This window comes from Bartonella sp. AA18HLJMS (genome assembly GCF_042197245.1).
Lineage (GTDB): Bacteria > Pseudomonadota > Alphaproteobacteria > Rhizobiales > Rhizobiaceae > Bartonella.
In genome coordinates, this window is record NZ_JBHIRP010000014.1 from 1 (window position 1) to 45,184 (window position 45,184).

General features: G+C 38.7%; 48 protein-coding genes, 1 tRNA gene and 2 pseudogenes. 23 read left to right on the plus strand and 28 right to left on the minus strand.

Annotated features, from left to right (window positions below; all coding sequences use genetic code 11):
- Positions 1 to 76: 76 nt before the first annotated feature.
- The 5 genes from ACFINW_RS07600 to ACFINW_RS07620 are packed head-to-tail and all read right to left on the minus strand — an operon-like array spanning position 77 to position 4,190.
- Positions 77 to 343, minus strand: a complete 267-nt coding sequence (locus ACFINW_RS07600) for an EexN family lipoprotein (protein ID WP_375621772.1) — start codon at positions 341 to 343, stop codon at positions 77 to 79.
- Between the two features lie 24 nt (positions 344 to 367).
- Positions 368 to 1,141, minus strand: a complete 774-nt coding sequence (locus tag ACFINW_RS07605; RefSeq protein WP_375674039.1) for a type IV secretion system protein — start codon at positions 1,139 to 1,141, stop codon at positions 368 to 370.
- On the minus strand, positions 1,138 to 3,498 hold the full coding sequence (locus ACFINW_RS07610) for a VirB4 family type IV secretion/conjugal transfer ATPase (RefSeq protein WP_375674041.1): 2,361 nt from the start codon (positions 3,496 to 3,498) through the stop codon (positions 1,138 to 1,140). Before ACFINW_RS07610 ends, ACFINW_RS07605 begins: the two co-directional genes overlap by 4 nt.
- Entirely contained in the window at positions 3,498 to 3,821 is a 324-nt protein-coding gene (locus tag ACFINW_RS07615; RefSeq protein ID WP_375617900.1) for a type IV secretion system protein VirB3, read from the minus strand. The genes ACFINW_RS07610 and ACFINW_RS07615 overlap by 1 nt, the downstream gene beginning before the upstream one ends.
- Positions 3,822 to 3,839: 18 nt before the next feature.
- Positions 3,840 to 4,190, minus strand: a complete 351-nt coding sequence (locus ACFINW_RS07620; RefSeq protein WP_375613238.1) for a TrbC/VirB2 family protein — start codon at positions 4,188 to 4,190, stop codon at positions 3,840 to 3,842.
- 158 nt (positions 4,191 to 4,348) lie between these two features.
- Between ACFINW_RS07620 and ACFINW_RS07625 the strand changes: the two genes are divergently transcribed.
- Positions 4,349 to 5,092, plus strand: a complete 744-nt coding sequence (locus ACFINW_RS07625; RefSeq protein ID WP_375674043.1) for a nuclease — start codon at positions 4,349 to 4,351, stop codon at positions 5,090 to 5,092.
- Between the two features lie 732 nt (positions 5,093 to 5,824).
- Here ACFINW_RS07625 and ACFINW_RS07630 read toward each other — a convergent pair.
- The 4 genes from ACFINW_RS07630 to ACFINW_RS07645 form a co-directional block, all read right to left on the minus strand.
- Positions 5,825 to 5,989, minus strand: coding sequence for a hypothetical protein (locus tag ACFINW_RS07630; protein ID WP_375610246.1), 165 nt, complete (start codon positions 5,987 to 5,989; stop codon positions 5,825 to 5,827).
- A gap of 433 nt (positions 5,990 to 6,422) precedes the next feature.
- The gene (locus ACFINW_RS07635; protein WP_375630505.1) at positions 6,423 to 6,749 is read right to left on the minus strand and encodes a hypothetical protein; all 327 of its coding nucleotides are present in this window, start codon (positions 6,747 to 6,749) and stop codon (positions 6,423 to 6,425) included.
- Positions 6,750 to 7,327: 578 nt separating this feature from the next.
- Positions 7,328 to 7,771 (minus strand): hypothetical protein, encoded by a 444-nt coding sequence (locus tag ACFINW_RS07640; RefSeq protein WP_375621591.1) that lies wholly within the window; start codon positions 7,769 to 7,771, stop codon positions 7,328 to 7,330.
- 3 nt (positions 7,772 to 7,774) lie between these two features.
- Entirely contained in the window at positions 7,775 to 8,101 is a 327-nt protein-coding gene (locus ACFINW_RS07645) for a YqjD family protein (RefSeq protein WP_375640905.1), read from the minus strand.
- 1,015 nt (positions 8,102 to 9,116) lie between these two features.
- On the opposite strand from ACFINW_RS07645, the gene ACFINW_RS07650 reads away from it, so the two are divergent.
- On the plus strand, positions 9,117 to 10,019 hold the full coding sequence (locus ACFINW_RS07650) for a MotA/TolQ/ExbB proton channel family protein (protein WP_375612523.1): 903 nt from the start codon (positions 9,117 to 9,119) through the stop codon (positions 10,017 to 10,019).
- Entirely contained in the window at positions 10,016 to 10,597 is a 582-nt protein-coding gene (locus tag ACFINW_RS07655) for a biopolymer transporter ExbD (protein WP_375640904.1), read from the plus strand. Before ACFINW_RS07650 ends, ACFINW_RS07655 begins: the two co-directional genes overlap by 4 nt.
- Positions 10,598 to 11,442: 845 nt before the next feature.
- On the opposite strand, the pseudogene dut (ACFINW_RS07660) reads toward ACFINW_RS07655, so the two are convergent.
- From dut (ACFINW_RS07660) to ACFINW_RS07670, 3 genes and pseudogenes are all read right to left on the minus strand, one after another.
- Positions 11,443 to 11,917 (minus strand): annotated as a pseudogene (gene dut, locus ACFINW_RS07660) (dUTP diphosphatase).
- A gap of 188 nt (positions 11,918 to 12,105) precedes the next feature.
- Positions 12,106 to 12,636 carry a dUTP diphosphatase gene (dut, locus tag ACFINW_RS07665; protein WP_375674045.1) on the minus strand — a complete coding sequence of 177 codons (531 nt, stop codon included), beginning with the start codon at positions 12,634 to 12,636 and terminating at the stop codon, positions 12,106 to 12,108.
- A 259-nt stretch (positions 12,637 to 12,895) separates the two neighbouring features.
- On the minus strand, positions 12,896 to 13,705 hold the full coding sequence (locus ACFINW_RS07670; RefSeq protein ID WP_375674047.1) for a VIT1/CCC1 transporter family protein: 810 nt from the start codon (positions 13,703 to 13,705) through the stop codon (positions 12,896 to 12,898).
- Between the two features lie 1,073 nt (positions 13,706 to 14,778).
- On the opposite strand from ACFINW_RS07670, the gene ACFINW_RS07675 reads away from it, so the two are divergent.
- Entirely contained in the window at positions 14,779 to 15,438 is a 660-nt protein-coding gene (locus tag ACFINW_RS07675; protein ID WP_375674049.1) for a hypothetical protein, read from the plus strand.
- A gap of 294 nt (positions 15,439 to 15,732) precedes the next feature.
- The gene (locus ACFINW_RS07680; protein ID WP_375674051.1) at positions 15,733 to 15,945 is read left to right on the plus strand and encodes a hypothetical protein; all 213 of its coding nucleotides are present in this window, start codon (positions 15,733 to 15,735) and stop codon (positions 15,943 to 15,945) included.
- 1,397 nt (positions 15,946 to 17,342) lie between these two features.
- Here the strand turns inward: ACFINW_RS07680 and ACFINW_RS07685 are convergent.
- Positions 17,343 to 17,867: a type II toxin-antitoxin system PemK/MazF family toxin gene (locus tag ACFINW_RS07685; RefSeq protein WP_375613249.1), complete on the minus strand. Its 525-nt coding sequence runs from the start codon at positions 17,865 to 17,867 to the stop codon at positions 17,343 to 17,345.
- Between the two features lie 164 nt (positions 17,868 to 18,031).
- Here ACFINW_RS07685 and ACFINW_RS07690 point away from each other — a divergent pair, with 164 nt between their 5' ends.
- Positions 18,032 to 18,166 (plus strand): hypothetical protein, encoded by a 135-nt coding sequence (locus ACFINW_RS07690; protein ID WP_375621584.1) that lies wholly within the window; start codon positions 18,032 to 18,034, stop codon positions 18,164 to 18,166.
- Here ACFINW_RS07690 and ACFINW_RS07695 read toward each other — a convergent pair.
- Positions 18,163 to 18,735, minus strand: coding sequence for a disulfide bond formation protein B (locus tag ACFINW_RS07695; protein ID WP_375621583.1), 573 nt, complete (start codon positions 18,733 to 18,735; stop codon positions 18,163 to 18,165). The genes ACFINW_RS07690 and ACFINW_RS07695 overlap by 4 nt on opposite strands.
- Positions 18,736 to 18,747: 12 nt before the next feature.
- Complete coding sequence (locus ACFINW_RS07700; protein ID WP_273790911.1) at positions 18,748 to 19,353, minus strand: YqaA family protein; 606 nt, start codon at positions 19,351 to 19,353, stop codon at positions 18,748 to 18,750.
- A 221-nt stretch (positions 19,354 to 19,574) separates the two neighbouring features.
- Here ACFINW_RS07700 and ACFINW_RS07705 point away from each other — a divergent pair.
- Positions 19,575 to 19,659 (plus strand) — tRNA-Leu (locus ACFINW_RS07705).
- Between the two features lie 1,595 nt (positions 19,660 to 21,254).
- Here the strand turns inward: ACFINW_RS07705 and ACFINW_RS07710 are convergent.
- The 4 genes and pseudogenes from ACFINW_RS07710 to fumC form a co-directional block, all read right to left on the minus strand.
- A complete protein-coding gene (locus ACFINW_RS07710) occupies positions 21,255 to 22,142 on the minus strand; it encodes an outer membrane protein (RefSeq protein WP_375674053.1) in 888 nt (295 codons plus the stop codon).
- A 629-nt stretch (positions 22,143 to 22,771) separates the two neighbouring features.
- Positions 22,772 to 22,989 (minus strand): annotated as a pseudogene (locus ACFINW_RS07715) (lyase family protein); the annotation flags it as partial.
- A gap of 648 nt (positions 22,990 to 23,637) precedes the next feature.
- Complete coding sequence (locus ACFINW_RS07720; RefSeq protein ID WP_375674055.1) at positions 23,638 to 23,859, minus strand: hypothetical protein; 222 nt, start codon at positions 23,857 to 23,859, stop codon at positions 23,638 to 23,640.
- Positions 23,860 to 23,992: 133 nt separating this feature from the next.
- Positions 23,993 to 25,381, minus strand: coding sequence for a class II fumarate hydratase (gene fumC, locus ACFINW_RS07725; protein WP_375611602.1), 1,389 nt, complete (start codon positions 25,379 to 25,381; stop codon positions 23,993 to 23,995).
- Positions 25,382 to 25,608: 227 nt separating this feature from the next.
- Here fumC and groES point away from each other — a divergent pair, with 227 nt between their 5' ends.
- The 3 genes from groES (at position 25,609) to ACFINW_RS07740 (ending at position 27,874) form a co-directional block, all read left to right on the plus strand.
- Entirely contained in the window at positions 25,609 to 25,905 is a 297-nt protein-coding gene (gene groES, locus ACFINW_RS07730; protein ID WP_005774667.1) for a co-chaperone GroES, read from the plus strand.
- Positions 25,906 to 25,963: 58 nt separating this feature from the next.
- Positions 25,964 to 27,607 (plus strand): chaperonin GroEL, encoded by a 1,644-nt coding sequence (gene groL / locus ACFINW_RS07735; RefSeq protein WP_375606493.1) that lies wholly within the window; start codon positions 25,964 to 25,966, stop codon positions 27,605 to 27,607.
- A gap of 129 nt (positions 27,608 to 27,736) precedes the next feature.
- Positions 27,737 to 27,874 (plus strand): hypothetical protein, encoded by a 138-nt coding sequence (locus ACFINW_RS07740; protein WP_375611699.1) that lies wholly within the window; start codon positions 27,737 to 27,739, stop codon positions 27,872 to 27,874.
- A 706-nt stretch (positions 27,875 to 28,580) separates the two neighbouring features.
- Here the strand turns inward: ACFINW_RS07740 and ACFINW_RS07745 are convergent.
- The 8 genes from ACFINW_RS07745 to ACFINW_RS07780 all read right to left on the minus strand — a co-directional run bounded on the left by ACFINW_RS07745 (position 28,581) and on the right by ACFINW_RS07780 (position 34,980).
- A complete protein-coding gene (locus tag ACFINW_RS07745) occupies positions 28,581 to 28,778 on the minus strand; it encodes a hypothetical protein (RefSeq protein ID WP_375638307.1) in 198 nt (65 codons plus the stop codon).
- A 699-nt stretch (positions 28,779 to 29,477) separates the two neighbouring features.
- On the minus strand, positions 29,478 to 29,690 hold the full coding sequence (locus tag ACFINW_RS07750) for a hypothetical protein (protein ID WP_375636886.1): 213 nt from the start codon (positions 29,688 to 29,690) through the stop codon (positions 29,478 to 29,480).
- On the minus strand, positions 29,683 to 29,895 hold the full coding sequence (locus ACFINW_RS07755) for a hypothetical protein (RefSeq protein ID WP_375674057.1): 213 nt from the start codon (positions 29,893 to 29,895) through the stop codon (positions 29,683 to 29,685). Before ACFINW_RS07755 ends, ACFINW_RS07750 begins: the two co-directional genes overlap by 8 nt.
- On the minus strand, positions 29,819 to 30,055 hold the full coding sequence (locus tag ACFINW_RS07760) for a hypothetical protein (RefSeq protein ID WP_375621580.1): 237 nt from the start codon (positions 30,053 to 30,055) through the stop codon (positions 29,819 to 29,821). Before ACFINW_RS07760 ends, ACFINW_RS07755 begins: the two co-directional genes overlap by 77 nt.
- Entirely contained in the window at positions 30,052 to 30,714 is a 663-nt protein-coding gene (locus ACFINW_RS07765) for a lysozyme (protein WP_375621579.1), read from the minus strand. Before ACFINW_RS07765 ends, ACFINW_RS07760 begins: the two co-directional genes overlap by 4 nt.
- Positions 30,715 to 31,530: 816 nt before the next feature.
- Positions 31,531 to 32,457 (minus strand): YopJ/AvrA family T3SS effector serine/threonine acetyltransferase, encoded by a 927-nt coding sequence (locus ACFINW_RS07770; RefSeq protein WP_375621578.1) that lies wholly within the window; start codon positions 32,455 to 32,457, stop codon positions 31,531 to 31,533.
- A 325-nt stretch (positions 32,458 to 32,782) separates the two neighbouring features.
- Entirely contained in the window at positions 32,783 to 33,709 is a 927-nt protein-coding gene (locus ACFINW_RS07775) for a YopJ/AvrA family T3SS effector serine/threonine acetyltransferase (protein ID WP_375674059.1), read from the minus strand.
- Positions 33,710 to 34,035: 326 nt separating this feature from the next.
- Positions 34,036 to 34,980, minus strand: a complete 945-nt coding sequence (locus ACFINW_RS07780) for a YopJ/AvrA family T3SS effector serine/threonine acetyltransferase (RefSeq protein WP_375610230.1) — start codon at positions 34,978 to 34,980, stop codon at positions 34,036 to 34,038.
- A gap of 415 nt (positions 34,981 to 35,395) precedes the next feature.
- Here ACFINW_RS07780 and ACFINW_RS07785 point away from each other — a divergent pair, with 415 nt between their 5' ends.
- Entirely contained in the window at positions 35,396 to 35,620 is a 225-nt protein-coding gene (locus tag ACFINW_RS07785; protein ID WP_375640896.1) for a hypothetical protein, read from the plus strand.
- Positions 35,621 to 35,912: 292 nt separating this feature from the next.
- Positions 35,913 to 36,056, plus strand: a complete 144-nt coding sequence (locus ACFINW_RS07790; RefSeq protein ID WP_375674061.1) for a hypothetical protein — start codon at positions 35,913 to 35,915, stop codon at positions 36,054 to 36,056.
- Between the two features lie 666 nt (positions 36,057 to 36,722).
- Here the strand turns inward: ACFINW_RS07790 and ACFINW_RS07795 are convergent.
- Positions 36,723 to 37,289: a hypothetical protein gene (locus ACFINW_RS07795; RefSeq protein ID WP_375621576.1), complete on the minus strand. Its 567-nt coding sequence runs from the start codon at positions 37,287 to 37,289 to the stop codon at positions 36,723 to 36,725.
- A 1,825-nt stretch (positions 37,290 to 39,114) separates the two neighbouring features.
- Between ACFINW_RS07795 and ACFINW_RS07800 the strand changes: the two genes are divergently transcribed.
- The 11 genes from ACFINW_RS07800 (at position 39,115) to ACFINW_RS07850 (ending at position 44,786) form a co-directional block, all read left to right on the plus strand.
- Positions 39,115 to 39,636: a hypothetical protein gene (locus tag ACFINW_RS07800; RefSeq protein WP_375613261.1), complete on the plus strand. Its 522-nt coding sequence runs from the start codon at positions 39,115 to 39,117 to the stop codon at positions 39,634 to 39,636.
- An 8-nt stretch (positions 39,637 to 39,644) separates the two neighbouring features.
- Positions 39,645 to 40,199: a hypothetical protein gene (locus ACFINW_RS07805; RefSeq protein WP_375621574.1), complete on the plus strand. Its 555-nt coding sequence runs from the start codon at positions 39,645 to 39,647 to the stop codon at positions 40,197 to 40,199.
- Between the two features lie 48 nt (positions 40,200 to 40,247).
- Positions 40,248 to 40,802, plus strand: coding sequence for a hypothetical protein (locus ACFINW_RS07810; protein WP_375674063.1), 555 nt, complete (start codon positions 40,248 to 40,250; stop codon positions 40,800 to 40,802).
- Between the two features lies 1 nt (position 40,803).
- Complete coding sequence (locus ACFINW_RS07815) at positions 40,804 to 41,001, plus strand: hypothetical protein (RefSeq protein WP_375647100.1); 198 nt, start codon at positions 40,804 to 40,806, stop codon at positions 40,999 to 41,001.
- 58 nt (positions 41,002 to 41,059) lie between these two features.
- On the plus strand, positions 41,060 to 41,323 hold the full coding sequence (locus ACFINW_RS07820; protein WP_375640892.1) for a hypothetical protein: 264 nt from the start codon (positions 41,060 to 41,062) through the stop codon (positions 41,321 to 41,323).
- Positions 41,324 to 41,888: 565 nt separating this feature from the next.
- Positions 41,889 to 42,161, plus strand: a complete 273-nt coding sequence (locus tag ACFINW_RS07825) for a hypothetical protein (protein ID WP_375674065.1) — start codon at positions 41,889 to 41,891, stop codon at positions 42,159 to 42,161.
- 355 nt (positions 42,162 to 42,516) lie between these two features.
- Entirely contained in the window at positions 42,517 to 43,035 is a 519-nt protein-coding gene (locus ACFINW_RS07830; RefSeq protein WP_375621570.1) for a hypothetical protein, read from the plus strand.
- Positions 43,036 to 43,043: 8 nt separating this feature from the next.
- On the plus strand, positions 43,044 to 43,595 hold the full coding sequence (locus tag ACFINW_RS07835; protein WP_375674067.1) for a hypothetical protein: 552 nt from the start codon (positions 43,044 to 43,046) through the stop codon (positions 43,593 to 43,595).
- 57 nt (positions 43,596 to 43,652) lie between these two features.
- The gene (locus tag ACFINW_RS07840; RefSeq protein ID WP_375621568.1) at positions 43,653 to 44,210 is read left to right on the plus strand and encodes a hypothetical protein; all 558 of its coding nucleotides are present in this window, start codon (positions 43,653 to 43,655) and stop codon (positions 44,208 to 44,210) included.
- Positions 44,200 to 44,397 carry a hypothetical protein gene (locus ACFINW_RS07845; protein ID WP_375674069.1) on the plus strand — a complete coding sequence of 66 codons (198 nt, stop codon included), beginning with the start codon at positions 44,200 to 44,202 and terminating at the stop codon, positions 44,395 to 44,397. Before ACFINW_RS07840 ends, ACFINW_RS07845 begins: the two co-directional genes overlap by 11 nt.
- A gap of 11 nt (positions 44,398 to 44,408) precedes the next feature.
- A complete protein-coding gene (locus tag ACFINW_RS07850; RefSeq protein WP_375674071.1) occupies positions 44,409 to 44,786 on the plus strand; it encodes a hypothetical protein in 378 nt (125 codons plus the stop codon).
- Positions 44,787 to 45,184 lie beyond the last annotated feature (398 nt).

Here is a 45,184-nt window from a genome sequence, read left to right on the forward strand (position 1 = left end):
ACGCTATAGGTTTTTTCACATCCAGCTGTGATGAGCCCTGTGCAAAGTAGCAATGTTGTTATGAGAACTTTATTCATTATTTATTGTCCTGTTTCTTTTCAGATTCTTGTTTATCGTCATTTGTCGAGCCAAAGCCTCCCCATTTTTTACGGGTTTCAAGTTCAGCTTGCTCTGCATTTTTACAATTTTTCGAATTCAAATCCCCTGACGTCAAACATTTCACTAATACTTCTTCCATCAGTTTTTTATTTTTTTTAAGTTCTTCTACGCTGTGGGTTTTTTCACATCCAGTGGTGATGAGCCCTGTGCAAAGTAGCAATGTTGTTATGATGATCTTGTTCATATTCAAGCCCCTCTTTTTTCTCGTTTATTGACCACGCATTTTTTGGGCTAAAGCTTTGGTTCGTGCTTTAAATTCTTCTATTTCACGTCTTTCTGCCGCTTTTTCTTCTGCTTGTTGAATCATCGCGGCGGCTTGCATTTGAAGGACTTGTGTTTGCAGTTTTGCTTGTATCGCTTCTAGTTGTGCTTGAATGCCTTGAATTTTACCCGCATCTTCAGTACTTCCAAGTTCGTCAAGAAGCTTGGTAATGTTTTTTTGTGTTTCACTGGCTTCTTCGTAGACGTCTTGTCCTTTTGCTGCTTGTCCTACTACGCGCTGTTCGGCTTTTTTCACTTCCTGTGTGTAAAAAGCATCTACTGCCTCTTTTGAGTCTGCGCCCCCCGCGGGCTCTTTGTATTTAAGTTCTTCTTGCCATTTTTGCGTGTTTTTGCTGCCACCGCCGCCGCCGCCACCACCGCTGCCCATCGATTGTTGAAAGTGGTTAAAGTCTGAAGGAAGGGCGCCACTGCTCCCTTGCTTGTTAAACATCTCTTTCAATCCCGAAATGTCAGGCTTGACATTTAAGGAGTTATATAACTGTTTCGCTTGATCGAGTTGGCTCTTTAATTGCTCAAGCTGTTGTGCACCTTGTTGAATTTGTTCTTGCAACTTGTTAAGCTGTTGTTGGCCTTGTTGAACTTGTTTAATCATTTGTCCAAAAGCCTTGGGATCAAATACAATACCGCCAAAACCAAATGAATTGGTTGTTAAACCAAAAGAAATTGCGCAAAGAGCTGTTGCCAATAAAAGTTTTTTCATTGCTTTGACCTTTCTTGAAAAATAGGAAGCCATTTTTCTGGAGATTGTCCAACTTCATCCATAATGGTCTCTAGGAGTTCAATATTCTTGGTGGTACCACTTAAAATGGCTATTTCATCATCAAAGCCGCGTAAATTCAGCTCTGCTACAACTGAACTTTGCCCTTGTTTGATGAGAAAACGCCGTGACTCACGGCTTAATTCTGATTGTATCAGGTTAAATTCTCTGTCCGATAATTTAAAACCTTCTACATAATCCCCATGATTGCCCTTTTGATTGGGAAAATAAATCTGTGTGGGGCATTGCTCTATAATGGTGTGGGCAATGGTCGAATTGATCGCATCTTTGGGAGATTGCGTTGCAAACAACATCAAACCATTTTGTTTACGGATAGTTTTCAGCCTGTCTTGCGCAAAGGCTTTAAAGGAATCATCCTCTAAGGCTTTCCAAAATTCATCAATGACAATGATAATACGACGCCCATCAATCAGAGACAAAATCCTATGAAAAAGATACATCATTAATGGGGGACGAATTTCATTATTATCTAAAAAATCCGTCATGTCATAACCAATAAATTTTGCATCAATGCCAATGTCGTCATCAGGATTGTCAAAAACCCACCCTAAGGCATTGCCTTTACACCATCTTTCTAAACGACCCGCTATCCCCTCCCTGTGCGTGGTGTCAAAAAACATTTGTAAGGCCGATATTGTCCGTTGTTCTTTTGGCAACAAGGCAAGTTGGTCAACAGCAGCAGAAATATCTTGTCTTTCTGATTCACTGATCTTTTGATCTTCAGACGAAACAAGCTTTATAATCCATTGGCGTAAAAAAACTCTATCTGCTGGATTGTTATAGTCTAAGCCTTTTAGCGGTGCTATGCCTGTCGGTCTACCATTCTTCAAGGGCATATAAGTGCCGCCACCCGCTCTGACAAAAAGTTCTGCACCCCGATCTTTGTCAAAAAAGACCATATTGGGATCATGCTTTTGAAGTTGCGCTAAAAGAAAATTGACAATAACCGTTTTCCCAGAACCAGAGGGACCACAAACAAACGTATTGCCTAAATCTCCAAAGTGAAAGTTAAAATAAAACGGTGAACCAGCAGAGGTTTTCATCAAGGCTACCGCTGGTCCCCATACATTGCCATCTATTTTCCCAACCGGAAAAGAATGAAAAGGAGAAAGCGCTGCATAATTGCGGCTTGTTATTGCACCAGAGCGGGTGCGATAAGCATAATTGCCAGGCAATTGTGCCCACCAAGCTGCTGCTAACCCTAAGTCTTCCCGCGCAATCACAGCCCCACCATCTGTAAGACGAGAACGCGCTTTGGCAAGATTATCCGCTAACTCTTGCGGCGTATCAGCAAAAACTGCCAATGATAAATGATGTTCCCCTAAAACAAAACGATTGGATTCAAGATCATCAAGCGCATCATCCAGTTCCATAATTTGTGAACCTGCTCGATCTCCTGCATTGACCATTTGATTCTGTTTGCGCCCCATAATCTGTTTGGCAGCATTTTTGCTCTTGAAAATAAAAGATTGGGTGAAAATAAACTCAAAGGGAAGGGTGAGCAAACCATCCGCCATGCCTACCCTGGTTTTTGCTGGATATTCTTTCCAACCAAACATGCCCGCAAACCGCTGTCCCGCCTCGGTGCGTATTTCTATGATCTCTTTCCCAAAAATGAGACGGTCTGAATAAACAGTCGAAGCTATCGTCCCCCATGTGAGAGGGATACGTTCACGACGACCTCCCACCAATTGGTGGATAAACTCACTTTGCTGCGAATAAATATTACCTTCATGTTCATAAAGACTCAATCTTCTTGCACCATAACGCTCTAAATTTTGAATAAGATCTGTGGTAATATCTTCAAGCTTGCGAATGGACTCTGCATCAACTTCTGTCTTTTCTTGCTTGGCTTTGCCTAAACGTTTGAAAAACTCCACTAATTTATCCGTTTGATCAATGTGTGGATTCCACAAAATCGAAAGATAAAGATCATTGCGATAAAGCTCCTGTGAAATCATCCGGTCGCGATATTTATCATCTAATTGCTTGGCAAATGCCGATCTGAAATTCCCATCCGGATAAATCGTTTCACGCTTTCTGATAATATGGCTATAAAGCGCTATCCGTTCATCCGCTATGTTTTTAAACAGATTATTGAGCTGTTCGTGAAGCACATTCAGATCAATAATATCTGCTGTCTCAAAGTTAATCCCTTCAAGTTTAATAACGCTCATGAGAGCGCGTGAATCCAGCGCAATGATGTGCTTGTTGACATGGCGCACATAAGGAATGATCGCCTCTGGCTGCTTTTCACGTTTGCGCTCTGTTCTATTCATTATAATTCCTCATAATTACGAATTAATCGTAATGGAGAAATACTTCCCCCACCCCATAGACTCGAATTTCTGGCAAAAATAGATGTCTTTTGCCATGTCAGAAGAATACGAAATTTGTTATGGTCATGCTTTAGGATTTCCTTGAATATGAAATGCAGCATCACACCAAAGGTTAGAAGAAAAATATTGCCTGCCATAATGAACAATATCATCGTTCCTATCCCATTTAATCCCATAGCTTCCACCGTCACGCCCGCAATCATTGCAGGGCGCGTGCAAGCAAGAAATAACGTATCTTCTGTTAGCTTGTCGTGCTCTTTCATGGCTTTGAAAGGCAAAGTTTAATGGGAAAACATTGATACGATTTGCGTTGCACCCATAACAATGCCGATGCCAACACAAACGAAAAAAGCTTTACGCATTTCAACATAACCAGCAATCCATGCAAGCCCAATACCAGCAACCGCAATGGTTGCAATTGATGTTGCAATTTTTCCTGTTAAAGCTTCAATTATTTTATCAAGAGCAGTTTCAATTTTTCCGAAGCCGCCATCAGCAAATGCTGGTTCACTCAGTGCCATGAAGGCAATAAACAGCATCAATGCTGCTGTTAACCATTTCTTTTGGGTGTTGGATAGAATAGTTTTTTGTAAGGTATGTTCATTAATGAACGAATTATTCATGTTTTTCATGAAAATTCCCCCGCTTTATGTTTAAGTTGATCACAAAATTAATATTCAAAATATTAATCGGGAATCATATAAATGAAAAAAATAAATTTTTCTATCGATAAATTAATAATATTTAATCTTTTATTATTTAATGAACAAAAAATATAGTAATATTCAAAATGATACTTTTAAAATATCTTCGAGCAGCGCCTAAATATATTGTCTTAATTTGTATTATTATTTTAGGATACTTTTATTTCAGTCAACATACTGAAAATATTATGCAATTTTCTCTTTTTGAAGGATCAGAAAAGACAATTGGAAACCCCGTTCAAAGTCCGAAGTCACAATTGATAGATTATGCAAACCAACAAGACGTAAATCAACAAAATGTGGTATTGCATCCAGAACCACTCGCATCACAATTTTATGAAGAAAATGTGCCGGTCTATTCCGGTGCTATACAGGTTACAAGTGGTGTGACCTTTAAAATGATCACGCTTGTAGATGATGGATGGAGAAAAAAGATTATCCGTGATATCCGATTATATGGTGTGGAAAGCTGTGAAATGAGGCAATTTGCCTCACGCAACGGAGTTAAGTGGCCTTGCGGTGCTTTTGTTACGGCTTGGCTTGTTTCAAAAACAATTGATAAAAAGGTTACTTGTCGGCAAGCACGTGTCGTTCAACAGGTTCATTATGCACAATGTTTTGTAGATGGGGTTGATCTGGCGCGGTTGGGGCTGGCAGAAGGGTTGATGGTGTTGACAAAAGATCAGCATCATTTTCCATCCCCCGCAGACTATAAAACTCTACAATCTGCTGCTCAAAAAGCACAAAATGGCTTGTGGTCGAGCCAATTTCAACAACCAGAAGATTGGCGAAGAGATCATGGAAGCTATAATCCCATTGACCATAATTAATATTGACCATTATTAATAAAGCGTTCTCTCAAGCGCTATTTAAAAATCAAGACAATATTCTACTGCAAATCTTATCAGAAAAAAGTTAATGATAATCCACGCAGTCCTTGGTGGACAACGCTCGTTATGAAAATTTGTTGTGTTTAAAATATCCTTATAGGTTGTTTACTACAGTGCTATGGGAGAGCGCGTTTCCTTGGCTATACGTCATTTCGTTTTGCTTTTTAAATGAAAAGCTCTTCGCTTCTCAAACTCTTAATAATCGCACCCCAAAATCATGACATCAAACCTGCATTTAAATGAGAAGGCTAAAAGCCTTAAGTTTTAAAGGCTGGGAAATTCTGTAAAAGCGTATCGTTAGGCGCACGTGTGCCCCTTATCAATAACCAAAAGGCTTATCTTGTTCTTTTCTCACGCGGCTTTGAGATCATGATTAAAGAGAAAGCTTATAGGGGGATAAGTCAAAAGAAAGTGATGAAAATAATAAGGTATTTTAAGTGATATATATTTGAAAATATTATAAAAAAGACAAGAAAAGATAATAAATGGGTATTTTGTTATATAAATACTTAGCGTTAAGCGGATAGGTTATGAAAAGCCTTTCCAAAGTTTTTAAAACTGATTGTCTTCATACGTGTTAAAGTGTACAATGACGTTGTCGGGTGTGAGTTACACAAAATACTCTTTTAGTTAGAGATTGATAACTCACATTTTATTGTCGTAGGGTATTTTTTAAAATGCATGATCACGATCTGTAGAGGTTAATTCTTCATCAAAAAACTTTTTAGCTTGTTCTTCTTGTTGGGCTCTACGTTTTTCCTCTTCACTTTTACCACAACCTGTAATATTCAATCCTATAGTCAATAGAGCCAAGCATATTAAAATAAATTTTTTCATTTTTCCCCTCTTTAAAAATTATATGTATTAATCTCATCAATTATATCGGAATACAGATTTAATTATCGTGATCTTTTGTTTTTTATTAGTATTGTTAATGGAAAAATATGTGAACAGTTTATTGTAAATATCTTATAAGTTTATCATAATAAAAAATTAGAAGGAAAGAGCCAAAACCTAATATAAACGAACAAATTGTAATGTTTATTAGTGCTTTTGACCAACCTATTGATAATATTATAATAGGAATTGTAAACAATCCCACAAACCCTATTATCACTATAAGGCTTAGTATCAATCTTAAAGGACCACGAAGCCATAAAAGCAAAAGGACGAGCGCCTCTTTGCTTATTTGTGATTTTGACATTATTTTCCCCTCACGCGCTTAAATCAAGATGCTCCACAATATACACAGTACGATAAATGATATAAGTTATTTTGTTATAAAATCTTCAAGATCTGTTTGATGTTCAACGGATGAAATATCCGGTTTGGTAGAAGATGATTCTATTTGATATTCTTTCATAAAAGCAACTTTTTCTTCTTTGAATAACAGAATAGGATTCACCCAGTATTGATTAGGCAATTTTGGTTTCAAAATTCCTTTTTGTATAAGTTCTCTTAAACCGTTGTGAAAAGTTCTGTCGACCATATCGCGCTTTTTTCCATTTATACCCCCATCAAACCAAATTAAGGTAACGCTGCTGGGATCTTCGTTTGTTGATTTATTAGATCGATATTCTTCTAAAACTATTATCAAAGCACGATGTCCTGTACGAGATAAATTAAAAATTGCTTGAATGCCATCAGCAAATATTTCTATAAAATTTTCTTTATTTGTTTTTTCTGTGACGTGAATTATAGGTATGACCTCTATTTTATCAGTATCAGAATTGATAAATTTTTGTTGTGTAATGGACGTTTTTACAACTTTCTTATCTGTAAAAATTTCAGATTTTTTGAAAAAAGAATTTTCATACGGGGAATATTTTTGCTTTATAAATTCAAATCGATGACGTGACCTTTGGTTCTGAAAAAAGCTTATGAAAATATAGAGAAAGGCAGAAACGGAACATCATTTCCTTCAAAAAACAATAAATGGCTTCGAATTAAACTAGGACTTCTAATGCAAGCATTGCCTTATGTTGTTATGTTCATGAAAAATGGGTTGCAATCTGAAAGAGAGTGTAGCGGTTCTATGGAATTTTTAGCAAAATGAAGGGGATTTTTTTCAGGTATTTGAAGAAGCTAAAGAGACTATGAGGAAAAAAATGTGCTTTCTTTTGTTATAAAAGAAAGCACACTGAGGGGGAATTTAGAGTGACAGTTTTACATATTTTACTTTGAAAAGCGGTCTTTTTTATCTTTTTTCCACAAAAAATAAGTTGCAAGTCCGAGAATGGGAACACTCAATTTGGCAAAAGGGAGATGTTGACCGAGAGCTGCAAGGCTGGAAACAGTCGCATCTGTCATGAGTTTGTGGCGTTGTTCTTCTGTCTTTTTTTGTTGGTCATAGCGTTGATAAGTTTTGAGAACGCGACTGATAATAAGACCTAATCCCGCAAGAGAAAGACAAATTAAAAACATGATACTGGCGGCAGCAAGAGGCTTCATAACAGAACATAACGCAATAAAACCGATGGTACATAAAAAAAGCAAAGACATGAAGAATGAAATGCTAATAAACCCATAGAAAATTGCTTGAAGGCGTACTTGCTTGACTGTGCTTTTAAGCCCTCCACCGACAAGATGGTTTAAAAGAGGAGCGATAAACTTATGCATTGCTTAACGACGTAGTAATTGAGAAAGAATAAAACCAACCCCTGCGGCAAACAAAACGCTTTTGCCAGGGTTTTTGCGAACGCATTGGTTCAGAGTTTGTTCAAGATCACTGATTTTGTCTTTTGCTTGAGACATCATGTCTTCACCACTTTCTTTCGCTGAGTGATATAGTTTTTCCGCTTTGTCTTTGGCGGCGTTGAATTTGTTTGCACCAAGATCTGTTAGGGTTGAGGTAATCCCTGAAATTTCAGTGCGTAACGTTTCTAATTGTCCTTGTAGGTCTTTTTCTACGGCTGTTTTATCGTGCTGTGTTGTTTTATTATGGGCCATGGTATTTTTCCCTCTTGATTCATTATATTTGTATTGGTGTGTTCATAGTGATCATTTGCATTGGAGTGAAAATTTTCACTGCTTGAGTAACGCCAAAAGCTTTTTTTGGTTCCTTTCATTTTGTCGAATTTAAAATTGTTTTTGATAAAATAAATCTTTCCTATACGATATGCTTTGTCTGTAAAGGGTCGCATCTGTTGAGAATTGCCTTATATGCTTTTATGCTTTTGCAGGAATTTAGCACCATTCTTCAGTTTCTCGTGGCGCAGTTTTTTATAAAAGTTTTTTAAAAGTGTGCTGAGGCTTATTTTTTAAGCTTGTGACAGCTAAAAAACATTGTTGTTGCGATTTTGCGGCAGAAGTACTGTCATTTTTATACTTTTGCAGCAAAGAAAAAGAAAATAATATTGCGGCTCTTTGCTCTCTATGTATTTGGGGGCAACACGCGCTCCCCATGATACTTTTGGTCAGTTTAAGATATTGCGATAGTTCTTTTTTTTAAACGTAAGGTATATTTTTATTTTAGGATAGGAGAGGTACTTTAGTGCACTGGTTGTTAGAGAAGTGCATATCCTTTTCTCCGAGGATTTTATGATATTTTTGCTGCTTGTTTCATGTAAGAAAATATTTTGTTGGCTTCAAAAGAGCCGCAGAAATGAGAAAAGCTTTGCGATATGAGAGATTTATTTAACAGGAACGATGATAAATTATTCTTATAAATTAAAATATTATATGCGATACTTCTTGTAAGTTTATCATTTTGCCTAATTTATGCAATAAATTGATTGGGTAAGATAAACTTGTTGAATTGTTAGAGAAAAATTTCTTGAGTAATTTCTTTAGAATTAAGAGAGAGCTTGTGAAATAAAACTATACTTGATTTATCAAGTTTTCTTTCTTAAGAGGAATACACAAGTGACGTTAAAAGGGTAGTGGCATTGTGGAACAGTGATGCTATGCGGGGTGACGATCCAGCTCATAAATAAAGATAAGAGCACAAGAATGTGAGATAAAAATGGAATCTGAAACAGTCCCTTTAGATAAAACAGTCCCTTTAGATAATATGTCTGCTGTATTGACAGTGCATGATTTTTCTCCTCTTTCTATGTTTATGGCTGCTGATTGGGTGGTGAAAGCCGTTATCATTATTTTGTTACTTGCTTCACTTATGTCTTGGACAATTGCTTTTGTGAAAATTGTTGAGATCACTTTGGTAAAACGAAGAGTACGTCATGAACTTCAATTGGTTCTAAATGCTCAGACTCTTACGCGTTTGGCAGCTAGCTTGAAAGAAAGCAAAGGAGCTGGTGTGTTTTTTCTCAAAGAAGTCCTTAAAGAGGTGTATCTTTCTGCACAACAGGTTCATTTTTCTGCTCCTGAAGGGATAAACGAAAGCTCTGGTGAAAAAACCAGTGTAGGGGAAAATGCACAAACGATTGAAGATATTCTCTTTTATGAGGAGAGCAATCAATATGAAGATGTTTCCCGCGATGTTCGCGATGCTAGGGTTCGTGATGTTCATGAAGGTTTAAAAGAAAGGGTTCATTCACTTTTGGCACGCTGCTTGCTGGCTGCTACACGCCGTGTTGCATGTGGAAGTGCTGTTCTTGCAACTATTGGCGCAATTGCTCCTTTTGTTGGTCTTTTTGCAACTGTTTGGGGAATTATGAATTCTTTTATTGGGATTGCTCAGTCTCAAACAACGCGACTTGATGTGGTGGCGCCTGGAATTGCTGAAGCCTTATTCGCAACGGCTGTTGGGCTTTTTGTGGCTATTCCCGCCGTTGTTATGTATAATAGCCTTATGCGTGCTTTGAGTGGTTATCGTAGTGATTTAGGTGATATCGCTGCTGCTCTTGAAAGGCTCTTGAGCCGTGAACTTGATAGACAAAGACAACAGAAAAGTCATAAAAAATGAAAGCAAGCCTTAATAATGATTGGGATATAGACGAGAGTGGGTTGCAAAGCGAAATCAATGTGACCCCTTTTATTGATGTTGTATTGGTGTTGCTTATTGTTTTTATGGTTGCTGCGCCTTTGGCAACATCTGCCATTTCCGTTCAGCTTCCTTCTATAACTCAAGCACCTTCAGTGGTTCAGTCTGATGAACCTCTTTATGTTACGTTGCAAAAAGATCGTTCTCTTTACATTGGTGATCATCTTGTAGAACAAGCAGCTTTGAGAGAAGCTTTGTTGAGGGAAACGACGCAAAATTTAGAGACAAAAATTTTAATCAAAGCGGATAGCGAAATTGATTATGGTACTGTCATCGATTTATTAAATCAAATACGCATGGCTGGATATCATAAAATCGGTCTTGTAGGATTGCAAAACTCTACCAATCTTGTCTCAAGAGGTGAGATCAATAATAAAACAACAGGGGTAGCGAACGCTGCTGTCGATGGAGCGGGTGGTAACGTTGTGGGGCATGTGGATGCCGTAACAACGGGCACTGCGGGAAACGCTAATATTCCAGCCGATGTCTCTGATCAGTGATAAAAAACAGCCTTTGTTGCAGGAAGCAAAGCATATTACTCAAAGTCGTAGAGTGAAATTGATGAGGGTTCCGTGGATTTATTAAACCAAACACGCATGGGTTTGATATTACGTAGGGGTTTGATATTACGCAGGGGGTTCATATATTGAATCGGTTTTTTAGGATTAAGCTCTACTCATCTTGCCGCAAGAGGTGCGATCAAGAAAACAGCAGAGGCGATTGTTGTGTGTCTTAATACATCTTAAAGCCTTTTTTGCGGCGGTGTTCATAAATGGTATAACGGTAAAGCCCCCGTAAAATAATCAAAAAACCTATCAAACATCACCATCTTTACGCTTAACAAAAGAGCAAGCGAGCACCATTATCGTATTTATATTTTTTTCCAAGACAGTGTTAATATACGTATTCATTGTAGGCATTTTTTCAGTTTTTATCTGTATGCTAGCCACGTTTGGAATGTGAGAAACATGCTTTTGATTGATTTAATATAAATAGGCTTGCCATAAAACAATCTTACAGTATTGAGATTTCTCATTTAAGTTGAAAGACAATTCATTATTATTATAAATCAATATGATGTATAGATTGTCGACATTACAAGCAGTGTGTGAACGCTCAATGGTTAGTGCCAATGTTTTTGTTATGGGGGAGGGGTATCTGGTGATAATGAAGTTTTGTATAGTGCACGAGACGTAATTGAGAGATGCTTGTTTAGAGGTGCGTTTAGTGAAAAAACTTTGAAAGCAAATGCGCACTCCTTCTGCACTTTAAAAGCTCAAAGAATTTCCAGTGAAAGAGTGGTTGGGTATGTGTTATTTTGAGAGTAGCGATTTTTCAGAGCTTCTTAAGTGTGTCCCGTTGAACCAAAACCTCCTGTTCCACGGCTCTCGTTATGGCTTTGGGTATTTTACTCTGGTTCAATGGCGCAAACATTAACTTGGGATACGGGGGCGATGACTGTTTGGGCAATGCGCATGCCCCGTTTAAATGGAAAAGTCTTCTTGGTCTAAATTGATAAGAAGGAGTTTGACTTCACTTCCGGATAGTCACACTCAATCGTTCTTGGAGTGTTGAGGCATGTAATGCCCGTGTTTTAAGGCTAAGCCAGAGCGTGGACGGATGCGTGCTTCACAAGCCCCACGTGATAAATGAAAAATTGAGACCTGTTGGAATAAGTGTCCGCTGCTCAGGGGCAAGAACCAGTGTTTCTTCTTTACCAATTGCTGCTTGTAAATCCAAGACCAGCAGAACCAGCCGTTGTGTAGTGAGGAAGTTCTAAATCTTGTCCCAAGTGCAAGACACTGAACGGATAAAGTCAGGGGATGTGAAGATCGAGAAGAGACAGGAGAAGAGTAAGGATACTTGTTTAGAGGGGCGTTTAGTGAAAAAACTTTAAAAGCAAATGCGCACTCCTTGTGTACTTTAAAAGCCCAAGGGGTTTTAAGTGAAAGAGTGGTTGGAATAAGTGTGTGTGTTATTTTAAGGATAGCGATTTTTTCAGAGCTTCTTAAGTGTGTCCCGTTGAACCAAAACCTCCTGTTCCACGGCTCTCGTTATGGCTTTGGGTATTTTGCTCTGGTTCAATGGCGCAAACATTAATTTGAGATACGGGGGCGATGACTGTTTGGGCAATGCGCATGCCTCGTTGGATGGAAAAGTCTTCTTGTCCTAAATTGATAAGAAGGACTTTGACTTCACCACGGTAGTCACTATCAATCGTTCCTGGAGTGTTGAGGCATGTGATGCCGTGTTTTAAGGCTAAGCCAGAGCGTGGACGTATTTGTGCTTCAAACCCAAGAGATAAATGAAAAATGAGACCTGTTGGAATAAGTGCCCGCTGCCCAGGGGCAAGAACAAGCGTTTCTTCTTCTCCAATTGCTGCCCGTAGATCAAGACCCGCAGAACCCGCTGTCGCGTAGCAAGGAAGTTCTAAACCTTGTCCGTGTGCAAGACGCTGAACAAATAAAGTCTGGGCATGTGAAGATTGAGAAGAGACAGGATGGTTGTTTAGAGAGGCGTTTGTTTCAGTGTGCGACATGATCGAGGCATTTCCAAAATATGAGGTCTAGAAGAAAATGATACTTTAACAAAAGATATCTATAAAACCAAGTCGATAAAGGTGTGTGGATATAGGTTGTCCCCAGAGCTTGCTTATCATCTCTTACTGACCTAAAATATTCCACAACACCACCTAACATTATCAATGGCATTTTTCAATAATGGCATCATCAAGGATGGCTTATGCCTAAGGGCATGCGCTTATTTGAGATCTAAATTATGGTTACAGATAAGATTTTTTAGATACTACCGATAAGAATACCCGTGGCAAAAACCAGAGCACCACCAATGATGACCTGTAAAGAGGCGCGCCAAAAGGGAGTGGACATGTATTTGTTCTGAATCCAGACGATGGCGCCTAGTTCGAAAAAAACAATGATAAAAGCAATAATTGTCGCTACATAAAAAGAGTTGATCAAATAGGGAAGAGTATGACCTAGTCCTCCTAATGTTGTCATAATGCCGCTGGCAAGACCTCTTTTTAATGGCGAACCACGCCCTGATAATTTTCCGTCATCATGGGCTGCTTCTGTGAAACCCATTGAAAGCCCTGCACCAATTGAAGCTGAGAGCCCTATCAAAAAAGTTTGATGCGTGTCTCCCGTGGCAAAAGCTGCGGCAAAAATGGGGGCAAGGGTAGAGACAGAGCCATCCATTAACCCTGCAAGACCTGGTTGAATCCAAGTCAAAAGTGTTTGTCTTTGCGTTTTCGAGGGTTTTTTTATGGTGTGATTTGCCGCTGTTGTTTTTGGGGAGGGATGGCGGCTCTTTCCTTTCACAAGAGAAGTTCTGTCACATAATGAACCGATAGTGTTTGCACGATTATGGCAAGAAAGGCACAAAAGTTGCTTATAATTTTTAAGCTCTTGAAGCCCCATGGCGGTAAAAACCGCGGCTTCCTTAGAGGAATAAGGTGCTAGAGCTTTTGCATATTTTAAATAGAGCGCCGCATGTTGCTCTTTTAATTTGAGCGCTTTAAGTATCACGTTTTGTGCTGAACGAAAGGACAGAGCTTTACGTTGTACAAATGAAAAAAACGATCTCAACATTTTCTGTTCCTCTGCACTTTAGAATAATTCTAAAACATAAGAAAAATAAACCGAAAGTCAATCTAAAAGTTCAAAACTGAAAAATTGCAAAAAGGTTGCACTGAGAAAAAAGGTGATGGGATGCTGAGAAAGTACAAGGAGATTTATCAAATGGAGACGACAGGGGCGCATGAAAGAAATGATTACGTGAAAAAATTTAAGAGACAATGTGCTTTATTTTGCTAAAGGGGCGTTTGAATGGAGCATTTCAATGTATTGATGCTTGAGAATATAGGAAAGGAATAAGCTAGCATCATCATTCATTTTATGCGTTCAAAAGACTGTAACAGCTCTTAGAATTTGAAATGATTCTTTTAAAGGAGATCTTTATTCAAGGGATAAAAGCCCATTTCGCGAGGGGGCCCCGTGAAGAGTATAGAAGGGTAGAGCGGCAAAATTTCCATGAAATAATATAAACTCCATTGAGTCTTCTTAATCTTTACGCTTCATAAAAGAGCAAGCCGGCATCATCATACACCTTAGCTCCCAGTGTTACGACAGTCTTTAGCACTGTTCATTATAGGCATGACATTTTATTGTACAGTTTTACGCCACTCATTCTGCTTGTGGAGGTGTAAGACAGTATTCTTATGATATTTACGCGCATTTTAGCGTTGTTACAGCTTTTGCATTTAGGTGGATTTGTTAGCGTGTAACGAATTATCTTTTGTGCTGTAATTTCAGGGGCAGATTTAAGGATAGGGGTGCATAAATGACAGAGATATTATCATATCAAATTGTTTGATCACGCATAAAAATTTATGCTTTATGAAGGGGCATTTATCGCCTTGTAACTTGCCTGATATCTTGCATGAAAGCCCAAAATTCAGTAAAATTCTCTCACTTCAAAACTTCTTATATTGAAGCAATTCAAATCATTTTCTTGTGTATCACAAGGAGGGGTGTGGTTGTGAGGCTATTAAAAAGTGTGATAAGTGTGCAATGTGAGGGGAGTATAATCTCTGTGTAGTGAAGGAGATTGCTCTTAGCATTTTGAAAAATATGTTAAGTTTCGTAGAAAAAGCGGGGAATATATGGAAATTGATGAAAGTTTAGAATGGTTTTTACGTTCTCAAAAAATAACAATACTGCAGGCAGCGTTATTGATAGCGGGCTTGAATCCACTCGTATGTAAATTTCCCGGCGAATATAGCCCTGAAGACAGTGATATTTACGAAGGAGAGGAGCGAGTACCGTTTGATAAAATTGCTTTGTTCCGAGCTGTTTATAGTGACATAGTAAGAGAAGCAAAAGAGGGAAAATTAAGGGTAGAATGGTACTATCTTAGTGGTTTTCGGGTGGGGCATTTGAACGGTCCTATTGCTGAATATTCTTCTGTTTCCCTAGATGATTTAAAAAAATGGCTTTTATTGTGTGGTAAGAGACCTAAAGTTTTTTTCCCTGAGGATGATTCTGCTGAGACTAAGGATCAGAAATATTATGCGTTTCAAAATCCAACGCATCCACGTTATGCTCCAAAGCTTGCTGCTATTGTTGCAGCATGGGAAGCGGTGAGTGAGGCTGAGGGTGGTAAAACTGTTAAAGGAACGCTTATAAAGTGGCTTAGTGAACATGCCGTTCAGTACAAGTTGGTGGATGATAATAATTTACCAAGAGAGAAGCTCATTGAGGAATTAGCGGCTGTTGCGAATTGGGAACCTACCGGAGGGGCGCCTAAGACACCTGCCAATTAATTTTATCAAAAGAAAAAAAATAAAAAGATCACTAAAATTGTGCTGCTTTTTTTGATAATTTTGAAGGTAATCTCTTTTTCTGGGGGAGATTTTTACTTTTCTTCCCTAGATTATAAGTAATTGTTTTTCAATGAAAATAATTTTTATAATGTTCCAATGACTGTTCAGATGGGGGAAAATAGACATTTTGCGGCAGTAAAATTTACCCTGTAGTTTTCGTAACTTACCTCTCTATTTTTGTTTGATTTTTTTGGGCACTTTGCAATCCATTATAAATTGAAATGAGAATGCAACATGAGAAAAATATTTTCTTTTTTGACGGTGCGTGGAAGTGCAAAAAATCCTCAAGTAAATGCACCGATAAATACACCGATATTGGAGCAGCCTGTTGCCGATGAGGTGGTGCGTAAATCGTTTAGAATAGGTCTATTATCGCGTTGGTTAAAGTTTGAACTTATCGTTGTTATGGAAAAGGTCAAAACTGAGCGCTATACGTTCTCTCCATAAAGAAATCTTGTCATCTATGAGCGAGTGAGGATTTCTCTTGAAAAATTTGCACAATAGCAAAACTGGTTAGCAAAACCCGTTCTTTGGCGTAACAAAAAGGATGTCATAAATGATTATCTCATCATAAATATGCTTTAAGAATAACCCGTGCGTGGCGAAAGTCTATGGCGTAGTCGCTATAGATTTTTGCTCCGTGTGTGATGATCAATACTCTTGTTTATCTCTTGTCAATGCAAGTGCCCATGAAAGTGATGAGTGTCTATTGTTCCATTGTGATGCTTGGTGGTTCATGTTTAGAAACGACAAGTGTATTAAATGCGATAGGGCTGATAGAAAGGAAAACGTATCCTGTAAAAAATAGGTATGTCTTTAAAATAAAGCTGATAAACGAAATTATTTTTTTATCTACCTTTTATATGGTGAGAGAAAGGTATTCAAAGTGCAAGCATAAGCAATTCAGCAATAAATCCCAAAATAGCATAGATCGTTTCTAGGAGAAGAGGAAGAAAATCTATCTGTAAAAGCTATGTTGGGTCGTGTGACAGGTGAAATAATGCGGTTAGGGCAATAAACAATTGTTATTGGTGAAGAGATAGAAATCGGTTGGGTGTTGATTTCTGTTTTACTACAGAATTTTCTTTGTTCTCTCGTAAAAATACTATTTTGAGGTGTGGTGATGTAAGTTCTGTGTTTAGCGTTATCGTTATCAATCGGTTATCATATGGTAAGTAAACTAATATTATTCAGATTATATAAGCATTATTAGCTCTCTTTAACAGAAACAGATGCGTTCAAAGATGAATGGAGTATTCTGTGTAGTCTTAAAGCGTTTGAATCATTAAATGCTCTTTACTATTTTTTTCTTTTCAAAAATGCTGGCTTTTTCATCCGCTTCATCCGTATTGAGGGACGTAAATAAACAAGTTGTGAGGTCGAATATCTTTTGGTAAATTGAGCGATTGAACACTTCAAGAGCGCGAAGAACAAGGGATTGTTTGTTATGCCAAATTATGAAATTTTTTTCAATCTTGGAAAGATATTCCCATTGCGGAAAATCATATAAAGTTTAAGCAACGGCAGAACGATTTTTTGTGCAATGAAATGATAAGTATGTACAACATCTCGGTAATCTCCGTGGGAAACTTTACCGGATCCAAGGTGTGGATATTGTCTTCTGCTTACCCAAAATCGCAAATATTTCAAAACAACAACGGTGGAGAATGAATGTTGGATATGTTCTAGGGAAGGTTGCAAAAAATGGCAGTTTTCAAAAAAATACCAAAAATGACGAAAGGAGCGGTTTCCCACTCCTTCGTTCCTATCTCCCCTTGCGGGGAAGCGGCCACCATTACTGATGCCGTGTATGGTGATATAGATACACTTATTTTTCTCAAAAGTCAATAGTGTAAATGCGGTAAATATTTAAGCATCAGAGCTACAACTTTATGAAAATCTTCGCAGGATAATCTTGGAACGGTACGTGAGCAACTTAAACGACTTACAGAAACTGTTGTGACATAATTGCAGATAATCCATGCTTTTTTATTCTCTATGGGAGATTGTATTGGATACGCAGCGGGATTATTGGGTTGTGATTTCGTTGAAAAAGGTAAAACTGTCACATTTCCATATAATTTTGCATTCTTAGAAAGCACTAAAACAGGCCGCTTTTTCCAAAATTCAGGGAGTATCGAATCATGAGGAAAATCGCACCAAAAAACTTGCCTGATGCGTGGTGCCGATTTGATTCGTGGTTTTATATGAGGTGGTTTTTCGTAAGGCGCATTTAAATCCCTTTCTTTTATATGCTCACGCCATGCATTATGATCATGTTCCATCATAACACATGGTTCTTCAAGTTTGGTTATATCTAAGGAAATAGGTGATAGGGTAGAAGGCTCTGTGTTCTTATCTTCAGCCATAGCAGACCATTTATATTTATTGGTCCCCTCACTTATTATTTTACGGCTTTTCTATCACGAGTTTTTATCAAAATGTTGCTTATAAGTACAGAGAGGTGAAACCATAAAATGGATGTATCTGCTTATTTTTGTCTTTTGAGTACAACGCTAGAGGAGGGATGTTGGTGACTCGTTGGTGTGGGTGGGTTGGTTTGGCGGTGGGTGGTTCTGGGTGGGGATTGGTGACTGGAGGGTTGTTGGTAGGGGAAAGCGATTGGAGAGAACGAGTGCACGCGGTTTCGTTTCTATTTTATGGTTAGAGTTTTTTATGGACTGAAAGGAGCCCTTTTGAAGTAATATAGAGGCTTATAAGGGAGAAAAATAGGCTTGAGACGACATTCCAACCGGCAAATGAGAGAAAAAGAAAGCGTGCGGATGCTTCAGAACAAGAAGGAGGATGAATGTTGTTTAATTGGTTAAGCAGCTGGTTAATGTCTGAGGTTTTTCTGACTGCGCTTAAACCACAACTGAGGGGAGCTGCCCAAAAGCCATATTCAACACCCGCATGATAAACGGCTAAAACAAGGCTGATGCACATTAAGACAAAAACACACAAAAATAAAAGTTGTATCCAAGCAGTTATGCGAAAAAAACATGCCCCAAAACCTGCTAAGAGCAAAAATGGTATGGCTCCATAATAGGGAAAACGTTCTATGAGACATAAATCGCAAGGAAGATATCCTCCGAAATATTCAAAACCAAGGGCAATCCCTATTGTGGCAGACAAGCAAAAAGCGAGAAAAAAAGCCCATAAACTTTGTTCTTTTCTGCTGGGTTCAAGATGAAGGTGTTTGTGTAAAAGTGGGTGAGAAGACAAAACGCATGCCATTAAGTCTGTTCCTTATAAAAGCTTCCTGTTTAAAAAAGCTATGAAAATCCCATAAATTAAAAGGAGGCTAACACAACCAATGAGAACAATCCATTTGAAATGCTGTACTAGAAAATTCATTGCTTTTTGTCCAAAATGTTTAATCAGCCACGCGAGAAGATAAAAACGAGCGCCTCTAGAAAAAATACAAATAAGCATGAAAAGTTCAAGACGTACACTCATTACACCGGCCAAAATTGTGACAATCTTGATGGGGGGAAGATGAAAAAAACCTGATGTTATCAGTAAAATGATGAGAAATTGCAGGGTTGCACTATTTTTCAGTGATTCAAAACTTTCAACCTTACCATAAATTTCTAAAATGGGTTTGGCAAGGGTATCATAGGCAAAATGTCCGATAAACCAACCGGCAATGCCTCCTAATACAGAACAGATTGTCGCAATCAAAGCATAGCGATAAACCCGCTTTTGATGGATAAGAAGCATCGGAATATATAAAACATCTATGGGAATTGGAAAAACAGAACTTTCAATAAAGGCAATGAAACCAAGCCAGTGTGGTGCTGTACGCCGATTTGCTAAAGAAATCGTCCAAAGCTTTAATTTGTTTAATATCATGAGGCTTTTATAAGTTTAAGAGGTAAAGACTTTACAAATGAGATTGCTATAAATCCGGTAGAGAAATCCAATAAAGAAAGTATTTCATAAAATAGATAAGAAAATGATATGAATTCTTAAAAAATGAGAAGTCTTCTGTTGACGAATCTGTTCTTCTTCATATAGTGCAAAGGAATAATCGACAAGTCTGTCTTTTATAGTCCTGTCTTTTATAGCAGTGTGCGGGTGTGGTGGAACTGGTAGACGCGCCAGACTCAAAATCTGGTTCCGAGAGGAGTGTCGGTTCGAGTCCGACCACCCGCACCACTTCATAAATATTTTCCTTTATCCTGTTATGGCGCATCACGTTGTTTTATAAAACATGGGGGGTTATAAAACGTGGGATTTATAGACCGTGTTCAATGTTTTGCATGTTGAATGAAAAACCTCGAATACCCTAGGATTCTTTCATTTCAAGTCTGTTTGTAGTAAATCAACCAAAATCATGTCGCTTGTACGTTACAAGCTAGATGAGCTCGCGTGGAGTGAAATTTTACAAAAAATGAATAAAAATGCCTCTTATGCCGTTTCAAGGGCATCATTGGAGGTTAAAGTGTATGATGGATGGGGGGGTGCCAGCTTGCATTTTTATGAAGTGTAGAGATGGTGCTCTATAGATTTTATATTCCTGTGGGTGCTGTCGCAAAATGGGCTTGAGGGTTTTGAGAGCTGTTTCTTTAAAACACGCATGTGAATTGGCAACCCAAGTGTCTTGGATTTGAGTGTGTTTGGTTTGAAGCGTTGTCGTATGACATGAGGGGCGTGATCGCCAAAAAGATATGTGAGCAACAAAAGCATGGGGTAGTGCGTAATCTCCTCTCTTTAAAAGGCAGAGTTTTAGAGGTTTAAAAAATAGTGCTTTAGAGGCTTTATAGATTTTATATTCTTGTAGGTGCTGTCGCAAAATGGGCTTGAGGGTTTTGAGAGCTGTTTCTTTAAAACACGCATGTGAATTGGCAACCCAAGTGTCTTGGATTTGAGTGTGTTTGGTTTGAAGCGTTGTCGTATGACATGAGGGGCGTGATCGCCAAAAAGATATGTGAGAAACAAAAACATGGGGCAATGTGTAATCTCCTCTCTTTAAAAGACAGGAGCATGAGAGGCTTAAAAGATTATGCTTTAGAGGCTTTTGAAAGTCGTAAAGCAGAGGGAAATGGTAAGATTGGAAATTGGTTTTTACCTTGACAACTTCATGTGGTCCCTAAATGAAGCTGTCTCCCCGTTATAGAAATTACATAAACAGAGAACCGCAATATCCTCTCTCCACTCTGGCATACAATAGCGGTAAAATACTGTCGTTTGAAGTGTGGTCATATAGGGCATACTTCCTTGAAACGTTACAGTATTTTTTTCGGTGTGTGTTGGATATTCTTCAGTGTTTGTCTTGCTTGAGATTTAAGGGCATTCCATGAGGAGGAACCCAAAGAAGCCCGCCCAATATCCCCCAAGAGTCTCCAAGGGTTTTTGTGCTTTTATAAACGGACATGGTGTTTAAAAATGGGTGTTTAGAATCTTTATCCTTTAAGAGCGGGGAGGCCAAGTCAACATCATCTTATAAAACTGCAATTGATGCACAATATCCATATTTATTTTAAAGAAATATCTCTTAAATAACGGCTCTCATTTATTTTACGATGGCGCCCAGTGGTATGATGGTAAAGCTTTTATATTCCAAAGGCATTACATGAAAGGCTGAGAGGATAGAAATTTGCTTTAAGAGAGGGAGAGGCTTTATTGTTTCGTGACTATTTGTTTAAAGTTTAGTACAGGTTTTTAGAATCTACGTCTTTTTAGGGGGAAAGGGGCATTAAAAAACCCCGTTTTTAACAGGGTTTTTTAATCGTTCAACTTTTCTAAAAAACTTAGAATTTATAAGCGATACCAAAGCGAACATCATGCGTTTGAGAAGAGATTTTAAGGTTATCGTTTGCAAATTTCTTTTTAAAAAAATCTGAATAACGATATTCTGTCCGCATAATGATATTATCTGTCATTGCAAGATCAAAACCACCACCAACAGTGTAACCAAACATTGTTTTTGTCTCATCTAACACATTGCCAGAAGCAAAAATTGTCGAATCTTCTTGCGATTTTGATAAAAGTGACATGATATATTGCATCTGTCTATAGGCTATACCCCCTGCAATATAAGGCATAAGACGATGGGAAGCAAAACCTATACGCGCGCGCGTGGCACCAGACCACGTTTCTTTCAATGTTACACTGCTAACAATAATGTCACCATAGTTGGATATCGTTTCATCCTGAGCTGCAGGTTTTATGATAGGAATCCCAGCTTTTTTAAAGGCAATGTTAATGGAGTTTGATTCATCTAGAATTTTCTTTCCATTGTCTGTTTGGGTGCTTTTCCTCCCAGACCAGACCATGTCGGTATCAAAACCGAAAACAAGATCTCCCAGATCAATATTAGAACCTGCATACAAACCTGCTCTCAATCCTGATAGTTTCGGTGATAAATCTCTATCAACCAAAGCCCATTTTCCGTCCCTGGCTTCTTGTGCGTAATTTAGAGTATTTTTATTGGAAAAATATCCAATTTGTCCTCCAAAATAAAAACCAGACCAAGAAAAAGGCGCAGAAACAGTAACCGGTGAAATACGTGACGATGAAACATCTTGCAATGAAACCTTCGGTTCTGATTGCTTAAAGATTACCGTATCTGCTGCTTGCGCTGTTGAAGCGGTAATGAAGGTGAAAATAGATAGTGCAACTAAACATTTTGTTTTCATAAAAACGTCCCCAATTTATTTCAGATACAAATCGTATTATATACAAATTGGTTAAAAAAATCTATACTTAATATCATTATGAAAACTAAAACACTCAAAAACTCTATAATTATCCATATTTAAGCGTTCTTAAAACTTGTTTTCATGCTATTATGCCGGGTTTATATTGATTTTTCAGGATTTTTTTATACGCCTTCAGTGTTCTCTGTGTTTTAGAAAAAATTATAGTATAGTAAATAAGCTTTTTACTTATTTAAAAAACATTATTTTATACATATTAAAACACTTTTTGTTATTAAATGTATTATCCATTATGATTGACATCAATGTGCTTACATATTCAATTGATCGTAAAAAATGCATATTGGCACCATCATATTCTTTGCTCGTTTCTGATATTGCATAGCTTTGTATTGCGATAGCCTTTTGAGCACTTGAGGGGATGAGCGACTTTATTTCTTTTTTATCTATATGCCACTTTTGCTTATGATAATCCAAGCGAATAGTTTTGATTGATTGAATGGAATACGAAGAATAAGAAGGAGTAAAGTGCGAGAATCTCAAGTCTCATGAGGTTTCTTATGCGCCATGTAAAACGGATAAACTCTCCGTTCCGTTCGCTTAAAGACGGAACGTGGATGAGAGCCTAAAAACTGAATGTCGTTGGCGATTTTAAAGAGATTAGCGCGTACCATTCAGGTTTTTGTGGAAATGGGTGAGGGCGCTATAATGGGCAAAAGCCTCCAATTTCTTGCGAGTTGTCAAGGATATCCCCGTCAGAGGGCGGATTGTTTCAGCAAAGATCAAAACCTTTCGGTGCATTGAATTTTGTTCCAGCAGCTGTTCCTCTATTGAGCACTCCCATCTTCACGCTTCATAAAGGAGACATTTTTCAATGTTCCTAAATCCATTTCATGACAGCGATTGTGAATGGTATAATAATAAATCTATTGAGCACCTCTTTTACGCTTCATAAAGGAGACATTTCTCAATGTTCCTAAACCCATTTCATGACAGCGATTGTGAATGGTATAATAATAAATCTATTGAGCATCTCTTTTACGCTTCATAAAGGAGCACGCCGGTACCATTACTATATTTGCCAGTTCGTGGGGTTGTTGTGACAGTCCTCTCCACAATGTTGTGACAGAGGCCCCTTTTGTCCGTTGTGACAGTCCTTGGCACTTGAGGTGGTTCATTAGAGGCGTTTGTAGTCCTTATCGGATACAATTTCTATTCATACATTCATTGCGTTTGTGATGTGCAAGTCAGTGATTTTGATTGATGCAACATGGGACCGATTTAAAATGAGAAAATCTTACGGTATTTAGGATTCTCGTTCAATATGGATAACGCTAGATTATCATTATAAATAAACACATTATCTCATTGAGATAAGAGTTATCTACCCAATGTTATCAATAATGATAACATTGTAAAGCGTAACTACGATGAATTCATTAATCTTTTTATACTTCGATTGAAATTATGTCTATTAATACCGATAATACCGATTTTTTTGAGCTAATTCTGTTTGGTTGATAGCTAATAGATTTTCAAAATCAAGACGCGAAGCTAGAATGAAAAACACCTTAAGGTCATATCCATTTAAATCACTTTCTGCCAGTATAGCCATTGGGTGTTGAGCTATGACTATCCATGCCTTTGCAAAACCGTTGTGCCTTTTAAGTACAATATAAGCAACAAAACCACCCATAGCATAAATGCGGATCAGAGCCTAAAATGAACGCTGTGGGTAATTGTTATCGGTCATCATCGGGGTGTTTACACCCCGATCTTTTGACAGAAAGATTTGTTTTAAGATGTTTGCATCTTTTTTAGTGGGTTGTTTATTGGGGAGCAATCATCTTTTTAGGATCAACTAATCGGTCATAATCCTCTACAAAAACACCTGCTTTTAATGCTTCGGTGCGCAAAGTTGTATCATTTTTATGCGCTGCTTTGGCAATTTCAGCAGCTTTTTCATAGCCAATTTCTGGTGCAAGAGCTGTGACTAACATGAGTGAGCGCTCCATGAGTGAGTGAATATGAACACGATTGGCTCGTAATCCTTGAATGCAATGCATATCAAAAGAACGCATGCAATCACCAAGAAGGGTAATTGATTGTAAAACGTTATAGCCAATAACAGGTTTATAAACGTTGAGTTCAAAATGTCCTTGGCTTGCGGCAAAGGTTACGCTGGTGTGATTACCAAAAACTTGGCATGCAACCATGGTTAAGGCTTCACATTGCGTGGGGTTGACTTTGCCGGGCATAATAGAAGATCCGGGTTCATTTTCAGGAAGACTGAGTTCCCCTAAACCGGAACGTGGACCAGAGCCTAAAAACCGAATGTCATTGGCAATTTTAAACAGATCAGCAGCGAGAGCATTCAAGCTCCCGTGGAAATGCGCAAGGGCGCCATGATGGGCAAGTGCTTCAAATTTATTGCTGGCAGTTTGGAACGTTATTTCTGTGAGAGTGCTCACTGTTTGCGCAAAAGCAACGTCAAAACCTTTTGGCGCATTCAGCCCTGTGCCAACAGCCGTACCACCTTGAGCAAGCATTTGGACATCGGTTAGAGCATTTTCAATACGCTGAAAATTGGCTTCTAATGCGGCACGATAGCCTGAAAATTCTTGCCCTAAGGTTAAAGGGGTTGCATCTTGCGTATGGGTGCGGCCGATTTTAATGATATCTGCAAATTCTTGCTCTTTTTGTTTTAATGTCGCAATAAGAGCTTCAAGGATTGGCAGTAAGTGTTGGCGTGTTTGCAACGTGGTGGCAATGTGAAGCGCCGTGGGAAAGGAATCGTTCGATGATTGGCTCATGTTGACATGGTCATTGGGATGAACTGGTTTTTTGCTTCCAAGTTTTCCTCCCAAAATCTTACTAGCACGATTAGCAATGACTTCATTGACATTCATATTGCTTTGTGTGCCAGAACCTGTTTGCCAGACGGACAGTGGAAAATGCGTATCAAAATCGCCAGCAAGCACTTCATCAGCGGCGGCAATAATTGCTTTTCCAATATTTTCTGGTAGTTTTCCTTTGCCCATATTTACAATCGCTGCTGCTTTTTTGACAAGGACTAAGGCATAGATGATGGCAAGAGGCTGCTTTTCACTGCCAATATTAAAATTATGCAGAGAACGTTCAGTTTGTGCGCCCCAATAACGATCTTGACGTACCGAAATCGTTCCAAAGCTATCCGTTTCCTGACGTGTTTCAACCATGATAAGATCCTTTTTTGTTCACGGGTTCTCAAAAAAGATAGATAACGCGAAAGTGCAATAAGAGGCAAGACTTTGAAGCTTCATTTAGAGAAATTATTTTTATGGCTATTCTTGACATTGAGAGATGCCGATTTTATATCTAACACATGCTAGCACTCGTAATTTGAGAGTGCTAGCAAGAACTTTTAAGATTAATTCAATTATGTTCAGTTTTAAGGATTTAAAACATGGCTAATATACAATTCCGCCCACTTCACGACCGTGTCGTTGTCCGTCGGGTTGAATCTGAAAATAAAACGGCTGGTGGGATTATCATCCCTGATACAGCAAAAGAAAAACCCCAAGAAGGCGAAGTGATTGCTGTTGGCAATGGCGCTCTCGATGATAACGGAAAGCGCGTGCCTTTAGAAGTCAAAACAGGAGACCGTATTTTGTTTGGAAAATGGTCTGGAACTGAAGTCAAGATTAATGGGGAAGACCTCCTCATCATGAAAGAATCTGACATTATGGGAATTATGGGCTAATTGAAGCACTTAGTTTTTCATTGTGTACTATTTTGAGAAAACTCCAAGGAGAAATTAAATGGCTGCTAAAGAAGTCAAATTTGGCCGTGAAGCGCGTGAGCGTTTGTTGCGCGGTGTCGACATCCTTGCTAATGCTGTTAAGGTGACACTCGGCCCTAAAGGTCGCAATGTGGTGATTGATAAATCATTCGGTGCGCCTCGTATCACAAAAGATGGTGTATCCGTTGCAAAGGAAATCGAACTGGAAGATAAGTTCGAAAATATGGGTGCACAAATGTTGCGCGAAGTTGCTTCTAAAACCAATGATATCGCTGGTGATGGAACAACAACAGCAACTGTTTTAGGACAAGCTATTGTGCAAGAAGGTGTTAAAGCTGTTGCTGCGGGCATGAACCCAATGGATCTTAAACGTGGGATTGATGCTGCTGTTGAAGAAGTGGTGGCAAACCTCTTCAAAAAAGCAAAAAAAATCCAAACTTCAGCAGAAATTGCACAGGTGGGAACAATTTCCGCTAATGGCGCTGCTGAAATCGGTAAAATGATCGCTGATGCTATGGAAAAAGTGGGCAATGAAGGCGTCATTACCGTGGAAGAAGCTAAAACCGCTGAAACGGAATTAGAAGTCGTTGAAGGAATGCAATTTGACCGTGGGTATCTTTCCCCTTATTTTGTCACAAATGCTGAGAAAATGGTCGCTGATCTTGATGATCCTTACATTCTCATTCACGAAAAGAAATTGTCTAATTTGCAATCTCTTCTTCCTGTGCTTGAAGCTGTTGTTCAGTCTGGAAAACCACTTCTCATTATCGCTGAAGATGTGGAAGGTGAAGCTTTGGCAACGCTCGTTGTCAACAAATTGCGTGGTGGTTTGAAAATTGCTGCTGTAAAAGCTCCTGGATTTGGTGACCGTCGTAAAGCAATGTTAGAGGATATCGCTATCTTGACATCCGGACAGGTTATTTCTGAAGATGTGGGCATTAAACTTGAAAATGTCACTTTGGATATGCTTGGACGTGCAAAGAAAGTGAATATTTCTAAAGAAAACACCACCATTATTGATGGTGCTGGACAAAAGGCTGAAATTACTGCTCGCGTCAATCAAATCAAGGCTCAGATTGAAGAAACAACTTCTGACTATGACCGTGAAAAATTGCAAGAAAGACTTGCTAAACTCGCTGGTGGTGTTGCTGTTATCCGTGTGGGTGGTGCAACAGAAGTTGAAGTGAAAGAAAAGAAAGACCGTGTTGATGATGCTTTGAATGCAACACGTGCTGCTGTTGAAGAAGGTATTGTTGCTGGTGGTGGTACCGCATTGTTGCGTGCAGCAAATGCGTTGACCGTTAAGGGAAGTAATCCTGACCAAGAAGCTGGTATTAGTATCGTTCGTCGTGCTCTACAAGCACCAGCGCGCCAGATTGCAAGCAATGCTGGTGAAGAAGCCGCTATTATTGTGGGCAAAGTGCTGGAAAATAATGCTGACACTTATGGTTACAATACCGCAACTGGTGAATTCGGTGATTTGATTGCTTTGGGAATTGTTGATCCTGTGAAAGTTGTGCGCTCTGCTCTTCAGAATGCGGCTTCAATTGCGAGCCTTCTGATCACAACAGAAGCAATGGTTGCTGAAGTTCCAAAGAAAGATACACCAATGCCTCCGATGCCTGCTGGCGGAATGGGTGGAATGGGCGGAATGGATTTCTAAGCTCTTATTCCTAGACGTAATAAAGAAACGGGCCTTCTGTGCCCGTTTTTTTTATGCTTTTTCATGTTTTCCAACCGGTGAATTTGGTGATTTGATTGCTTTCAAGAATTGTTGATCCCGTGAAAGTTTTTGCGTTCTGCTCTTCAGAATGCGGCTTCAATTGCGAGCCTTCTGATCACAACAGAAGCAATGGTTGCTGAAGTTCCAAAGAAAGATACACCAATGCCTCCGATGCCTGCTGGCGGAATGGGTGGAATGGATTTCTAAGCTCTTATTCCTAGACGTAATAAAGAAACGGGTCTTCTGTGCCCGTTTTTTTTATGCTTTTTCACGTTTCATACAGTTTTTCCTTTTATGATAGTTTCTTTATCTTATAGGATTGTTCTATTCTCCTCTGGTTGATCTACCGTTATTGTGAATGAATTTCACTCTTAATCCATAGCTTTTTCTCTTGTTTTTATGAAATGTTTCTATTGTGCGGGGATCGTGGTTTCCTTTGAAAATATTGTGCTAATAAAAATATAACTATTTGATTTATAATCATTTATTCCTAATACAGTTCTGTTTTTTTATTTCAGGTTTATGCATGCATCGTTAAAAAATCCTGTGTTTGTGCTTCATAAGGTGAGAGGTCACTACGGTTTTTATGAACCAACGCAATCATTAAAAGTCAGTAGTTAAAAAGAGTCAGTAGTTAAGAGTTAGTACCTATTGAGCGTTGGAAAGACAGAGTTGAAAAGAGCATGATGGGGCTGGTTTGTTTTTTATGAATAAGATGCTGGTATTTCAAGCTTTTGCATAGGAGAATAAGCATCTCTCTGTTTCGTTGATCTCTGAAATGGGGAGACTGCTCCATTTGAGAAGCTTAAAGATAAAAGCTAATTTTTCGCCTTGCTCTCATCTTTTTTTCGGTAAGCTCATCACCTAAACTGGAGCCAAACCCATGTTGTTATACTCAAGTTCTGTTTGTTGCCTATATTGTGACAGAAAATTCTTGAGTGGGGAGCAATTTTTGAACTAAGGGGACCATGACAGTTAGCCGAAAAAAATCATGACAAGACAGTAGGCGTGCTTGTGTTAGAATTTTTAATGCTTCTGATGATAAAGGCACGCGAAATTCTGTTGTAGCCTCATGCCTTCTTTTCATATTTTCGAGCCAAGGATTTTCCATATATTCTCTTCAACTTGACCTTTATGCATAGAACATAAGGGAATTGAGAGGCAGGGAATTGGGAGGGGGAAATTGGGAGGCAGGGTATTGGGAGGCAGGGCATTGGGAGGGGGAAATTGGGAGGCAGGGTATTGGGAGGCAGGGAATTGGGAGGCAGGGCATTGAGAGGGTGGAAATTGGGAGGCAGGGAATTGGGAGGCAGGGAATTGGGAGGCAGGGTATTGGGAGGGTGGAAATTGAGAGGGTGGAAATTGAGAGGCAGGGAATTGGGAGGGTGGGAGGAGCCGGCTTGCTTTTTTATTCAACGTAAAGATGAGAGGTTTTATGTAAGGCTACCATTACATTGCTTGTTTATGCGCTTCTTTAAAAGAAATGTCTTTTAATACAAATTCTTGGCAATGTTATTTATGAAGAGTATAAAATCATTTGGATATCAATAGATTATTAAAAAAATGTATGTTGGTATGATCCTTTTCTTATGTTACCAAAGTTGCTGACTTACGCGTTGGTTAAAAATCTCTCTTCATACCCCTAAATTCATTTCATGAAAGCGTTTGTGAAGAGCACGACGTTTGTGAGGCGTGTAAAAATTTCTCGTGAGACATGAAAAATCATCAATAAAATCTCCATGTTTTCAAAAAATAACGAATGGCTTTTTATATTTAAAAGATTTAACACGTCTCACGTTTTTTATTTATTTTAGAGCTGAATATTCGATTTTTGTGTAAAAATACTTCCCAGCACATCTACGATCCGTGAAAAATCAAGTGCTAATAAGAAAATGATGAATATAATCCATTTCGTATAGCGTGACATCATTTTTACACTTTTATACGTTGTGATGATTTCTTGTAGGATTTCTTTTTCCTTTTCTGTAAGCTCTGTTTGTTTTTCTGTTTTTTTTCTAGCCATGTTTCCACCCACACAAGCCTTCCCCTTGTTTGTTATGCTTTAAAATATCTCTTGCGAGATTTGAACTGATGACATTGAGATCTTTGTTGTCTAAATAAATGGGCATCCAACCAACGCAAGAAAAAGGCTCATTGATTGTTTTTATCGCGCAACCAGTGAGTAAGAGCAGCGCGTACATCAGCATCACTTTTTTGATTAATTGCATTTTCCACCTCTAGCCGTGTTGTTGATGACTTTAGCGTTTTTTCTATTTGCTTTTGTTGTTCAACCTTCTTTCCAAGAGTGAAAGCTTTTGCTAAAGCGATAAAAAAAGCGGTCAGAGCCGCTCCTGTTATCATCAGATTTTTTTTCAACCACCACATCATAAGCGCTGCTCCCGAAACCGTTTTGCCACAAAGAAAATGCCAACGCAGGCGGCTAAAACCATAATGGTTGCTAATGCCCATTGGATGGGACCATTGCCTGCCAATAAGCCCCCAAGTCCAGAAAAAGAACCAATAATCGGTGTAAGCGCTTCTGCTTTGAAAAATCCCATTGGAGCTTGCGTTTCTACAGTTTGGTAGTTGGGAGAAACATAAGCCCCTTTTGCCCATAATCCCGATTCTGCTGCACGACGGTGCACTAAACCGTGAAGACGTTTTCCTCCTGCTTTAGTCCACTTTTGTAACTCAGCAGGGACGGCTTCATATTCGCCATTATTGAGTTTTTTGAGCAGGGTCGAATTACAAAAAGCCGATGTTCCTATATTATAGCAAAACGATACGAGCGCGGCGAATTGTTCATCCGTTAAAGAAACCGTCACATGTTTTTCAACGGTATTCTCAAATTGTCTTAAATCTTGAGAAAGAATTTCTTCTGCTTGTTTTTCAGTAATGATCATGCCCTTGTGAACGAACGGTTGGCCAGCCGTGGTGGTATGGCCATAGCCGATTGTCCACACCCCGATGGAATCTTTATAGGCTTGTAAACGCAATCCTTCCCATTGTTTAATGAGCGCAAGCCCTGCTTTAGATATTTTTCTCATTTGCTTCTCCATAAAATAAAGCCTCACGTTAACGTGAGGCTGGTTGACAGATTAAAAATGAATTTTTTCACGCTTCAAAAACAGAAGAGATGTGAAACTTTTATGAAATCAAAAGGTTGGTTATGACATCTTAGGAAATGGGGGAATGGTTGGCAAAGAGGGATCATAGTCGGCCAAGTGGGGTAATGGTTGGCAAAGAGGGGTAATGGTTGGGCAAGAGGGATAATAGTTGGCAAAGAGGGATAATGGTTGGGCAAGAGGGATAATAGTTGGGCAAGTGGGATAATGGTTGGGCAAGTGGGGTAAATAGTTGGCAAAGAGGGGTAAATAGTTGGGCTGGTGTTTTCCGTTAAGAGAGGTTGTTGATTTTAAGAGCTTGTCCTGGTGTTTTTGATGGAGCCTTCTTGGGGTGCGGGAAGCTGTTGGGTTGATGCACGATAAGTGTGGTCTATTGCGGTTGTTTGGTCGTATGGCATTGATGTGGGGGTGTTTGAGATACGAAGTGGATACTCTCAGAAAAACAAGACATATGCTTTTACTGAAGACGAAAGCATTAAATATTTTATGTATCAAACGTTTTGCTTATCCAAAGAGTCTCATTGTTACACAGAGCTTTGGGCTAACAAGAGCTGTGGAATTTTGATACAATTTTAAGAGGGGCTGGTTTTTATAGGACAATGGTGCTTTTTCTTTAAGAGGAAAGTTGTTGGCTATTTTTGTTTTATGAGCGCAAAAGCTGGTTTGCTTAGAGAAATCTTAGCCGTAAAGTAGCCTCTCTTCGTTCTTTGATGAATAGGAATATGGAAAAAGCCTCACTTACATCGTTAAAGATTTGTATTCAGTGAGCCTTTTTTGGTGGGAGGAAACGGAAACAGTTTTTCCCTCTGTTTCTCTTAAGTTTTTTTCAAATCTCTCCCTCAGGGTTTCGCCTTTTTTGTTGACTGTTTCATGTTCAGCTTCCGGATGGACTTTTAAATATTGTTCTAGACGTCTTCTTCCTTGCGCATGTTTATAAAAAGTGGTTGGAAGATAGGAATCTAACTTTTCAGCAGATAAAGATGAGTTGGGTTCACATAATACACCCTTAACATTATCTTTGTGCAATCTTGCTAATTTATCAGATTCAAGATGAAGCTTTTTGGCAAGGCTTAAGCTGAACATCCCACATTCAGAAGAGCTTCGCTGAATATCCATTTCTGCCGTGGTAAAAGAATAAGGAGGCAGTTGAAGACATTGAAGGGTTTGATTTATTTTTATCCCTAGTTTGCAAGCTGTGATATTCTGAAATGTTGTAGGTTCAAGCATAATCAAAGAGATTTTCTCATCAACTTTTTGATAATCAAGGACGGCAAAGTGGATTTTGCTTCCCGAATTTACTATAAATCGGGCAGATTTTGCGTCGCTCTCAACGACTTCTTTTAGGGCGTGCGAAAACTCTTCTGCTGTAAGAGCCAATTTGAGATTCATTTCTGGATATTTGCTGTTTGCTTTTTCTACGAGAGCCGGCATCAATCTAATATCTGTGTTTTCATAATAAGCGTTAATCCAACGGCCGGTGACAAGATCATCTTCTAAGCCTGTAATAATATCTTTTAATTCGTCAGAACTCGGTGCAACATGTTCTTCTTCTGTTTGGATGGAACTTTGCATCAAACGTGCAATAAGGTCTTCTAAAGATTCATTTGCACCTGCTCCTTCTGGTGTTTGTGAGGAATGAGGGAGGGAAGAATCTTGTGGCTTCATAATCTTAGCCTCTATATTGATGATTGATAAATGATATTATTTCTTCAATTTTGGCTAAACAATGTTTGCAGGAAAGATTTTTATCTAAAAAAAACAAAGAGATGAAATCATCTTTATTTTAAAAAATTTTTGTTACGAAAGACAAAATCCCCCGCTTTTCAGAGTCAAAGGTAAGGTATCTTTTTGTCTTTTAAGAGATCACGTTGCTTACTGTTTGCATCTTTACCTCAAAAGAAGATTTGCTAACAGCAACTTATATCTTACCGTAAAGCCGCAGAGCTTCATTCTTTGTGGATGTGGAATATGGCTATGGCCAAAACGCTTATTACATCATTAGAGATTTGTATTCTGTGGCTCTTTTTCTGTGTTGTGAAACAGAAACAGTTTTTCCCTCTGTTGCTACCAAGCTTCTCTCAAACCTCTCGTTTAGGGTTTCGCCTTTTTTGTTTACTTTCTCCTGTGCTGCTTCTGGGTTGGCTTTTAGATATTCCCCAAGACGTCTTCTTCCTTGCACGTGTTTGTAAAAAGAGGTTGGAAGATATGTATCTAACTTTTCAGGAGATAGAGGTGTATCTGGTTCACATAATACACCCTTAACATTATCCTTATGCAGTCTTTCTAATTTTTGAGATTCGGTATGAAGCTTTTTAGCGAGCGCTAAGCTGAACATTCCACATTCAGAAGAGCTTCGCTGAATATCCATTTCTACCATGGCAAAAGAACAATTGGGCAACTCATGCGCTTTAAGAGCCAATTGTGTTCTTAATGCCAGCACTGCTGGTTTCATATTGTTGAGTGTTGTAGGTTCAAAAAATATCACGGAGGTTTTGTCATCGATGGTTTGATGATCAATCACTGAAAAATGGATTCCCCTGTCCTTTGTGTGAATGATAAATCTAGAAGATTGAACGCCGTTTTCGATGGCTTCTTTGAGTGCAAGGGCAAAGTCGTGAGATGACGCTGCCAATTGAAGACGCATGTCGGGATATTTACGATTTGCCTGATCGACCAAGGCTGGCATTAGTTTAAGGTCTGTACTTGCATAATCAGCTGTGAACCAACGACCCGTTGAGATATCATCCTCTAAACGGGCAACAATATCTTTTAATTCTTCACGATTGAATGGGATATTTTTGCCTTTTTCGCTACTGGGTTGTTCTAAATGTGCAGTAAGAGTGTCTAACGATGCATTTGCACTTGCTCCTTCTGGTGTTTGTGAGGAATGAGGGAGGGAAGAATCTTGTGGCTTCATACTATTAGCCTCCATATTGATAATCGATAGGTGATATTATCTTCTTCAATTCTGGCTAAACAATGTTTGCAGGAAAGATTTTTATCTAAAAAAAACAAAGAGATGAAATCATCTTTATTTTAAAAAATTTTTGTTACGAAAGACAAAATCCCCCGCTTTTCAGAGTCAAAGGTAAGGTATCTTTTTGTCTTTTAAGAGATCACGTTGCTTACTGTTTGCATCTTTACCTCAAAAGAAGATTTGCTAACAGCAACTTATATCTTACCGTAAAGCCGCAGAGCTTCATTCTTTGTGGATGTGGAATATGGCTATGGCTAAAACGCTTATTACATCATTAGAGATTTGTATTCTGTGGCTCTTTTTCTGTGTTGTGAAACAGAAACAGTTTTTGTCTCTGTTGCTACCAAGCTTCTCTCAAATCTTTCGGTTAGGGTTTCGCCTTTTTTGTTTACTTTCTCCTGTGCTGCTTCTGGATTGGCTTTTAGATATTCCCCAAGACGTCTTCTGCCTTGCACGTGTTTGTATAAACGAGCTGGAAGATATGGATCTAATTTTTCAGCAGGTAAAGGCGTGTCTGGTTCACATAACACACCCTTAATATTATCTTTGTGTAGTCTTTCTAATTTTTGAGCTTCGAGATAAAGCTTTTTGGCAAGGCTTAAGCTGAACATCCCACATTCAGAGGAGCTTCGTTGAATATCCATTTCTACCATGGCAAAATGAATATTCGGAAATTGGTGATGTTCAATGGATTGTCGCGTCCTTAATGCAAGTAGTGCGGGAAGCGTGTCACGCAGTAAGGTCGGTTCAAAAAAGATCAAAGATGTTTTATTATCAATGGTTTGATGATCGACAACCGCAAAATGAATTCCCCTATCTTGTGCGTTAACGATCAGCCTAGAAGATTTTATGCCCTTTTCGAGCGTTTCTTTGAGTGCAAGGGCAAAGCCGTCAGGGGGGCTTGTAAGTTTGAGATTCATCTCTGGATATTTACGATTTGCTTGATCGACCAAGGCTGGCATCATGTACAGATCTAAAATATCATAATAATTTTTGATCCAACTGCCATCGGCATTATGCTTTTCTAAACCGGCAATAATATCTTTTAATTCCGCACGATTAAAAGGGGTGTTTTTTATTTTTTCAATGTTAAGCCGTTCTAAATGTGCAGTAAGAGTGTCTAATGATGCATTTGCATGCGCCCCTTCAGGTGCACTTGCACCTTCTGGGGTTTGTGAGGAATGTGGTGGGGGAGAATCTTGTGGCTTCATAATCTTAGCCTCTATGTTGATGATCGATAAGTGATATTATCTTCTTCAATTCTGGCTAAACAATGTTTTGAAAAACAAGCCTTTGCATCTTGAAAGGTGAGGCGATGAGAGCATAATAATGCTGTTTTCATATTTTTATGCGTGTATTGCTCATCATTGCTGTGATGTATGATATTGGTATTTTATGGGGGGATTATTAGGGCGTTCTATTGAGAGCCCTTATTGAATACCACTTGTTTTGAAAATCTCAAAATTATAGAGTTGTTGGTGATGCAAATTGTGTAATGCAAAAGAAAACAGTCAGAAAAGGACGAAAGATACCTTCAAACCGTAAAGTTTTAAACATTGTCGCGAAACACACTGTTTATAACAGTCTATAATAACTTATAATAGTCTATGATAATGCGAAAATTTTATGATGAAATCTGGACGCAGAAAACCCCTTACCGCACCCATCATTAAATACGATTTTTCATATTCTGTCAACCGCAAAACGATTATTTTTCCTCCTTTATCGCGGGAAAAATCTACAGAAAAAAGCTCATTCATTGGCTATGCAGCAAAATATCTTGTTTTAATGGAAAAGTTTTTGATGTGGCAAAAAACATTTTCTCCTTTGAGAAAGGCGTGGACAAGATGAATGGAGAATCGTGGTTTTGAAATCCGTGGTATTTTATTGATGGAATTAGGAAGGCGGTGGTTGGAAGGTGTTTGTGGAACAAAGCTTTAGGTATTGCGCAGGGGGTGTTCCGAGGGGATGACGAGGTGGGGGACTCGTGGGTGCTTAGAGGCGTGATGGCTCTTCGAGTGGCTGTTGGGGTCTCTAAAGGTTTCTGTATAAAGATTTATTGAGTAAATGCTTTTTCTCCTTTGAGAAAGGAGGGGAAAGGTGAAGGGAGAATTGTGGTTTTGAAATCCGTGGTATTTTATTGATGGAATTAGGAAGGCGGTGGTTGGAAGGTGTTGCGGGGCAAAGCTTTAGGTGTTGGCGATTTGTGGGGGGTGATTGGGGCTGTGCTGGCTGTCGTATTAGTGGTGGTGTGATAGGTGTGGAGGGTTATCGGTGCAGTTGTTGATGAGGGAGGAGATTGTTGGTAGGGGCTTTTTCTTTCGTTTAAGGGATGATGCTTTTAATTGTGTCAAAAAATCAACGGGTTGTTTTAATGATAAGCTATTGATTTATAGTGGATATTTTATCGTTATTTATCTTGAATGAGAAACCCAGATTATGCTGAAATAAAAGCCATAGCTCTTGTCCGTCATAAGATCAGAAGAGCCATATAGAATTGTACAAGAAAAGACGTAAAATGACGATAATGAATTGTCTGAAGAGCTAAGGATGTCGCGATATTGGGTGAAGTGTATGATGAGGGTGGTTTGTTACAATGGGGGTAGAGGGAAGAATGTTGCTGTTTTTTAAAGAGGGGGCAATATTTATCTTGTCCATGCCGTGAAATATTGTCCTTTGAGGCATGGATTAAGTGAGGCACTGGTAGGTATAAGGTTAAGTCTCTTTGACAGTTGAAGTATTTTTTTAAAGGGCGTGGTGGATATTTTTAAGCTTGTTTGTTGTGCGCTTTAAGCTTGTCAATCCCATGAAATTTTATGAAAGGGCATGCTCAGTGGATCTCAAGTGTCACTTGCCAAAGGGGGACTTTATAAAGGCGCTGGTTATAAAGAGGCATGTTATAAAAGGAGGGGGAGAATCTTTATCCTGTGAGGGGGAGGAAATGATGGGTGTTTTAGCCAAGGCTCTTTTGGGTAGAACTGTCAAAATGTTTATAAAGGGCATCAAGAATAATACGCAACGAACCAACAAGATTAGGCAGCGGTTGATCTTCTATAACAAGATAGTGTAATGCCGCATGGAAGTTGTGTTGACGATGTAGATATTGTGCTTCTTTAATCGCTTCTTGCATAGCTTCATAGTGTTTCGTTGCTCTTTGGACCCATTGCTTTTTTGCTTTCTCATCTGATGCGCTGTGCGTAAAACCATCATAATAACCGTTTGGTAAACCTTTTGCACATAAATAGTCGTTTCTAATTTGCAAGTATTGTTGCGCCGTGTCATATTGCTCTTTACTGATGCCTGATGAAGCCTCTTTATAGCCAAGCAAACAAAGACGCCCAATATAGGTTCCGACAAGCGGATTTTTCGCTTCTTCGAAGCTTAAACCAAAGTGTTTTGCACGCATTTCAATCGCAGATTGAAGCGCAGATTCGCTGGAATTTTGGGCACGTGAAATACAGCTATTGGGCTCTCGCTTTCCTGTTATTTTCGATCTACCGCGTTTTTTACGTATTTTCATGAACTTAACCATTTGAATGAAAAAGAAACTGTCTGTTGATGGGGGACAGTGATGTAAAAAGCACTTGGCGCAAATATTGGGGGGAGCAAATACTTAAGAGGGGGAAAATACTTAAAAAGAGGAAAATACTGAGGGAGTGAGCAAATACTGGGAAATATCAGCCGTTGCAGATCAAAAAACAAACGATACTAAAGGCGTTTTAAATGCAAAGAAAAGCAACGGTGTGGGGCGAAAAAATCATCTTTAAGGTGGTTTCTTACCTTTTTTATCTTATCCCTATCAGTCTTATCTTCCGCCCCTATCATGCTTATTTTTTTATTGCTAGCGGATTATTTGCTTTTTAAATATTTCTTAACTGTTCTTGAGAGATTGAAGGAAAATTTTTGTCAAATGTGAATGAAAAAATAACAATGGATTTCAAGGGCATGTCATCGTCTTTCTAATAGGAAGTTTTTTCTAATGGGATTATTTGTCTCTTTTTTCACGAGCGCTTTGTGGAAATTTTTCAATTCCACTTTTGAAAGGTCATTGTTTTCTTAAGTTGGAAGCTTTTTATTTGGGTTCTCTTATTTTTTTGTTGTTGGGCGCTTTCCCAAGATATTTGATATACATCACGCTGTTAAGCATACCTTTATCCTTTATAGGAGATATATTGTCTTCTGTTGAGTGGCAGAGAGCGGCAAAAAGCAAACCTCCACATTCTATTATAATAGCATAAGATGCCCTATATTTTCAAATAAAATATCGTTTATCGGCTTAAAATAAACTGTGAATGATCTCGCTATTTTGTTTGGTGTATCCTTTATAAGTATCCTTTATAGAGTATAAAATTTTCCGTTTTAATGGATCTCATCATAAGACGAGGGGATGTCGTTTAAAGGACGGAATGCATTATCGAAAGAGGCTGTTTTTATAAGAAGAAAATGCCTTTATAAAAAGATGCTTTTATAAGAGATGCCTTGATGAATGTAGGGGCTATACAAATGTAGGGGCTGTGAGATATTTCATCTTTAATGAAGAATTTTTAAAATGAAGCCTTTTTGATTAAGAAGCTTTCAAATGAGGATTAAGGTTGTTTGTCGCACGTTTTTTATACTGGATAATCGATTGCTTGTTTGACTTTGTTTTGTGTTGCTTTTTAAAGAGCCATGTCTTAGGGCTCTCTTTTGCCCATTTTGCAAGGGTGCTCATGAAGGGTATAACGATAAAGTCCCCAATGAAATCCATATAAAGTTTGAATAATATAAAATCTATTGCACACTTCCATTTTTACGCTTGTAAAGAAGAAAGTCTATAGCATCACACATTTTGCCAGCTCTCATTGTTGAGACAGCCCTTGGCATTTGAGGCGCTTCCTTAGAGGCATTTATCATCCTTTCTTAATGTTTTACTCTATATGGCTCTTTCTGCTTGTAACGCACAAGAGACATGGTTTGGGTTGATTTAATATGGAATAGGTTTGGAATAAGACAATCCTACGGTATTTAGGGTTCTCATTTAATATGAAAAACAATAAATTGTTATAAATCAGCGTATTGTTTGTAAACTTTACACATCAGATATTTCTTAGATTGAATATTTTTGCTTGTTGAGTTTTGTGAAACATTGTCTTTTGAAGTGTGGGTAATAGATAAGAGGACACAATGGCATTTGTGCTTGTAAGGTTTAGGGATTGTATGTTGTCACGTATGAGAAATTTTAAAAATAGACTTAAAGGGGCTTATAGCGCGTGTTTCATGGTTAAAAGAGTGCTAGATAAACCGGTTTTGCTGGTTGCATGTTCTCAAAGAGTGAGTGGGCATGTTAGAAGTGAGAAAATATCCGTATGATCGAAGATAAATCACAACACCAATCTGCCCATAAGGGAAATACGGCTTTTGCGTCACAGCCCGTGTTAAATCAGTGTGCGGTTTTCAAAAAATGGACGGCTCTCTCAAGAAAAGATTACGTCATCATTTTGTGTTTGGCTATCCTCTTGTTGGTGCTTTTTGCCGCGACTGTCTATATGAATCCTTTGGAGTTTTTTCACGTTATATCCAAAGAACAGTTTCAAGCACTGGGACAAATGGAACAAGGAGATCTTCGAAAAATGATTAAGGAGATCTTGAAACAGCCTTTTGAAAATAATCCTGCAATCGTGTTTTTGCGTGACGCGGGATGGAATAGTGTTTGGGCTTTTTTATGTCTCTTGCCGCAAATGATTTTTGGTGTTCTTGTGGTGTTCTTTCCACTCTTTTTTGTCTTTAACGCTATCTCTAAACGGGAGGTGAAGGAAATGATGAAGCTGTGGGATACATTGCCAGAGCAGCAACAGCTAGACAACCAATCTCTCAACAAAACACAATAGGGAAACAAGTGGCTGCTTCTTTTATAAGTACTTTTGTAATTTTGACCACAGTATGGTGGAGTACTGTCATGTTTCTCGGGGAGATCATGATACTTTTTTCTACTCTGATGACAATCTTGGTACTTTATTATTCTTTGATAAAACGGACAATATTGTTGTGTGGGATGCGGCGGAAATTAAAAAAGGGTGCATTGCAGAATTTGGGGCATAATCAGAAAGTCAGCATAGGACAAAATACAGTTTGTGCAATAAAGTTCAGCCCCCTTTCTTTTCAAGAATCTTTGGAACTTTCAAGAAAAGATTATTGTATCATCTTTTTTCTAGCTTTCATTGTGATTGTGGTTTTCGCAGTTTTGCTCGCTTTTTTTGCTTTTTTTCCAAAATCTGTGATTTTTTTACACAATTATATGCCTCTATTGTTTAAGGTTGGCGTTTTTGGCATGCAGCTGCTGTTTTGGTTTTGTGCGTGTATTGTTGTCGCTTTACCTGTCATTTTAATCTTCCATAGTCTCCTTCATTATGGCGTGAAAAAAACAATAAAGAAATTAGAAATGGTTGCTTGAGAAGAGAATAAAAATAATGATTTCACATCAATGCGATAGGGGAAACACGTGACTATTGTTATAAAATTTTTGGCTTTTTTAGGGTTCACCATCATTGCCATTGTAATGTTTATGGTTATGATCCGGCTTCCTTACCGGTTGATCAAGCATATGAGGTTATCTTTTAAACTCTCTCAAGACTTGAAAAAGAGTACAACGCAAAAAAAGCAAGCCATACAACAATTGTGCAATGATCTGGGAGAAATGAAAAGACACAATCTCGCCCATAAGACCCTTGATGCGACAATGCGCTTTCTTAACTTCAAAGAATTTCTGCCTCTTTCTTCGAAAGAATGTAAAATAATCTTTTTTATCTTTATCCTCTTTACTGTTTTGCAATCTGCTTTCTTTGTCGCAAATTTGGTATGGTGGAAGAGCGATATGGTCGGCGTTATCATGCAGCTGTTGAGCATTCTATGGTTTGGGCTTCTTCTCTTTTTTCCGATCATTGGGATCATGTGCGTAAAATTAACGAGAAAATTAAACAAAAAACTTCAACAATTGAAAGAAGCAATACAACAACGCGATCAGGCAATCCGTATGAAGAATGGGCGTGGAGGATAAAATGACCAGTAGTCTTATAACATTAATGGCCTTTTCTTTCCTGTTCTTTATGGTCTTAAATGTTTTATTGTGGGTGCCAATCGTTGTCATTTATTACCTGTTTATCAAGCGTGCGCGGTTGTATTGCCGCGTGAAAAAGGAACTGAAATGCGTGCTGAATGAACGCGATATCGCCTTAAAACAGATCTCTCAAAAATAAAAAGCAGCTTTCTCTTGTTTGGCAAGACTATAAAAAAATATGCTATCTTTCTACGGTCATGGCGACTGCTCCAATAGTTATAACTGTTGTCGTTAAGATATGGAGAGGGCAGGACTTTGTTTCTCTTGTCGTATTCGAGCCACTGGCATGGCTGCTTGCCTGTACTTTTTTATTCTTACCGATTGTTTTTATTATGCGCTTTATCGTGACCCGTCAGTTGAACAAAATGATACGGCAATTAGAAGAAGAGGTTGAGCAGAAAGGAGCTCCCGTCATATTATACGATGTGAGTGAGGGGAAAGTGAGCGAGGGGAAAAAGTGAAGAGAGGCTTTCGTTGAGCCTTGCTTTTGACTTGTTCATTAAGGAGCATGGGTGTACTTCTCGTTTTATGCTTTTTTATATTTGTGTCGTGTTTTTTAAAGAATTGAGGCTCTTGCTTGAGTAGGATTCTTGCTTGAGTGCTGAGAGGAAAGTGAAGAGAGGCTTTTGTTGAGCCTTGCTTTTGACTTGTTCATTAAGGAGCATGGGGTGCACTTCTCGTTTTATGCCTTTTTATATTTGTGTCGTGTTTTTTTAAAGAATTGAGGCTCTTGCTTGAGTTGGTGCTCTTGCTTGAGTGCTGAGGGGAAAGTGAAGAGAGTCCGCTCTTGGACTTTACTTGCTGTTTCTGTTCTCTTAAAGAGAGAAAATCTTGTAACTTATTTTCTTTTTATCAAGCATAAAAATGTGTTTTACCAAGCGATATTGAGAGCGAAAAATCTATACTTAAAGCAAAAGATATTCTGGTGTTTGGGGAAAAAAAGCCCATTTTCTTGCAGGTGGAGAGGCAAGACGCATAGAGAAGGTGAGCCAAAAGCACACGTTTTGCTCCATAGAAAGTGTAACAGTGCTTTTAAAGAGCTTGGGGTGGAGGGGGAAAATTGAAAGAAAAGAGGGACATCTATTTATTTACGAGACCGTTATTTATTTACGAGACCGTGAAGGACAGTTTCTCTCTCTGGATGAAAAAGGTTTTGTGCAATTTGGTTATGGAATTGTGAGAGGCGCTGGTATTCATGCGGCGGCTTGCCAAATGATTAATCCTTATCATTTTAGGGCTTTATCATTTTTGGGGGGCCAGATTGACAACGAGGCATTGAGGCAAAGGGGTGGATTTTAAGGCAAAGGGATTGAAATTTCTTGAGGAAGAGGTAAGCGTAAGGCATTTATGCTGTGTACTTGAGGAAGTTTTTGATGAGGCAATGAATGAGGTTGATCTGGGACTGAGGTTGATCTTGTCTGCGTGCTTGGCTTTCAATATGCGGGCACCACCTTGGGGATAGGGGGGGTGGCTTGTAAGCGCCTCACGTATAGTGCTTCATGTATAAGCGCGTATAGGGCAAATGAACAAAATACGTAGAGGGGATTTATAGTACTTGCATTACTCTGAGAAGGGTGCTAAGCGAATTTACCGCGCTGGTGGCGTGCTATCAAATATTGAAGAGTGGGAATTTTAGAAGTGGGGGAGTATCCGTATGATCGAAGATAAATCACAACATCAATTTGCCCATAAGGGAGATAAGGCTTTTGTATCGCAGCCAGTGTTGGATCAATCAGAAGCTTTCAAAAAATTGACGGCTCTTTCAACAGGCGATTATATCATCATTTGTTGTTTGGCTATCCTCTTGTTGGTGCTTTTTTCCGCGTCTGCCTATATGGATCCTTTGGAATTTTTTCACGTTATATCCAAAGAACAGCTCCAAGCACTGGGACAAATGAAACAAGAAAGTCTTCAGGAAAGACTTCAGGAAAGTCTTAAACACCCTTTCCAAAATCCTATAATTCAGCATGTTCTTGATGCGGGGTGGAATAGTGTTTGGGCTTTTTTATGTTTCTTACCGCAAATAATTTTTGGCGTTCTTTTTGGTTTTTGTCCGCTCTTTTTTGTCTTTAACGCCGTATTTAAACGGGATGTGAAGGAAATGATGCTACAATGGGAAACCTTGCCAGAGCAGCAACAGCTAGACAATCAATCTCTTAACAGAAGACAATAGGGGGAAAAGTGAGTGCTTCTTTAATCATTGGAATGTTGATTGCCGTAGGAACGGCAATTTTTATTTGTTCTGCAATTTTTATGGTATTCCTTTCTACCGTGGTGACAATCGTTGCACTTTATTATTCGTTGATAAAACGGACAATCTTGTTATTGGTGACGCAGCGAAAATTAAAAAAGGGTGCAGCGCAGAATTTAGGGCATTATCAGGTAGAGGGTAGAGGACAGAGGACAGTTCTTGCAACACAGTTGCGTGCCTTTTCTTTTCAAGAATCTTTGCTTCTCTCAAAAAAAGATTATTTTATGATCTTTTCTATCGCCTTCGTTATGGTTGCACTTTGCACAGGTTTTGTCGTTTTTTCAGCTTTTCTTCCAAAATCTGCGGTTTTTTTGCACAATTACGTGCCTATGATAGTGCTTCACATTATTGATTTTGTCATGCGACTGCTGTTTTGGGTCTGGACATGTATTGTTGTTTCTTTACCTGTCATTTTAATTCTCCATAGTTTCCTTCAGTATGGCGTGCAAGAAACAGTAAAGGAATTAGAAACATTTGTTTGAGCAGAGAATAAAAATGATGATTTCACATCAATGCGATAGGGAAAAAAAGGGAGCATTATGATGCAGCATTTGGTTTTTTTAGGGTTCATTATCATTGCCATTTTAATGGTTATGGTTATGGTCAGGTTTCCTTACCTGTTGATCAAATATATCAGGTTATCTTTTAAACTCGCTCAAGGCTTGAAAAAGAGTACGACGCAACAAAAACACGCCATACAACAATTGCGCAATGATCTGGGAGAAATGAAAAGACACAATCTCGCCCATAAGACCCTTGATGCGAAAATGCGCTTTCTTAACTTCAAAGAATCTCTGCCTTTTTATTCAAAAGAATGTAAAATAATCTTTTTTATCCTTATTCTCTTTTCTGTTTTGCAATCTGCTTTCTCTATTGCAAATTTTGTATGGTGGAAAAATGATAGTGTTGCCTTTATCATGCAGCTGTTGAGCCTTATATGGTTAGGGGTTCTTCTCTTTTCTCCGATCATTGGGATCATGTGCATAAAGTTAACAAGAAAATTGAACAAAATACTTCCACAATTGGAAGAAGCGATACAACAACGCGATCAGGCAATGCGTATGCAGAATGTGGAAGGGGGACAAAATGACGAGTAGTCTTATAACATTAATAGCCATTTCTTTCCTGTGTTTTACGCTCTTAAGTGTTTTAATATGGGCGCCAATCGTTGTCATTTATTACCTGTTTATCAAGCGTGCGCGGCTTTATTGTCGCGTGAAAAAGGAACTGAAATGCGTGCTGAATGAACGCGATATCGCCTTAAAACAGAACTCCCCAAAATAAAAAGCAGCAGAATGTTTGATAAAAAACAGCTTTCTCTTGTTTGGCAAGACTATAAAAAAATATTCTATCTTTCTACAGTCATGGCGACTGCTCCAATAGTTATAACTGCTGTCGTTAAGATATGGAGAGGGCAGGACTTTGTTTCTCTTGTCGTATTCGAGCCACTGGCATGGATGCTTGCCTGTACTTTTTTATTCTTACCGATTGTTTTTATTATGCGTTTTATCGTGACACGTCAGTTGAACAAAATGATACGGCAATTAGAAGAAGAGGTTGAGCAGAAAGGAGCTCCCGTCATATTATACGATGTGAGTGAGGGGAAAGTGAGCGAGGGGAAAATGAGCGAGGGGAAAATGAGCGAGGGGAAAATGAGCGAGGGGAAAAAGTGAAGAGAGGCTTTTGTTGAGCCTTGCTTTTGACTTGTTCATTAAGGAGCATGGGGTGCACTTCTCGTTTTATGCCTTTTTATATTTGTGTCGTGTTTTTTTAAAGAATTGAGGCTCTTGCTTGAGTTGGTGCTCTTGCTTGAGTGCTGAGAGGAAAGTGAAGAGGGCTTTTATTGAGCCTTGCCTTTGACTTGTTCATTAAGGAGCATGGGGGACACTTCTCGTTTTATGCCTTTTTATATTTGTGTCGTGTTTTTTTAAAGAATTGAGGCTTTTGCTTGAGTAGGATCCTTGCTTGAGTGCTGAGGGGAAAGTGAAGAGAGGCCGCTCTTGGACTTTACTTGCTGTTTCTGTTCTCTTAAAGAGAGAAAATCTTGTAACTTATTTTCTTTTTATCAAGC

Bases quoted from the DNA above. Each gene is read 5' to 3' on its own strand.
- groL (WP_375606493.1), top strand. From the start codon at position 25,964: ATGGCTGCTAAAGAAGTCAAATTTGGCCGTGAAGCGCGTGAGCGTTTG.
- ACFINW_RS07685 (WP_375613249.1), bottom strand. From the start codon at position 17,867: ATGGCTGAAGATAAGAACACAGAGCCTTCTACCCTATCACCTATTTCC.
- ACFINW_RS07830 (WP_375621570.1), top strand. From the start codon at position 42,517: ATGATCGAAGATAAATCACAACATCAATTTGCCCATAAGGGAGATAAG.
- ACFINW_RS07695 (WP_375621583.1), bottom strand. From the start codon at position 18,735: ATGGCATGCGTTTTGTCTTCTCACCCACTTTTACACAAACACCTTCAT.
- ACFINW_RS07600 (WP_375621772.1), bottom strand. From the start codon at position 343: ATGAACAAGATCATCATAACAACATTGCTACTTTGCACAGGGCTCATC.
- ACFINW_RS07645 (WP_375640905.1), bottom strand. From the start codon at position 8,101: ATGGCCCATAATAAAACAACACAGCACGATAAAACAGCCGTAGAAAAA.
- ACFINW_RS07755 (WP_375674057.1), bottom strand. From the start codon at position 29,895: ATGCAATTAATCAAAAAAGTGATGCTGATGTACGCGCTGCTCTTACTC.
- groES (WP_005774667.1), top strand. From the start codon at position 25,609: ATGGCTAATATACAATTCCGCCCACTTCACGACCGTGTCGTTGTCCGT.
- fumC (WP_375611602.1), bottom strand. From the start codon at position 25,381: ATGGTTGAAACACGTCAGGAAACGGATAGCTTTGGAACGATTTCGGTA.
- ACFINW_RS07745 (WP_375638307.1), bottom strand. From the start codon at position 28,778: ATGGAAAATCCTTGGCTCGAAAATATGAAAAGAAGGCATGAGGCTACA.
- ACFINW_RS07640 (WP_375621591.1), bottom strand. From the start codon at position 7,771: ATGCATAAGTTTATCGCTCCTCTTTTAAACCATCTTGTCGGTGGAGGG.
- ACFINW_RS07820 (WP_375640892.1), top strand. From the start codon at position 41,060: ATGGCGACTGCTCCAATAGTTATAACTGTTGTCGTTAAGATATGGAGA.
- ACFINW_RS07630 (WP_375610246.1), bottom strand. From the start codon at position 5,989: ATGAAAAAATTTATTTTAATATGCTTGGCTCTATTGACTATAGGATTG.
- ACFINW_RS07760 (WP_375621580.1), bottom strand. From the start codon at position 30,055: ATGATGTGGTGGTTGAAAAAAAATCTGATGATAACAGGAGCGGCTCTG.
- ACFINW_RS07780 (WP_375610230.1), bottom strand. From the start codon at position 34,980: ATGAAGCCACAAGATTCTCCCCCACCACATTCCTCACAAACCCCAGAA.
- ACFINW_RS07625 (WP_375674043.1), top strand. From the start codon at position 4,349: ATGATACTTTTAAAATATCTTCGAGCAGCGCCTAAATATATTGTCTTA.
- ACFINW_RS07610 (WP_375674041.1), bottom strand. From the start codon at position 3,498: ATGAATAGAACAGAGCGCAAACGTGAAAAGCAGCCAGAGGCGATCATT.
- ACFINW_RS07605 (WP_375674039.1), bottom strand. From the start codon at position 1,141: ATGAAAAAACTTTTATTGGCAACAGCTCTTTGCGCAATTTCTTTTGGT.
- ACFINW_RS07790 (WP_375674061.1), top strand. From the start codon at position 35,913: ATGGAATTAGGAAGGCGGTGGTTGGAAGGTGTTGCGGGGCAAAGCTTT.
- ACFINW_RS07850 (WP_375674071.1), top strand. From the start codon at position 44,409: ATGTTTGATAAAAAACAGCTTTCTCTTGTTTGGCAAGACTATAAAAAA.
- ACFINW_RS07800 (WP_375613261.1), top strand. From the start codon at position 39,115: ATGATCGAAGATAAATCACAACACCAATCTGCCCATAAGGGAAATACG.
- ACFINW_RS07655 (WP_375640904.1), top strand. From the start codon at position 10,016: ATGAAAGCAAGCCTTAATAATGATTGGGATATAGACGAGAGTGGGTTG.
- ACFINW_RS07720 (WP_375674055.1), bottom strand. From the start codon at position 23,859: ATGGGTGGTTTTGTTGCTTATATTGTACTTAAAAGGCACAACGGTTTT.
- ACFINW_RS07675 (WP_375674049.1), top strand. From the start codon at position 14,779: ATGGAAATTGATGAAAGTTTAGAATGGTTTTTACGTTCTCAAAAAATA.
- ACFINW_RS07670 (WP_375674047.1), bottom strand. From the start codon at position 13,705: ATGTTGAGATCGTTTTTTTCATTTGTACAACGTAAAGCTCTGTCCTTT.
- ACFINW_RS07845 (WP_375674069.1), top strand. From the start codon at position 44,200: ATGACGAGTAGTCTTATAACATTAATAGCCATTTCTTTCCTGTGTTTT.
- dut (WP_375674045.1), bottom strand. From the start codon at position 12,636: ATGTCGCACACTGAAACAAACGCCTCTCTAAACAACCATCCTGTCTCT.
- ACFINW_RS07785 (WP_375640896.1), top strand. From the start codon at position 35,396: ATGATGAAATCTGGACGCAGAAAACCCCTTACCGCACCCATCATTAAA.
- ACFINW_RS07680 (WP_375674051.1), top strand. From the start codon at position 15,733: ATGAGAAAAATATTTTCTTTTTTGACGGTGCGTGGAAGTGCAAAAAAT.
- ACFINW_RS07770 (WP_375621578.1), bottom strand. From the start codon at position 32,457: ATGAAGCCACAAGATTCTTCCCTCCCTCATTCCTCACAAACACCAGAA.
- ACFINW_RS07815 (WP_375647100.1), top strand. From the start codon at position 40,804: ATGACCAGTAGTCTTATAACATTAATGGCCTTTTCTTTCCTGTTCTTT.
- ACFINW_RS07765 (WP_375621579.1), bottom strand. From the start codon at position 30,714: ATGAGAAAAATATCTAAAGCAGGGCTTGCGCTCATTAAACAATGGGAA.
- ACFINW_RS07775 (WP_375674059.1), bottom strand. From the start codon at position 33,709: ATGAAGCCACAAGATTCTTCCCTCCCTCATTCCTCACAAACACCAGAA.
- ACFINW_RS07650 (WP_375612523.1), top strand. From the start codon at position 9,117: ATGGAATCTGAAACAGTCCCTTTAGATAAAACAGTCCCTTTAGATAAT.
- ACFINW_RS07840 (WP_375621568.1), top strand. From the start codon at position 43,653: ATGATGCAGCATTTGGTTTTTTTAGGGTTCATTATCATTGCCATTTTA.
- ACFINW_RS07710 (WP_375674053.1), bottom strand. From the start codon at position 22,142: ATGAAAACAAAATGTTTAGTTGCACTATCTATTTTCACCTTCATTACC.
- ACFINW_RS07750 (WP_375636886.1), bottom strand. From the start codon at position 29,690: ATGGCTAGAAAAAAAACAGAAAAACAAACAGAGCTTACAGAAAAGGAA.
- ACFINW_RS07700 (WP_273790911.1), bottom strand. From the start codon at position 19,353: ATGATATTAAACAAATTAAAGCTTTGGACGATTTCTTTAGCAAATCGG.
- ACFINW_RS07795 (WP_375621576.1), bottom strand. From the start codon at position 37,289: ATGAAAATACGTAAAAAACGCGGTAGATCGAAAATAACAGGAAAGCGA.
- ACFINW_RS07620 (WP_375613238.1), bottom strand. From the start codon at position 4,190: ATGAAAAACATGAATAATTCGTTCATTAATGAACATACCTTACAAAAA.
- ACFINW_RS07615 (WP_375617900.1), bottom strand. From the start codon at position 3,821: ATGAAAGAGCACGACAAGCTAACAGAAGATACGTTATTTCTTGCTTGC.